This is a genomic window from Rhodococcus sp. IEGM 1372 (genome assembly GCF_030056835.1).
GTDB lineage: Bacteria > Actinomycetota > Actinomycetes > Mycobacteriales > Mycobacteriaceae > Rhodococcoides.
The window spans coordinates 1-48,267 of record NZ_JASHKS010000035.1; the positions used below are offsets into that span (position 1 = coordinate 1).

Here is a 48,267-nt window from a genome sequence, read left to right on the forward strand (position 1 = left end):
GAGCTCGGCGTGTCGAACCAAGGACCGGATCAACCGTTATTCAGACAGTCCCACGCACCACCACCCATCACTTGTTCGGCGGCGAGTCCTTCACCGTCACCGACTCCGGCTCGTCGTAGGTGACTGTGATGTCCTGAAATCCCTTGTTGCGCTGCGCTTCTGCTTGTCCGGTGTAGGAGTTCTTGTCACCCTCGGTGAGCTCGACGTTGTCGGTGAACGGAGTCAACAACGCTCGGGGATGCAGGTGGTCGACTCGTACGGCGTTGATTTCGATGCACAGCACGATCAGCACCGACGAGACGTAGAGGAAGCCGAGCAGGCCGAGGACGATCGCGAAGATCCCGTTGCTGGCGCTGGCGTTGCCGACGACATAGCGAATGTAGATGCCGCCGAACGATTGCAGTGCCTGCCAGATCACCGCGGCGATCGCGGCACCGGGCAGAACTTCGCGCACACTCAGGGCGCGGGCGGTCCCGATTCGGAACGCGGCAGTGAAGACCACGGCGTTGACCACGACCGCTCCGACGAGTGCCAGTGCGCCGCCGGCGAATCCGAACACGCCCGAGGACGCGACGCCGTTGAGAACGGTCAGGCCGATGATGGCGGTGCCGACGGTACTGAGCAGCACCAGCCCGCGCAGCCGACCCTTGATCGGATCCGGTTGTTCGTTTCGCGGGACCGACCACGCGGTGTTCATTGCGTACTGAGCGGCCAGTGACACTCCCAATCCGCCGTACAGCGACCCCACCACGCCGATGACGATGGCGGTCGTTCCGCCGCTGAGCCGATCCGGCTGTCCGAGTTGATCACCGATGACCGGGATCTGGCTCATTGCCGAATCGATGATGCGGGTCTGCAGTTCCGGGTCCCCGGCCAGCACGATTCCCAGCACGGTGGTGAAGAGCAGCAGCAACGGGAACAACGACAGGAACGAGTAGTACGCGATGAGGGCCGCGAGGTAGCCGCCACGGTCGTCGAAAAATTTGTACAGCACTGCCAGCGGGAAACCCGCCGACGGATGCCTGCGCTGATAACTGTCCACCTTGGCGACCATCATCGGACGAATGTAACCACCGCAGGCACCACGGAAACGTCGACGGCACGTGTGACCCAGATCTCAGCACGCAAACGTGCGCTTTGGTCGACGGGCTCCGACTAAGTCTTCAGTACCAACCCGGCACGAGGAAAGGAACTCACATGAGCTTCATCGACAAGGCCAAGAACGCAGCAGAAGACGCCATCGGCAAGGCGAAGGAAGTTGTCGGCGACGCCACGAACAACAAGGACCTCGAGGCCGAGGGCAAGAAGGATCAGGGTTCGGCAGGCGTGAAGAAGGTCGGCGAGAACATCAAGGACACCTTCAAGTAAGTCGTACTTCGGTGAGGGCCGTCGATCAGGTGATCGGCGGCCCTCACGCTGTTCGACGAACAACCGTTTCGGCGGAAGCGTATAAAGTGCACAGCGCTGGCTCTCGAGCCGGCACGGGCGTCCAGCAGAAGGCGCAAGATCGTGGATCTCTCCGGCGAAGCGCGGCAGGGGTCCTATGCGAGAGGACCGTGTGAATGTCGCAATCATCGCCCGATGTGCAGCTTCCCGGATCGTCCCCTGCATCGTCACTCGCCGAATTCGCGCGGTCGTTGCGTGATACCCGCCGTTCGATGCCCGAGACGATGGCAGAGATCTTGCGCACCTCCATCCGGCTCATACCGGGTGCAACCGTCGGCTGCGTCACCACGGTCAGCAAAGGCGTCCGCACCGTGGTGGCATCCACCGACCCTTTGGCCGAAAAGCTGTGTCGACTGCAGTACGAGCTCGACGAGGGCCCGATTCCCACCGAGGTTCGCCACTTCGATGTCGTCGTCTCGGACGACCTCACGTCCGAGCCACGATGGCCGGAGTTCGCGGTTCTGGCCGTGAACGAGGGATTCAAATCCTTGGCGGCGTTTCAGCTCTACAGCAACGCCGACGACCTCGGTGCCTTGATCTTCTACAGTGACGAGCCGCGCGCCTTCGACGTCGACGCGGTCGAGATCGGGGAAGCCCTCGCAGCTCATGCCGCCATTGCCTTGCTCAGCGCCCGCGACAACGAGCAGTTCCGGACGGGCCTGGCCAGTCGCGACATCATCGGCCAAGCCAAGGGAATGATCATGGAACGCTACGATCTCGACGCGGTGCAGGCATTCGAGCTGCTGGCGAAGCTGTCGCAGCAGCAGAATCAGCCTCTGCACAAGGTGGCTCACGACTTGGTCGATACCGACCACCCGACCAATTCGACCTTCTGACGACCCCCAGGTTTCGATCTTTCGGTCACGAGGAAAGCAGTCGTTGGTATCGGCAGGCAACACGCGATACCCGCGGGCGGTTATGTCGTTGAGCCAACAGCGATCGACCGCTCGTCGCTAGTGCTCCGGCTGGCAGGTCGGACACCACCATGTTCGACGCTTGTCCGGATCTCCTGGTGTCTCCGCGACCACCCGAATCGACGTCCCACACCGCAGACACGGCTTTCCTGCCCGCCCTGCAACCCAGTGCGATCGACCCCGGCGAGTGTCCCCGGTGGTCACCTGCATCGCACCCGGAACCGTCGCCGAATGACGCATCGCTCGCTCGAGCAACGCGACCAACCTCTGCGCGTCGACATCACTCGACGGCGTCCACGGCCACAGGCCGCGCAGAAAACACAGCTCGTTGGCCCACAGATTTCCGGGACCGGCGATCACCCGCTGATCCAGCAAGGTCGCAACGATCGGCCGACTTCCCTGGGCCGCGATGTTGGCAACTCCGCGCTCGGCCTCGAACGTCGAGTGCAGCGGGTCCGGCCCGAGATGCGCGATCAGCGCGTTCATGTCCCTCGTGTATCCGTAGTCGACGACCGGCAGCAGAACTCCGTAGGCGGTCGGCCCGTCGACCACGGCAAGCCGGACGCGCACGTCGGGTCGGATGCGCTGCGGAATCGAACGACCGGCCCGCACCACCGTCCACGAACCGCTCATCCGCAGATGCGTGTGCAGCGTCGTGTCGTTCTCGAAATCGGTCAGCAGATGCTTGCCGTGTGTCCGATGCCCGACGACGGTTCGCCCGGCCAGGTTCTCGACTGCGTGCGCCGGCACCTGCAGCCTTCCGGCCCGCAGCGTTGCGCCGTCCAATGCTCGACGCAACCTTGCGGCCAATGCAAATACGGTGTCGCCTTCGGGCATGCTTCTGGGGTATCCCGCTCGGCACAACCGTAATCGCACGCTCGACCCCCTCGTGCGATGAGCGCCTCCGCCGACGCCGACATCACCGCGAAGCGACACCGGCCGGACGCGCCGGAAAGTCGTTGGACCTCGTCGACAGACCGTGAGCCCAGGGCGCGACCGACGACCGGAGAATTCCCGACGGCGTCGGCCGCAACACCGATTCGAGTTCGGCCAATGGAACCGGTGCCTCGACGAGGGATTCCCACGGATACTTCTCGCCGGTATCACGGAGGAAGGCAACGGCCTGGTGGAGGTGCCGCGGCTCGTAGTTGTGGATTCCGGTGATGGTCAGCCAGTTTCGGACCACCGCTTCGGGGTCGACGGTGATCGGTGCACCGGGCGCGACGGATCCGGCGAGCACGAGCCGCCCACCGACGTCGAGTCGCCCCGAGGCCGCCTGCACGGCCGAGGACGATCCGGAGAACTCGATCGCCACATCGGTCAGTGCACCGTCGTCCTCCACGGCCCCGAATGCACGGGATTGTTTCTGCCGCTGCAGGTCTCGGTCCAGGACCGACACCGCTCCGCCTCGCTCCCTGGCCGCCGCAGCGGCGGTCACCCCCAGCATCCCTGCCCCGACGATCAGTACTCGTCGACCGTCGATCGCACCGGCGGCGTCGAGGGCGGCCATCACCGTCGCCGTCGCACACGCTGCGGGCGCGGCGACGGCGTCGGGCATGGTGTCGGGAACTCGGACCACTGCGGTTCCGCGTGGGAGCACGATGTGTCGAGCATAGGAGCCGCTGAGAGCCCATGCGCTCTCGGCAGACTCGTGACCCACCTTGCGCACGGCCGAACATTTGGCCGTGAACCCGCGGACACATCGGGCGCACCGACCACAGCACACCGTGACCGACCAGACGACCCGATCCCCCACCTCGACAGCCGATACCGCATCGCCGACGGCAATCACGTGACCGACGGCCTCGTGCCCGAGCACCGACGGGCACGCACCGTGCCGTCGACCGGACACGGTGTGCAGGTCGCTCCCGCACACCGTGGCGAGATCGACGCGCACCAACACCTCACCCGATTCGAGAGCGGGAATCTCCATGTCCCGCAGTTCGATTCCACTCCCCGTCCAGACGGCGGCCTGTGTCAGACCAACAATGATCTGATCCATCCGGAGATCCTTTCCACGATGTACACGACGACGAAGATGACGAGAACGATCGCACCGGCGACGTCGAAGTTCAGAGTACGAATCGACTCGAAGAGCAGGAAGCCGATACCGCCTGCACCGACGATCCCCAGGATGGTCGAGGTGCGGATGTTCACGTCGAGCAGATACAGGCTCGAACCGACCATCGACGGAATAGCCTGAGGAACAACGGCACTCAGTGTCCGGTTCCACCAACCGCCACCGACCGACGCCGCCGCTTCGAGGGGACCGGGATCGATCTCCTCGATCGCGTCGGCGACGAGTTTGCCGAGGAATCCGACGGACCCGATGGCCAGTGCGCAGGTTCCCGCCACTGGGCCCAGTCCGAGTGCCGCGACGAATACGACAGCGAGGATGAGTTCGGGGACTGCGCGGACCAGCAGGATCCAGGATCTCGCGACCCAGTACACCGCGGGATGCGGAGTTGCGTTGCGCGCGGCCAGAAATCCGACGGGTATCGACAGAACGATACCGATGGCGGTGGCCACGACTCCGATGGCGACGGTCTGTACGGCGGCGTCGAACAGGTCCGCTCCCAGCGCGGAGAAGTCCGGTGGGACCATGCGCCCGAACACGTCGATCGACGGCCCGATCCACGTCAGAAGCGAGCGCGGATCCAATTCGAGCACCACGAACGACGCCACGACCGCGACGACGAGCACGGCCGACGCTCCGATGCGCATCAGTCGATCGCGCTGCGGGCCGGCCGCGGACGGCACCAGCAACATGCGGCGAAGAGCCATCGCCGCCAATTCCATCGCGGCGATGATCACCAGGATCACCAGCACGATGCCGAGAGCACGCGGGTAGATCAGGCCCCGCAGAGCGTCCTGCAGGGCGAACCCGATACCGCCTGCCCCGACGAAGCCGAGAACCACCGACATGCGCAGGTTGATGTCGATTCGATAGACGAAGGCTCCGATCCACGCCGGAACGACCTGCGGAACAACGGCATTGATCATCTCCCGGTAGTAGCCGGCACCGGCGGCACGGATCGCCTCTCGCGGTCCCACGTCGGTCTCTTCGATGGCGTCGGCGAACAGCTTGCCGAGCATGCCGATGGAATGCAGTGCGAGGGCGAGGATGCCGGGCAACACTCCGATCCCCAGCGCCCTGACGAACAGCACCGCGAACAGCAGATCCGGCATCGCCCGGCAGAACGTGATGACGGCGCGAGCAACGCTGTAGAGGACCGGATGCGGCGAGGTGTTGCGCGCCGCGAGAAACGCCAACGGTACCGAGACGATCGCTGCGAGCACGGTGCCCAGTACTGCCATGAGCAATGTGTCGAGTGCGAGGGAGACGATCCTCCCGGTGTCGTCCACGCGGGGCGGCAGCATCCGCTCGAGCAGGTTGCCGACGTCTTCGAGACCGTCGATCAGGGTCGTCGGCGCGAAGTCGATGTACCCCGCCGAGAGCACGGTCAGGACGAGCGCGGCGACGCCCAACGCCGGGAACAGCCATCGACGTCGCCGCGGATCGTTCTGTGCAGCAGTGTTCGTGGGCTTCGGTTCGACCGTGACGGTCATGTCGGTGCCACCGCGGTCATGTTTCCGGGATCGGGCGCGATCCGCTGATAGATCGGCATTATGTCCTCGCGTCGGAGACCGGCGGCCGGGCGATCGAGCACCACCCGACCGTCTCGCAGACCCACGAGCCGATGCGCCCAGCCGAGCGCAAGATCGACCTGATGCAGGGTGCACACCACGGTCAGCTTCTCCTCGCTGCACACCCGCTGCAGCAGATCCATCACCACGCCCGCGTTCTCGGGATCGAGCGAGGCGACGGGCTCGTCCGCGAGCACGATCCGCGGACGCTGCATCAGGGTGCGTGCGATCGCCACCCGTTGCTGTTGCCCGCCCGACAGCGTGTCGGCCCGTCGCTGCGCGAAGTCCGCCAACCCGACTCGGTCGAGGCAAGCCAGGGCTTCCTCCCGCATCGCTTTCGGATAGGTGAAGGCTCCGTAGCGCGGAAAGGACAGGCGACCGATGCCGCCCACGAGTACGTTCTCGAGACAGCTCAACCGACCGACGAGATTGAAGTGCTGGAAGATGAAACCGACATCGCGGCGAAGTTCGCGCACTCGGCGACGGTTCGCCAGATCGACGCGAGTGTCGAGGGCGGTGACGCTACCGGAGGTGACGGGCTGCAACCCGTTGATGCACCGCAGCAGCGTCGACTTCCCGGAGCCGGAAAGCCCGAGCAGTACCAACATCTCACTGTTGTGCACGTCGAGATTCACGTCCCTGAGCGCGGTGGTGGATCCGAATGTCTTGGTGACATTGCGAACGCTGACCACGACATCGCCCCGGTCCATCGGTGCGGACATCATCAGCCCTGGCACTTCTCGGAGCCGGTGACCTCGCATACGTGGCGCACGCCGTCGTAATCGCTGTCCTGCGCCGGCACGACGCCCCAGGCGTCCTCGTCGGTGATGCGGCATTCCTCGGCGCAGATGCCGTCCGCGACGAAGGCATCGGAGTTCATGCCCTCGCGGAAGACGTCCTCGAGCTTCGCGATGGCGTCGGCACCGAGATCGTTGTTGGCAGCGAAGAGCGAACCGGCGATCATCTCTGACTTCCACACTGTCTTCAGCTCGCCGGGTGCCAGCTCGCCGTTGTCGATCATCGTTCGGTCGACCATGGTGTCGAACGCGAAACCGGCATCGCAATCACCGGCTTTGACGGCCAAGGCCGAGGCGTCGTGTCCGCCCGCGTAGATCGGGGTCATTGCACTCGAGATGTCGGCCTCCGCACCGGAAGCGATGACATCGTCCTCGATGAGTCCCGCTGTCGGGTAGAGGAATCCGGAGGTCGAGCTGGGGTCGACGAAACAGACCTTCTTACCGGCGTAATCGGCGAGCCCGTCGACCGAGGCATTGTCCGAACGGGCGATTCCGTAGGACTGGTAGCCGGGCGGAGTTCCCTCGTCCTGAACGACGGCACCCAGAGGCGTCATGTCGGCCCCGTTGATTCCGGCGACCACGTAGGCGAACGGGCCGAAGAAGGCGAGGTCGACATTGCCCGCGATCAGGCCCTCGACCACACCCGCGTAGTCCGAGGCCTGGATGAACTCGACGGTTGCTCCGGTCTCGTTCTCGAGGCGCTCGATGACCGGGTCGTAGCTGGCCTTCAGGTCGGTCGAGTTCTCGGCGGGAATCGCAGCGAGCGTGATGGTTTCGGGGAATCCTTGCTCGGTGGTGGCTCCGTCGGAAGAACTGGAGCAACCGGCTGCAACGAGTGCGGCAGCCGAAAGCACGGCCGCGGCGGTCACAGCGCGACGGTGAGAGGTGGCGATCATGGCGGGGTGTCCGTTCGGTGAGGTTCGGGCGAGGATGGTGTTCACGGCAGAACGATGGGGGGAAGGTCGGCGACGCTGTCGAGTACATGGGTCGCACCGGCCTCGCGTAGTCGGTCGGCGGAGTGAGCTCCGGTGAGCACCCCGACCAGCAGCGCTGCGCCGGCCCGGCGACCGGACAGGATGTCGCTCGAGGTGTCGCCGACGACGGCGACCGCAGCGATGTCACTGACCTCGGCGAACAGCGCAGCCGACAGGACGAGATCCGGGTGGGGACGCCCACGGCCGGCCTCACCGGGTGCGAGGAACGCGTCGGGCAGATCCTGCCAGCCGAGGGTGTCGATGATGCGCTTCTGTGTCGGTGCCGAGAAACCTGTGGTCAGCACGACGCTGATCCCGGACTCGCGGAGCTTCGTGATGGCCTGCGCCGCACCGGGAACGGGCGCGATACCGTCGTCGATGCGGGCGTCGTAGGCCGACTCGAAGGCGCGGTTGGCGGCCTGGGCACGGTCCTCGGTTCCGAACAGCGCACGGAACACCTCGATCTTGGACTGACCCATCGTGTCCAGGACGTAGCGACGGGCGTCGTCGCGTTCGGGTCCCTCGGATGCGAGTCCGACGGCGGTGGCCGCGACGTCGAACGCGTCCAACACGAGTCCGTCGTCGGTGACGGTGGTTCCGGCCATGTCGAGGACGACGAGTTCGATGTCGGTGCTGGTGTTCGGGGTAGTGGAGTTCGGCATGAGAGAGAGACTGCCGTTTGGTATAGACCATTGCATGGAACTCGAGTGAACGACTCGTGAACGTCACGCAACAGTTAGGTCTAGACCAATTGGTGCTATGGTCGGCTCATGGTTGTGGACAGCGAACCCCGCGTGCTCAAGCACCAGATCGTGCGTAGAAGTCTCGACGACATGCTCGACGGCATGTCCGCAGGCGACGCATTTCCGTCCGAGCGCGATCTCGCCGACCGATACGACGTCTCTCGCGAGACCTTGCGTCAAGCCATTCGAGAACTGTTGGTGGCCGGTCGAATCGAACGTCGCGGACGCGCGACCGTCGTTGCCGAACCCAAAGTGGTATTACCGTTGGCGATCGGTTCCTACACCGAGGCAGCGCGGGAGAAGGGCATGAGCGCCACCCGAATTCTGGTCGGCTGGGACACGTTCCGAGCTGACGACGCCCTCGCGGATCTACTCGGAGTCGAGACCGGTTCGGAGGTGGTCCAACTCGAGCGCGTCTTCACCACCGGGGACGTCCGAGTGGGTCTCGAGACGACTCGCATCCCCGCGTACCGTATTCCGGGGCTGCAGGACAGTTTCGATCACAGAACGTCGCTGTATGCCGAATTACGAACGCGCGGAGTCGTCTTCGGACGAGTGGTCGACACCATCGAAACCGTCCTTCCCGACGCCCGAGAAGCTGCGCTTCTCACCGTCGACACCCGCACACCGATGTTTCTGCTCGGCCGCGTCTCCTACGACACGGACGGGGTTCCTATCGAACACCGACGGTCGCTCTACCGCGGAGACCGGATGACCTTCACCGCCGTCATGGATGCCTGACATGACCACAGGATATGACGTCGTGGTCGTCGGTGCCGGGATCGTCGGTCTCGCTCACGCCTATCACGCTCACCGACGCGGCCTGACGGTAGCGGTGGTCGATCATGCCGATCGGGTGGCAGGTGCATCGGTGCAGAACTTCGGACACGCCTGCATCACAGCGCAATCCGGTACTGCACTCGACTACGCTCGGGCCGGCCGCAGCCACTGGCTCGACCTCGCCCGTACGGCAGGTTTCTGGGCTGTCGAGTCCGGGACGCACTGCGTTGCCCGGCACGAGGACGAGTACGCAGTGCTCGAGCAGTTCGCCGAACTGCGGGGCAAGGAGCAGGTACGACTACTGGGCCGCACCGAGGTACTGGACCGACTCCCCATTGCCGACACCGACGTGGTGGGCGGCATGTATCTGCCGCTGGACGTCCAAGTGGACCCACGCGCCGCCGCCCCGGCCATCGCACGTTGGCTCGACAGCTCCGGGGTCGACTTCTTCTGGCGCACCGCCGCAACGTCGTTCGCCCCCGGCGTAGTCCACACCTCGCGCGGGGAACTGCGGGCCGGCACCACCTTCGTCACCGTCAACCACGACATCGATCGACTGTTTCCCGAGTACGCCGAACGCGACGCACTGGTGCGATGTCGGCTGCACATGCTGCGCGCCACGCTCCCCCTCCACGCACCACTACCCACCCCGCTGTTCACCGGTTGGTCGCTCCTCAGGTACTCGGGTTTCGAGAACCTGCCCGCCGTTGCCGACGTCGCTGCCCGCCTGCAGGCCGAGTATCCCGGCTACGTCGAGCTCGATCTGCACCAGATGTACACCCCACAACCGGACGGATCGATCCTGCTCGGCGACACGCACGTTCGTGAGATCACCGCGTCGCCGTTCCAGAGCGAGGAAGGATTCCAGGTGCTGCTCACCGAGGCCCGGTCGCTCTTCGGAGTCGACCGCATCGACGTCACCGAGCGATGGCAGGGAATCTACTGCTCGGCACCGGGTTCGGAGTTCCTGCTGGAGGAACCGGTGGACCGCGTGCACATCGCCACCGTTACCACCGGGATAGGCATGACGACCAGCATGGGCCTGGCGCTGGCCAACGTGGACAGAGCTCTGGCACCGGCCTGAGTGCACCTCGTGAACACCCAGGTGTCACGGTTACCCGAACAGACTCTGCCCCAGGTAGCCTTCGTCGACCACTCCCGGGAGTATCGCGAACACCGCAGAACCGATCGGGGTGGTCCATTGGTTCAACGCATCGAATTCGTCGAGTCGCTGCTGAATCGGCAGGAACTGGGTGAGCACGTCGCGCTGATAGCTCGCGAACAGTAAGCCGGTGTTCGACAACGATCCGGCAGCCGGTGGGTCGTCGTAGTTGTAGGCCCGCCGGAAGATTCGCTCGCCGTCGTGAACATGCCGTGCCCTCGCGATGTGCGAGGACGGTGGGATCACCGGAATTCCGAATCGATCGGTTGCGTCGAAATCGGCCTCGTCGAACTCGGCGGTTCCGGTCAACGGGGCACCGGTGTCCAGGGTTCGCCCCACCGATAATTCCCGGCCGGGTCGATCCAACTCGTCCCAGGTGTCCATCTCGATCCGGATGCGCCGCAACACCATCGACGTTCCGTGTTTCATCCAGGGCTGATCGCTCCCGTCGTCCCAGACCAGACCGTCGAAGTCGGTACTTCCGGCCTCCGGATTGACGGTGCCGTCGACCTGTCCCATCAGATTTCGCATCGTGGTGCCCGATTCCTCGGTACCGCGCGAACGCCGGAATCCGCGCTGTGTCCAGGCGATCGTCACCAACGAGCGCACGTTCTTGGTCAGTACCCGCACAGCGTGCGCAACGGTGACAGGATCGTCCGAGCACACCTGCAGCAACAGATCGCCGCCGGTGAATCCCGGTTCCAGGCGGTCGATTCCGAAGGCAGGAAGCGGTGCCAGCCACGACGGCCGCCGATCCGGCAGACCGATCGCATCGAACGCACTCGGACCGAGCCCGACGGTCACCGTCAGGCGGGCGGGCTCGAGCGCCAGTTCGGCTTCGGTATCGGCCAGTGCGGGTGCACCGGACGTCAACCGTCCGATGTCCTCCGTCCAGACCTTCAGGATCCCGATCAGCTCGTCGCGTCCGACGCGTTCCTGCATGTTCAACCCGACGAACATCGAGTGCGCTTGGGGCGGAACAGTATCGACACCGGCTTGATGGACGCCGCGCCACGGCACGGTCTCACTGCCGGTGGCCGTCTGCTCGGCTCGGTTGCCGACGATCCCGTAACCGGTCGCGGCTCCCACGCCCGCGACGCCGAGCGCGGCGACGCCTCCACCGAGGAGACGCCGCCGGCTCAGCGAGCGTGGTGACCGGTTCTCGTTGTCAGCCACCGTGTGCCGGCGCGGGGGTTGCCGACCCGTCCATGTCCATGGTGCCGGGCTCGTAATTCTCCTGGGCCCCGGAGAAGTCACGGACCTGCGCGGTGAACGTCGTGCTCGACGCATCCTCGAACTCGAGGGTGAATTCCGCGTCGGCTCCGGGGGTCAGCGGCGACGTGACGTCCATCAGCATCAGGTGATCGCCGCCCGCGGCGAGCACGTGCGTACCGCCCGCCGGGATGACGAAGCCTCCCTCCTTCGGCCGCATCACCATCGCCCCGTCCGCCCCGGTTGCCATCTCGTGCAATTCGATTCGGCTCGACGCCGGAGAGGAAGCCCCGACCACGTGCACATCGGAGTCGCCGGTGTTCTGCAGTTCGGCGAAGGCCGCCGTCATACCGGAGTCGGCGGCTTTGACCCATTGCTCGCGTACGACGACCGAATCGGACTCCGTCGCCGCGGCGGCCGGCTCGTTGCTCGAGCATCCGGTGAGGATCAGGCCGGTGACCGACAGTGCGGCCAACAGTGTGGAGGTACGACGGGTGAGATTCATGCGAGTTCGCTTTCATGTTGAGAAGCAGCGGAATTGGTGGTTCTGGTCCGTGCTCTACGAATCGAGCCGAGCACGACGTCGACGGCGAGGAAGGCCACCAGGCTCAGCCCGAGGAGTGGGACGAACCAGCCGACAGCGACAGCGACGACCACCAACGCGGCGACGGACATCGGTGAGATGCGGCGAATGCCGCCGCGCAGAGGTGGCCGCCCTGCTGTGAGGCCGCTTGCCTTGGTGGGGCGGCGTTTCCACCACATCATGTAGCCCCTGACGATGACCGATGCCAGCGCGACGGCGAGCGCAAGAAGCGCAAGCTGATTGGCGACCCCGAACAACGTGCCCATGTGCAGCTGAATACCCCAGGCCGACAGCTTGGCCGCGAGGGGCCAATCGGAGAAGAACACGGTGTCGATCACTGTGCCGGCGGCACCGTCGATCGAGATGGAGTCGTTCGACATCACCCAGGGCTGACGGGTTTCGGCGACGACGAACGCCGTGTCGGCCGATTGTGGAATGGACGCTTCCACGGCACCGTCTATTCCGTTGGCTCGGGCGATCCCCAGCACCGAGTCGATGCGTCCGACGTTGTCCTCCGTCGTCGATGCGTCGGCCGGCATCTCCATCGGATGCCCGCCGTGACCGGAGTGGTCACCCGCCGCGGCCGCGTCGGAGGAGCCGATCGTCTTGGTGACGGCGGGGGTGGTCCAGCTCAGTGCCGACCGCAGCTCGGTGACGTTCTCCCCGGCGTAGGTGGACCATGTCAATCCGGTGGCGGACAGGAAGATCAGACCGACGGCGATCCAGATACCAGCCACGCCATGCCAGTTCAAGGACCTGTTGCGGCCCTTCGACTTTCGATCGAAGGTCAACAGCCTGGCCTTGTCGCGATTGCGTCGATACCGCTCGAACCACAGGTACAGGCCGCCGAGCGCGATCACCCACAACCACGAGGCGGCGAGTTCGCTGTAGAGGCGACCTGGCTCCCCCAGGTGCAGATGGCGATGGAGTTCGGAGATCCAGGTGCGCAACGGTAGGGCGCTGGAGGAGCCGTACACCGCCAGCTCCCCCACGGACGTCGCGGTGGCGGGGTCGACGAAAACAGCCAGCCGCTGCGATTCGCCCAGGGTCGGGTCGGTGAACATCACCCGAGTGGTGTCGCCGGCCTCGGCTGCAGGGCGGACGGCGGCGACGGTGAGGTCTGGTCGTTCGGCCTGCGCTGCCCGAATCTGCTGGGCGACGGGGACGGCCGGACCGGTCGTGTCCACGTGGACGTAGTCGCGATACACGAGTTGTTCGATGGTGGGAGCCACGGCGTAGAGGCCGCCGCTGATGGTGGCGATCAGGATGAACGGTGCTACCAGGATGCCTGCGTAGAAGTGCAGACGCATGATCAGCGGCCGCCAGCTTCGTGGGCGCTGGGGAGGGGTGGGCGGCGATGAATCGGCGAGGCGTTCCAATTCCGGTGTGGACATGAGGACTCGTTTCGTGAAGGCATGTGTGGGTGCGCGCAGTGGTGCGCGAGAAGGCATCGCACAGACGGTCGGGCGTGCTCGAGGCAGCGCGGATCGCGCGATGTGAGGGCTCGTCGAACAGACAGCGACAGCTCGATACCCGACGCCTACGTACAGGGCGGGTGGGAGTGACGAGCTGCGGTCAGGTCCGAAGCGCAGGCGGTCCGCGGTTTCCGCAGCCCGACAGGTCGAGTAGACGAGGCGTTCCCGGGAGTCGGTAGACCGGAAGTTCAGGGGCGATGCGGGACTCGTCGACGACGAGAGCCGCCAACAGAGGCAGGGCCTCACGTAGCGAGGTCACTGCGCGCCGGATGCCGTGCTCCGCTCCGCGGATGGCCAGAGCGCCGACCAGGATGGCAACCACATGGGCCGCGAACATCTGCTGGGTGAGTATCGAACCGTGATGGTGACCGTCGACGGCGGTGAGCAACAGGTGTCCGACCGACTGCGCGGCAGTCAGGATCATCAGCAGCTGTGCGCGCGGTGCCGCCGGTGTCGGTGCCGCGGCGGTCGCGTAGCCGATCGCAGCGGAGACGACGGCCAACAGCACGATGGCCGCGTCGGATGGAGGCATTCCCCCACCGAAGGTGTGCGCTGCGACGGTGACCAGCGCCGACAGTCCGCCCACGGACGCACCGCGCAGGAGCGCGAATCCATCCGTTGACGCAGACATGGACGGGAGCTTACTACCGACTACACCGAGTAGTAGTCCAGGTACCGGAACGACGCCTCCGAACCCCTCGAGCCGGTCCGACGGTCTTTTTCCGGTTGGTTATCCTGATCACCGGTACTCGAACCATCAACGGTCGAGCCGCGAGATCGAGAGTGGACGCACATGGCAGAGAATTCGGACGCGGCCCAGGCTCGGGTGTTCGCCGACATGCTGACCGCCGAGATCGCAGCCGCGTCGAGTCGCGTCGAAGAGTCCGAGCAACTGGCGCGCAAGGCCTTGCGAGTAGGCGATTCCCGCAGCCATGTGTGGCACAGCGACGAAGCGCAGACCCAGAAGCAGGCACTCTACGAGCTGTATCGCCAGCTCGACGCGTTGCGCAACCGGTTTCCCACCGTGCAGCCGCGAATCTCCGGCTGACGGCGCACCCGTCGGTCGACTACCGGTCAGCCCTGCCGACGACGGCGACGATCAGCTCGGTCAATTCTGCCGTCGCCTCCTCTGGTCCCAGCACTTCGGATACCGCCGCGTGCGACAGCGCTTCCGCTGCACCGAAGATCGCGGTGATCGACGGCGCCGAGATCCCGCCGGAGCCGCTGAACGGCTCGAGAATCGACCGGCATCGATCGGAATACGCCCGTTCGGCCGATCGCTTGACCTGTTCGAGTTCGGGCGAGCCCTCCAATGCCGCCAGCACACCCGTCAGCTCACGCCCCTGTGCCAACGCGCAGCCCACGTACGAGTTGGCGATTGCGTGCGCGCGTCCGTTCAACGAGGTGGGCGCAGCGTGGAGGGATTCCTCGAGCATGACCGTTTGCCGGTCGTCGAATTCCGTGAACAGGGCGGCCAGGAGTTCCGCACGAGAGGCGAAGTGGCTGTACACCACGGGTTTTGCGACGCCGGCGTGTTCAGCGAGTCGGCCGAGCGTCAGAGCGTCGGCTCCTTCCGTCCGCACGAGAGCCCAGGAGACCTCCACCAACTGGTCGTATCGGTCGGAGCGAGACAGTCGCGTCCGGGCCATCGGGCACCTCCTTGCGCTATATACGAATAGTAACCTACTCTTGGTACATAGCCGCTTCTCCTCACCGAAGGAATCAGCCATGACCACACTCGTCGTAGTCTCCCATTCCGACCCCGACTCCCTGACCCACCACGTCGCTCGATCCGTGTCGGACGCGATCCGCACCGCAGGCGACACCGTCGAGACGGCCGATCTGGCGGCCGAGAACTTCGATCCTCGATTCGAGGACGCAGACCTGAAAGTTGTTCCGCGGCAACGGAACCACACCGGCGGACGTGCGTGCCGAACAGGAACGAATCGATCGCGCCGATCATCTGGTTCTGGTCTTCCCGATGTACTGGTGGTCGATGCCCGCGTTACTGAAAGGGTGGATCGATCGCGTCTTCGTCAGCGGATGGGCGTACGAATACAGCCCTGGAGTCGGGTTCGACAAGAAGTTGGACCGACTCACCGTCCACCTGGTTGCCCTTGCCGGCGACGATGCCGACAGCTTCGAGCGCCACGGCGTCGATGCCGCTTTCCGGACGCAGATCGAGCGAGGCATCATCGAATACTGCGGTGCAACAGTGGGATCGACGAACTTCCTGTACGAAACCGATACCAGGAGTCGCGAGGAACTCGATGCAGAGGTCGCCGATCTCGCTTCTGCCGTAGCCGGCCGGGTGGCCGACCGACAGAAGGCCCTCGCCTCCGGCTGATCAGATCTCGACGAGCTCGAGAGCGGCGACGGTTTGGGCCCCGAGCCGACCTCGAGTCCCGCGGCGACGGATCCGTTTCCCGTTGAGGCGCAACGCTTGTCGAAGTCGGAAAACCCGCCCCGGGAGATCAGGTGGGAGTGAGGCGGAAGATCGGGAATCGACGGCCCTCGGCGGTCTCGACGTATTTCGCGAATCCGGAGGAGGCGTCGAGAAACTTCTGCCAACTGTCGGCCCATTCGGCATCGGGGACTTCCGAGGCTTCCACTGCGACGGCCCGTACTTCCCCATCGTGGGGAACCTCGATGTCGACGCGAGGATGTGCGCGCAGATTGTGAACCCAGGCAGGGTCTTTGGGTGAACCTGCGGCCGAGCCGACGATCAACCAGCTGCCTTGCTGGGAAATTGCCATCAGCGGATTCAGCCGGATCTCGCCACTCTTGGCACCGATCGAGTGCACGACGACGAGGGAGTCGCCGAACCCAGCCGTGGACACGTGCCCACCGTGACTGCGGAACTCCTCGATGATCATCTCGTTGAAGTCGGCCATCCACCGATTATGTCGCGACAGCGTCGGTGCGGACCGGTTTCTCACCGACGGCTCAGCGGCGACGATTTCCATCACCGCCAACCAAAGGTTAGCCTGTGCTCATGCGCGCCTCGGCCGCGCTGCGCCGTCGGGTGATCCCCGGCGGCTCGTTGCTGTCGGAACCCGAAGGACATCCCACGTGCTCAACGTTCGTCGCCGCGCAGGCACTCTCGCCGCCGCTGCTGCCCTGGTCGGATCGCTCGTCGCGTGCGGAGCCTCCGAGGAGGTTCCCGACGCGGTCTCGGACACCACCGCAGGTGGGACCACCTACCCATTGACGATCGACAACTGCGGAGAGTCGGTGACCTTCGACTCGGCACCTCAGCGGGTGGTGTCGCTGGATCAGAACTCCACCGAAATTCTCCTCTCGCTCGGCGTGCAGGACCGCATGGTCCGCACCGCATCCTGGACCGATCCGGTCCGCGAGAACCTCGCCGACGCGAACGCCTCGGTTCCCCGACTGGCCGACAACGCCCCCACCTACGAGGTCGTGGGCGATACCGAACCCGATCTCGTCACTGCATCGTTCGGACGCCACTTCGAGCAAGGCGGCGTCGCTCAGCGGTCCCGCTTCTCCGAAACCGGTGCGGCCACGTATCTTTCACCCACCGACTGCGACGCCGGTCGCAGCGTCAACGGGGGCAACACCCGAACGACGCCGCTCACGATGGAGTCGCTGTACCAGGAAATCACCGAACTCGCGGCGATCTTCGACGTCAACGAGCGCGGTGCCGAGTTCGTCGACGAGCTGAAGTCCCGCATGGCCGACGCCACCGCGACCACTGCCGAATCGGATGTCTCCGTGGCATTCTGGTTCGCGGACACCAAGAGTCCGTACATCGCAGGCGGACGGGGATCGGCCGATCTACTCGCCAGAACGGTCGGCATGACGAACGTCTTCGCCGACACCGACGACGACTGGCCTGCCGTCGGCTGGGAGACCATGGTGGATCGGGATCCGACCGTCCTGGTACTGGGCGACCTGGCGCGCAACCGTTTTCCCGGTGACCTGCTCGCCGACAAGATCGCATTCCTCGAGTCCGACCCCGTCACCGGCACGATGGCCGCCGTCCGAGACAAGCGCTACATCTCCCTGCACGGTGCGGAGATGAACCCGTCGATCCGGGCCGTCGACGGCGTCGAGAAGGTGTCCGCCGGACTGCGCGACCTGGGACTGTCGTCCTGACCGCGACCATCACACCCCAGCGCACCGCCCAGCGATCGCAGACCTCCCGCCACCTCTGGCGTTGGGTGTTCGCCCTGCTGGGCGGGGTCGCGCTGTGCGTGGCGTCGATCCTCGTCGCCATCACCCTCGGGCCGGCGAACATCTCGCTGGTCAACGTCCGCGATGTGGTGCTCAACCATCTCGGCGTCACCGACGTGCCGGTGAAGGTGTCGAAGAATGCGATCGTCTGGGAGGAACGGCTGCCCCGGGCGCTCGTCGCCGCCGCCAGTGGCGTCGGGCTCGGTATCTGCGGCGTCATCATGCAGTCGCTCCTGCGTAATCCGCTGGCGGACCCGTTCGTGGTCGGTGTTCTCGGTGTCGGTGGTGCCGCACTCGGACTGTCCGGTGGTGCGTTCATCGGCGCGCTCGTCGCGTTCGGCCTTGTGCTCTTACTAGCCCGAATGTCCGGCAGCGGAAACGATCGCGTGATTCTCGCCGGTGTTTCAACCACTCAATTGTTCTCGGCCCTCACGTCTTTCGTGATCTTCGCGTTCGCCGACTCGGACGAGACGCGCGGCGTGATGTTCTGGCTGCTCGGTTCGTTCGAGGGTGTGCGATGGAACGACGTCGTACTGTGTGTGGCCGTGGCCGGCATCGGCGCGGTGGTGTGTTGTTACTACGCCTACGTGCTCGACGCGTTCGCGTTCGGAAACTCGGTGGCGTCCTCGCTCGGCTTCGACGTCAAGAAGGTCCGATTGGCTCTGCTCGTCGGCACCGCCCTGATCACCGCGACATTGGTCAGCGTCGCCGGTGCGATCGGTTTCGTCGGGCTCATCCTGCCGCATGCGGCTCGACTGCTCGTGGGGCCCAACCACAGTCGCCTGGTCCCGGCAACGGCTGTCATCGGCGCGATCTTCATGGTGTGGGTCGACGCCGTCTCCCGCGTCGCGTTTGCTCCGACCCCACTGCCGGTGGGCGTCGGGACAGCACTCGTCGGCGTTCCCGCCTTCATCGCAATCATGGCTCGCAAGAGAGGAATTCGATGACCCTGCACGCATCGAACGTGTCCTGGAAGCGCGGTGGCGTCCTGGTGGTCGACGGCGTGACCCTGCATCCGGGGCCCGGCCGCATGGTGGGACTGTTGGGCCCCAACGGTTCCGGTAAGTCCTCACTGCTGCACCTGATGGCCGGGGCCGCATCACCCACCGCCGGTGTCGTCGAACTCGACGGTGCGGAGCTCGGTTCGCTCAAGCGCAGACACATCGCCCGCGCGGTCGCAGTCGTGGGTCAGCACGCCCACACGGACGTCGATGTGACGGTCGGAGACGTCGTGCGTCTGGGACGCATCCCGCATCGCGGGGCTTTCGGTGGAAGCGACCTGGACGACGACGCCGTGGACGATGCACTCGCGCAGACCGGACTCACCGACAAAGCGGATCGATTGTGGCGCACGCTCTCCGGTGGTGAGCAGCAGCGGGCGCACATCGCTCGCGCACTCGCCCAACAGCCCCGCGAGATGTTGCTGGACGAACCCACCAACCATCTCGATATCCACCACCAACTCGAGCTGTTGGCCCTCGTTGCGCGCCTGCCGATCACCAGCGTCGTTGCGCTCCACGACCTGAACCTGGCGGCGATGTTCTGCGACGAGGTCCTGGTGCTCCAGGACGGCAGGGTCGTCGCAGGCGGCACACCTGCGGACGTGCTGACCGAGGAACTCATCGCCGAGGTGTACCGAGTGCGGGCGCGCGTGTCCGTGGACGGCGACGACGGACGGGTGCACATCCGTTTCGATGCGGCGGCCGGGTACGAGACCTTCGCAAGGAAGCAGGACCCCGGCGTGGCCGCAGCATCTCGCCCCTGAACGGCATCGGACAGCAGAGTCCCAGGGGATTGGGTGCCACGATTCGTGGTACCCCTGAACCATGAGTGAATCCACCAGACCGGGCGTACCGTCCACGGGCCTGCCCGCATTCGGGTTCGAGACGACTTTCGCCGACGAGGTTCCTGGACTGACAGTGCCGTGGCAGGGCACCCACGCGCCGGATCCTCGGGTGTTGATTCTCGACGATGAACTCGCTCGGTCACTCGCGCTCGACCCGGCGTCGCTGCGCACGGCCGAGGCAGCCGGTGTGCTGTCCGGGTCGATTCCTCCGGCCGAATCCGCCACTGTGGCGATGGCGTACGCGGGTCATCAGTTCGGCAATTTCGTTCCACTGTTGGGGGACGGCCGAGCACTGCTGCTCGGCGAGCTGCGCGATGATCGGGGTCGTCGAGTCGATCTGCATCTCAAGGGGTCCGGCGCTACCCCGTTCTCGCGTGGCGGCGACGGGAGAGCGGTAGTGGGAGCCATGCTGCGCGAGTACCTCATCAGCGCAGCGATGCACGCGTTGCACATTCCCACCACACGTTCGCTCGCCGTCGTCACCACCGGTGAACAGGTGGTGCGAGAAGGAGGTCCGCAACCCGGCGCAGTGCTTGCCAGGGTTGCATCGAGCCATCTGCGGGTGGGTACCTTCGAGTTCGCGGCCAGGCGCGAGGGGCTCACGCAGCCCCTCGTCGACTACGCGATAGCCCGCCACTACCCGGCACTGCTCGGGCTGCCGGTCGAGGAACGGTGTCTCGCCTTCTTCGAGGCTGTCGTCGAAGCCCAGGCATCGCTTGTCGCGCAGTGGATGTCGGTCGGATTCGTGCACGGTGTCATGAACACCGACAACACGACGATCTCCGGGGAGACCATCGACTACGGACCGTGTGCATTTCTCGACTCCTACGATCCGGCTACGGTGTTCAGCTCCATCGACCACGGCGGACGCTATGCCTACGGCAATCAACCCGCAGTGCTCGGGTGGAATCTGGCCAGATTCGGCGAAACACTACTGCCCCTGGTCGATTCGACGCCCGATACCGCCATCACGGCTCTCACCGCGGTCCTGGACACGTACGGGGATCGCTACCGACAGCACTACTCTGTCGCGATGGCCGCCAAACTCGGCCTCGGAGACGACGCAGTGGACGCGGCGCTCGTCGACGACCTGCACCGGTTGCTCACCGACCACCGCGCCGACTGGACCTTGACCTTCCGTGCCCTCGCCGAGAACCTGCGCGGAGACTCGTCGCCCTTCGACTCCCTCGTTCCACCGGACGCGTCCGCGGAGTGGCTCGAGCGTTGGCGGACAGCGGTTTCGGCACGGGGACAGGATTTTTCATCGATCGCCGACGGGATGGATCGCGTCAACCCCGCCTACATTCCCCGCAACCATCTGGTCGACGCCGCACTCCGGGCCGCGACCGAGGGTGATCTCGGGCCTTTCGAGCGTCTGCTCGACGTCGTCACGTCACCGTTCGACCACCGCGAGGACCGGTCGGACTTCGCTCTGCCTGCGCCCGAGAACTTCAGTGCCGGATTTCAGACCTTCTGCGGTACCTGACGATGTGACGGGCAGCGCGATCAGGCAGGCGCAGCGAAGAATTCGAGGGCGATGTCGTCGGGGTCACGGAACGAGATTCCAGACCCGTAGTGTGCGTGCTTGATTCCGCTGTGCGCGATGCCGAGTCCGTCGAGCGTCGATACCCATGCCGCCAAATCGTCCTGTGTGCAGCCGAACGCGATGTGGTCCACACCCGTTCTCTTCTCGTCGAAGGCACCGGAGACCTGAGCTTCGCCGTGGGTGTGCAATCCGAAAAGCATGCCGCCGTCGAGCGCGAACACGGTGTGGTGATAGTTGCCGGATTCTTCGTCCTCGTCGAGTACGGGGGGCGCGTCGAACAGTCGTGAGTACCACTCGGTGCTGGCGGCAAGATCGGATACGGTCACGGCCACGTGGGAGAGGCCGGGGAATTGCGACATGCGCTGGTCCTTTCGTCGTCCCCGTCCACGTTAGGCACCGACGTCTGCGTGCCACCCGAGATCAGCGCAATACTGCCCGTTCGGCGGGGTTGTGTTCACGACGTCCGCTTCTGTTCGGCTCTGATCAGGCCGCCGCCGACGATCAGTCGTTGAATCTCGCTGGTCCCCTCGTACAACCGAAGCAGCCGAACATCACGGTAGATGCGCTCCACCGGAACCTCACGCATATACCCTGCACCACCGTGAATCTGAACGGCCAGATCGGCGACCTGGCCGACCATCTCGGTGCAGAACAACTTCACCGCGGACGGCGCGATACGGCGATCGGTCTCCTGCACCCACGCCCGCGCCGCCTCACGCACCATCGCCCGGCCCGCCATGACACCCACCTGTTGATCGGCGATCATCGCCTGCACCAACTGGAAGTTACCGATAGGCTCCCCGCCCTGAGAGGACGACGCGGCATGAGCCACCGACTCGTCCAAGGCACGCTGCGCCTGACCGACGGCCAACGCCGCAATATGCACCCGCCCCCGCGCCAACGACGTCATCGCCGCCTTGTACCCGATATCGATCATCGGTCGTTCCGCAGGCTCCACTCCTGCGTCGCCGTTGCCGCCCACCAACGCATCGGCCTCGACGCGCACGTCGGTGAAGTTCACGTCGGCAGTGCCCGAGCCCTGCTGCCCCATCTTCGCGTCCTTGACGCCCACCTCGATCCCGGCGGTGTCGGAAGGGACCAGGAATACTGCAATACCGTTGCCGCTCTGCGGTTTCGGGTCCAGTTTGGCGAAGACGACGAACATGTTCGCGATCGGCGCATTGGTGATGTAGCGCTTGCTGCCGTTGATCACCCAACCCGAGCCGTCGACTTTCGCGGTGGTCCGTAGCCCCGCCGGATTCGACCCGGCCCCGTCCTCGGTCAGCGCGAAGGACGCGACGATGTCGCCGGTTGCCATGCCCGGCAGCCACGTCGCCTTCTGGTCCTCGGTACCGAACCCCACGAGCACCTGCCCGGCGATCCCGTTGTTGGTGCCGAACATCGATCGCAACGACAATGAGGTGTAACCGAGTTCCATGGCCACCTCGACGTCCTGAATCAGATTCAGGCCCACACCGCCCCACTGCTGCGGAATCGCGTAGCCGAACAGACCCATCTCCGCGGCCTGCTGTCGCAGATCGTCCGGAATCGAATCGTTGTTCATGATCTCCAGTTCACGAGGAACCACACGTGATCGCACGAACTGGGAGATCTGCTTCAACACGTCCGCGAAGACGTCGTCCGGTACATCGGGATTCAGCGTGTCCATGGAACCACTATCCCCCCATGGGTGGATCGATTCATCCGAACCGACGGGATTTTCCTGGCAGGACGGAACCGTCCCACCACATCGGCTCTCCCGTTTCGGATCTCAGCCTCCGATCGGCGTCGAGTATTCGAATCCGGGGAGCTGATCTTCATCTGTGGCTCGAACAGCCGTCACCAGAGGACGCCCCGAACTGTTCGATTGCCTGCGCCAGATCGATGACGTCCGCATATTTGGCCTGCAGGTCGAGCAGATTCGATTCGTGCATGCCCGGCTCCCGATCACCGCACGCATCTGCCACCACCAGAGGCCGGAAGCCGTGCTGCAGTGCGTCGGTCGCGCTTGCACGGATGCAGCCGCTGGTCGTCAACCCACAGATGTACAGCGTGTCGATGCCGCGGGCGGTGAGAGTGGCCGCCAGAGAGGTACCGAAGAACGCACTCGCATACTGCTTGGTCACCACGATCTCCCCGGCGATCGGACGGGGGTCGACGGGAAATTCGCCCAGTTCCGAGCCCTCCTCGAAGACCGTCAGAGCCGGAATCTTCGTCGTGAAGAGCCCGCCGTCGGTTCCGCCGGGCTGATAGCTGACCCGGGTGAACACGACCGGAACACCGGCTGATCGTGCGGACGAAACCAGCTGTGCCGCAGCCTCTACTGCCGCTTCCACCGGGGCACGCAGGGGCGAGCCGTCCACCAGGTAGGCCGCGACGATGTCGACCACCAGAACCGCCGGGCTACGGCCGGGGCCCAGCTCACCGGCAAATCCCGACTCCCGGTACGACCCGAGCGTGTCGCTCACGCCCGCACTGCCTTACGGACGTTCACCGGCGGACGCGGTGCGGGCAATCCGGTTTCGGCCTCGCACCGCTCGAGGATCACGTCGATCGACGGCCCCTTGTCGAACACTGCGATCTCCCCGCGCGCGGCAGACATCTCACTGCGCGCGGCCTCGGAGGCGGACGAATCGACGACACCGTCGGCATCGCAGACGATTCCGTAGCCGATGCGGGCACCCTCGGCACTGACCAGGCCCCGCCGAACTTCGAGACCGACCAGTTCGGGATCCCGGGTCAGCGGGTCGCCCCAACCGCCGCCGCCCCACGTGACGAAGTGCAGCACATCGCCTCGTCCCACCGGCACCTCGTGAATCTTGCTGGCCAACACCTCGACCTCACCCGACGCTCGGACGATCCACTTCTTCCCTCGCGCACCGGGTTTGCCTCCGTTGACACCCCACGGATACGTGAGCCACCTGTCGTCGTGAATGGCGATGGTGCCCGGCTCCTCGAAGTAGTACGCCACGTCGACGCCGTTGCCGCCGCGATGAAGCCCGGCCCCGCCGGTGTCGGTGACGGTCTCCCACCGCTCGATGCGCAGCGGATAGTAGGACTCGAGGTACTCACAGGGGATGTTGACGAACGACGGCCACAGCGAGTGACCGTCCGGCCCGTCCCCCATCGGACGACCGGGGATACCTCCGAATCCGATCGAGTACAGCTGGAACCACTCCCCGTCCCGCGCGCCCCCGTCGTAGTGGCCGGAGTACATGAAGTGCGGCGACGACGAGAAGCCTGCGGCATTGAGAATCTCGGGGTTGTTCTTGCCCAGCAACCCACCGAAAAGGTCGAAGACACGGCCGATTCCGTGGTTGCGGCCGTTGAGTGCGGCCGGATAGCGCGGCTTCCAGAACGAGTCCTCGGGAATGGTCACGTCGATCAACGGATAGAAGCCGTCGTTCCACAGGATCTGCGGGTCGGCCACGGTGATGACGTAGATACCGAAGAACATGCGGACGAGATTCTCGTTGATGAAGTAATTGATCGGCCCGACGGCCTGCGGTGCCGCCTTGCTGAAGTCGAGGTGGATCTTCTCCCCGTGTCGGGTCAGCTCGATGGTCAGTTCGTAAGGGCCGTAACCACATCCGTCATCGCAGATGAAGTCGCTGAACTCGATGGTCTCGCCGTCGACGAACAACATCGCGAGCAGAACTTTCATGGCCTGATAGTTCCTGTCGAGCAACGCGTCGAGCGCCGACAGATACACGTCGACGCCGAACCGGTCGCACAGCTCGACGATGCGCCGCGACGCGGTGGTGCACGCCGCGACCAGTCCGTTCAGGTCTGCTCGGTTCCAGTCCGGCTTGCGCACCTGGTTGAGAATGATGTCCAGCGCGGTCTCGTTCAATTCGCCTGCGCTGTACAGCTTGAAGGGCGGAATGATCACGCCTTCCTCGAAGATCGTGTGCGCGTCCGTCGGCATGGACGACGGCGTCTTACCTCCGACGTCGGCCATGTGCCCGAACATCGACGACCAGCCGACGACGCGTCCGCTGTGGAAGATGGGCAACACGATCAGCCAGTCGTTGGCGTGACTGATGGCAGCACCACACGCGTAAGGATCGGAGGTGAGCAGGATGTCGCCCTCGCCGACGGTGCCGGAGAAGTTGTCGAGGAAGTCGGGAACGGACAGGCCGAACTGCCCGACCACCATCTTGCCGCTCGGATCGGCGATGAGGGGAAATTCGTCGTGCTGTTCGCGGATACCCGGTGACAGTGCCGTCCTGAAGAGGACCTCGTCCATCTCGGCGCGGGCGTTTCGCAAGGCGTTCTCGATGATGTCGAGCGTGATCGGGTCGACGGGAACCGTGGTGAACGGGGTCTTCGAGGTCTCGATGATGGTGGCCATCAGCTCTCCTGCAGTCGAGTGGTGCGATGGGTGTCGTCGGTGCCGACGGGGTTGATGAGAAGGCATGCGCTGCGGTGGACCGTGGCCGTGTGTCCGGACAACACCAGCGTGGTGGAGTCCATCTCCGTGATCACTGCCGGACCCGTCACGACGTTGCCTGCCAACAGTTTCGAGCGGTCGTAGATGCCGGCCTTTGCGTACTGCCCGTCCATCCACACGTCGTTCGTGGTGATCAACGCCGCGGACGGATCGTCGCCACCGTCCTCCAACGGCTGGAACGCCACCTCGGGGCGTGGACCACTGACCGTGACTCGGAGGTTGATGACCTCCCGTTCGTTCTTGAGCAGGAACGAGAACAGTCGCTGGTGTTCGGCGTCGAAGGCAGAGCCGAGAGTGGACAACAGCTCCCCCGAATCGAGGGCGGACGCGTCGAGGTCGACGGGAATCTCGAAACCCTGACCCTGATAGCGCAGGTCCACCTGGTAGGTGGCGGTCTGCTGGTCTGCTGGCACCCCCTCGGCCGAAAGCCTTTCCGACGCCGCTTCGGCCAATTCGGCAAGAGCTGTGCGCAACTCGCCGTCGTCGATGTCGGAGAAGGCACGAACCATGGTGCGCGCAGCCTCGTCCCGAAGACACGTCGTGGCGTCGCCGTACGCGCAGAGAACCCCGGGAGACGGTGGCACGATCACCGGCCACGACCCGGTGAGTCGACCCAGCGCGTTCGCGTGCAGCGGCCCGGCACCACCGAACGAGACGAGTGCGAAATCGCGAGGGTCGTAGCCCTGCTGCACACTGACCAATCGCAGTGCGCCGAACATGTTCTCGTTGACGATGTCGACAATTCCGGATGCGGCTTCCTCCGGACCGGCCAAGCCGATGGCCTCGGCGATCGTCGCCACCGCGGTGCGACTCGCGTCGGCGTCGAGATCTACCTCCCCGCCCGCCAAGGAGGCTGGGAGGTAACCGAGAACGACGTTCGCGTCGGTCACCGTCGGGTCGGTTCCGCCTTTTCCGTAGGCGGCAGGCCCGGGGTCGGCCCCGGCCGATTGCGGCCCGACCCTCAATGCGCGCGTCAACTCGGGCACGTGCGCGATGGAACCGCCACCGGCACCGACCGTTCGCACGTCCACGCTCGTCGCGCGGACGGCGAGGTCGCCGACCTTGGTCTCACGGCCGATACGTGGTTGCCCACCGAGCACGAGGGCGACGTCTGTGGACGTCCCGCCCATGTCGAAGGTGAGAAAGTCGGAGAAACCGGCTTGTTCGGCGAACCACACGGCACCGGTGACGCCGCCGGCCGGGCCGGAGAGCAGCAACGACACCGGCGCCTCCGATGCCTTCGCCGACTGCACCAGTCCGCCGTCACTTCGTAGGATCGACAGCGGAGCCTTGATTCCCCTGTCCTGCAACGAGTTGTCGAGATTGCGTACGTAACGCGACACCTCGGGCTGCACGTAGCTGTTGGCCACGGTGGTCAGGGTCCGCTCGTACTCCCGCATCTCGGGCAGGACCTGACTGGAGATGGAGATCGGAATGTCCGGGAGCTCGTCGGCAGCCCACTCGGCGATCTTCTTCTCGTGTGTGTCGTTCGCATAGGAGTTGATGAGCGAGATCGTCAGCGCTTCGATGCCTGCACCGGCAAGGCGACGCAATTGACCCCTCGCCTGGTTCTCGTCGAGCGCCGTCACCTCGGAACCGTCCGCCGCCAGACGACCCACGACCTCGACGGTGTTCTCCAGCGCTGCAAGCGGTTCGGGTTTCGGCCAGATGATCCAACCCGCCAACCCGCCCGGTACGTACGATCTGGCGATCTGCAGGACCTGCCTGAACCCGTCCGTGGTGACGAGTCCGACGCGCGCTCCCCGGCCCTGCAGGATGGCGTTGGTCGCCACCGTGGTGCCGTGGAGCACCTGATCGATCTCCGACGGTTCGATGCCGGCCTCCGAGCACACTTTGTCGATGCCGTTCAACACCCCGACGGACTGATCGGCGGGCGTCGACGGAGTCTTGGCTCTGTAGGTGGTACCGGTCGTTTCTTCGAGAAGCAGAACGTCGGTGAATGTTCCGCCGACGTCGACTCCGAGTCGATAGCGCATGATGATCTCCGGTGGTGTGCGGTGCGGTGAGTGAGGACGATGCAGTCGAGCTCAGATGATGCCGCGGTCGACGAGCGCAGCCCGTTCGGCCTCGGTGAGACCGAGAAGCGATCCGTAGATGTCCGAGTTGTGTTCTCCCAGTTCAGGTCCTGCATGCCGGACGGCTCCGGGGCTGTCGCTGAGCTTGGGCACGACCCCTGCCATCGGGATTTCGCCGAAATCGGGATGGGCCAGGCGCACGATGGCGTCGCGGGCCGCGAAATGCGGATCGTCGAACATGTCGCGAGCGGTGTAGATGCGGCCGGCGGGAACACCGGCTTCGTGGAGGATGTCGAGAACCTCGTCGGTTCCCAGATCTGCGGTCCATGCCGAGATGAGGTCGTCGAGTTCTTCCATGTTCACCCCGCGTGACGCGTGGTCGACGTACCGGGGATCGGATACGAGATCGGCCCGCCCCATTGCGGTGACCAAACGGGCGTATACCGAATCCTGGTTCGCAGCAACCAGAATCATCTCGCCACCCTTCGTAGGGTAGACGTTGCTCGGCGCGATGTTCGGCAGCACCGACCCGGTACGTTCGCGCTGATAGCCGCCGATCTCGTATTCCGGGAGCAATGATTCCATCATCGCGAGCACGGCCTCGTAGATCGCCGAATCCACCAGTTGACCACGCCCCGTTCGCTCCCGGTGGTGCACGGCAGTGAGGACGCCGATCGTCGCGAACACTGCGGCCAGGGAGTCGCCGAGCGAGATTCCGGCCCGAGAGGGTGGCAGATCCGGATTTCCCGTCACGTATCTGATTCCGCCCATTGCCTCACCGATCGAGCCGAACCCGGCACGGGGAGAGTAGGGCCCGTCCTGGCCGTATCCGGTGACTCTGGCCATGATCAGGCGTGGGTCCAGTGTGCGCAGATCCTCGTACCCGAGCCCCCATCGCTCGAGAGTGCCGGGGCGAAAGTTCTCGACGACGATGTCCGACTTACCGATGATGTTGCGCGCCAACGCTTGTCCCTCTTCGGTGCGAAGGTTGCATGTCACCGACTTCTTGTTCCGCGCCACCACCGGCCACCACAGCGACTTGCCGTGGGGTTTTTCCCGACCCCATTGCCGCATCGGGTCACCCTTGCCCGGCGGCTCCAGCTTGATCACCTCGGCTCCGAAATCTGCGAGGAGCTGTCCGCAGAACGGTCCTGCCAACAACTGACCCATCTCGACTACTCGTAGGTCGGACAACGGCCCTGTGGCGGCCTCGCTCATTCGGACTCCTTGACTTCGTCGGGCGTGAGAGATTGCAGTAGAACGTGTTTCGCAGCGCGGACGTGCGCCCGCATGACCGAGTCGGCCCAGATCTCGTCTCCGCTTCTCAACGCGGCCACCAGATCTCGATGGTGAGCGTGGCTGCGGGAGAGGTCCGCCGGCGAGTAGCGGTGAAAGGTGCGCATCACGAGGGGGAGTTGGATGACCGCGCTCAACATCGTCAGCAAGCGCGTGCTGGCGGCGGCGGTACGCACGATGGCATGGAACTCGTCGTTCAACTGCGCCATCAGGTCGAGTCTCTGGCCGGCGTCTCCGGCCGCCGACGATTCCATGAGATCGCAGAGTTCGCTCAGCCGGTCGAGATCCTTCTCCTCGATACGACGTGCAGCGCGAGCGGCAGCCATGGCCTCCAGCGTCATACGCAGGTCGTAGATCTCCTCGAGATCGTCTGCAGTCCAGGTGTACACACGAGCTCCGCGATGCGGAACCACCTCGACGAGCCCTTCCATCTCCAGCTGCCGCAGGGCCTCACGAACGGGCGTCCGACTGGTCTCGGTCAGCTCGGCGATATCGACCTCACCCAGCCTGGCACCGGGCGCGTACGTGCCCGCAATGATCCCGTCCCGGAGGTGGGAATACACACGATCCACGGCTCTGGCCACTGAAGGCCTCCGATCGAAGATGGGCTGGTTGTTCACAACTTAGGACCATCCCCACCTCCTGTCCACGAGAATCGCAAATGTTCCCCGAAAGAAACACAGGTGTTGCATACAACGAAAGCGGAGAGAAGGATCGAAGGATGACTTCTGTGCAACTTGTCGAGGTGGGCCCGCGTGATGGATTGCAGAACGAGAAGACTGCATTGTCGGTGGATCAGAAGATCGAGTTGATCGCCCGAAGCGTTTCAGCGGGAGCGAGGCGAATCGAAGCGGTCAGCTTCGTGAACCCCCGCCGGGTGCCACAGATGGCCGGGGCCGAGGAGGTGATGGCCGGGATCGAGCGACGCGACGACGTCTCCTACATCGGACTCGTGCTGAATCGCCGCGGACTCGACAGAGCGATCGACGCACGCGTGGACGAGGTCAACGTGGTGGTCGTCGCATCCGAGGAGTTCAGCCGGCGAAATCAGAATTGCTCAGTCGCAGAGGCAGTGTCGACGGCGCGCGATGTCATTCGAGACGCCGGATCCGCGGGCTTGGCCACCACCGTCACCATCGCGGCGGCGTTCGGTTGTCCGTTCAGCGGAGAAGTCGATCCTGGTTACGTGGGCGAGATTCTCGCGCAATTCGCCGACGACCGACCGTCGGAAATCGCCTTGGCGGACACCATCGGCGTCGGCGTACCGGCGCAGGTCCGCGTGTTGGCCGACATTGCGAGTACACGAGCACCGGGAATCCCACAGCGCTGGCACTTCCACAACACGCGGAACACGGGCTACGCCAATGCGTTGACTGCTCTCGAGACGGGTGCGCGAGCGCTGGATGCCAGTATCGGCGGCTTCGGGGGTTGCCCGTTCGCCCCCGCGGCAACGGGCAACATAGCGTCCGAGGACCTGATCTATGCACTCGATCGGTCCGGAGTCGAAACCGGTGTGCACCAACAGGTTCTGGTCGACGCCGCGGCGTGGCTCGGGAATGCACTGGGCAAACAGGTGCCCGCCCTACTCGGACGAGCCGGAGGCTTCCCGAGCGTGTGAGCGCGCCTGCCCGTCCCCCAGGATCGGCTCCTCAGTTCCGGATATGTGCCTCCGATCGGCGTCGGATATCCGGGTCCGAGGAGCTGATCCGCGGCGACCATCTCTCAACGACGGGTCGCGGCGAACACGTCGACCGGGTGGGGCACCCGAGGCCTGCCATCGGCACCGGGCACCGAGACCGCGTCGAGGTAGGCCCGCACGGGCCCGCGCAGCTCCGGGGTCAGCCGGGCCTGCACCGCGAAGTCCAGCACCTCGTCGATCGCGGTGGAGAGGTCGACCATCGCGTCCAGCGTGACCGTGTCGTCGAGGGCAATCCCGTTGTCCACGAACGCTTTGTCGACGTCGGCACTGAACCACTGCCGGTGGCCCTCGAGCGGAGGGGCGAGCACACCGACCAGAGCGTTGAGCGCGGCCGACGGTGCAACGGCCACCCACAGTTCGCCGCCGGGCCGCAGCAGGTCGAGCGCGCCGCGCAGGGTTGCCCCCACGTCGGCGACGTAGTACATCGAGTGCACGAACATCACGACGTCGAAAGTCTCGTCCACCGGGACGTCGTCGAACGACGCGACGTACGCGTCGGCGTCGAGCTCGTCGGCCGTCAGGGCGGCCATCTTGGCGGCGAACAACGTCGCGCTCCCGGGCCAGGGGTCGATGCCGACGTATCGCACCGGTCGGCCGGGCACCTGCTGCATCAGCCCCGCGGCGAGGCGGACGTCCAGCGAACCGTCACCGCAGCCCACCGACAGCACCGAGATCGGTCCATCCCCCACCCTGGCCAGCCGCCCGGACAGGTGCTCGGCGATGAGGCCGCGCTGGTCGGAGAGGAACTCGAAGGCGGCATGCCCGCGAGCGTAGGAGCCGGGGTCGAGACCGGCGAGGGCCGCCGCGCCACGCCGCGCCGCCCGCAACCCGTCGAGGAGCACGGCCGCGGTGTCGGTCGACGAAGTCGGAGCTATGTTGGACATTGGACCGAGTCAACCACGACGCCCCATCCGGTGCATCGAGGTCGGCTTCCTAGGAGGAATCGCGTGAGCAGCGGAGACACAGCCGATCGCAGTCTCGAGCACTGGAGCGAGGCCGGACGCAGGGGCATGGAAGCGTTCTACGCCCTGGCCACCGAGGACTATCACCAGCTCGCATTGGCAGCCGATTGGCCCGCCCTGCTCGCCGAGCACGCGCACGAGGGCTGGTCGCTGCTCGACGTGGCCTGCGGCAGTGGCAAGTTCCCCACTGCACTGCGCCGCTACACCGATCTGTCGGCGGTGCCCGAGCTGGCCTACGACCTGCTCGACCCGTCTGCGTTCTCGGTGGCCGAGGCGCGTGGTGCGCTCGGTGCTCCGTTCGTGCCTCGGGACGACTTGGTGATGACCCTGCAGGACCTACCCGCCGATCGGAGCGGGTACGACATCGTGTGGGCCACCCACGCGCTGTACGCCCTCCCGCCGGCCGAGTTGGACAGCGCGGCCGAACGGTTCGTCGCTGCACTGGCCCCCGGCGGCCTCGGCCTGGTCGCGCAGGCCACGGCGTCCTCCCACTACCTTGCGTTCTACGACGCCTTCCGCGCCGGCGTGCGCGAAGCAACGCCGTACACGACGGCCGAGCAGGTGCGCGACGCACTGATTCGAGCGGGCGCGGACGTGCGCGACCAGCGCGTCACGTACACCACCGGAACATCGGATCGCGCTGTCGCCGAAGGCTTTCTGCAGCGCTGCGCCTTCGACGACTCCGTGTCGCTCGACGAGATGGAGGCCGCACCGGTGCTGGGCGACTACCTCGCCTCCTGCCGCGACAAGTCCGGTTCCTACACCTTCTCCCACGAGGCGGCGCTGCTGTGGCTGTGAACCCGTCGACCAACGAACGGCTCCCCGAGCAGAACCGCGACGGCGGCATCGATCAGGACTGGGCCGGCAACGATCAGGACTGGTGGGACTGGTACGTCACGCTGGCCGCGAACGACGCCGCACCCGCAGAACTGGTCGACGGTCCCGGCTTGCCCGACATCGACGCGGCGACCGACGATCAAGTCGAGCGTGAACTCACCGAGCCCTACGATCTCGACCCGGCGGCCGTCGATGCATTCGCCCGTCACGCCTTCGTGCGGCTGCCCGCCGTGTTCTCGCCTGCCGTCGTACGTCGACTCGCCGAGCGGCTCGACGAACTACTGCGAGCCGAGCACGGCAATGACGTTGCGGGCCGGTTCACCGCGCTCGAGCAGATGTGGCTCCACGACGACCTGATGTGTGCCGTAGCGCTGTCACCCCGGATCGGCGGGTTGGCCGCGGCACTGCTCGACGTGCCTGGCGTTCGGCTGTACCACGACAATGCGCTGTCCAAGGAGCCCGGCTGCGGACGCACACCGTGGCACCACGACGCCGAGCACTTCCCGTTGCAGACCACCGACGCCGTCACCGCCTGGATGCCGATGTCGGCAATTCCGGGCCCGATGGGTCCACTGACGTTCGCGCGCGGACGGGACGTTCTCAGCGAGGTCGCCGACCTGGAATTCGACAAGGTCGGTACCTCCTACGACGAGGCCGTCACCCAGCGTTTCCGCATGCGCAACGTGGCGGTGGAGTCCGAGCCGTTCGCCGTGGGAGACGTGTCGTTCCACTCCGCGCTGTGCTTCCACACCGCCGGCCCGAACCGGACGACACAGCCGCGTCGCGCGCTGGCCACCACCTACTTCGCCGACGGCACCCGCGTCGTCGAGTCGCCGACCCTGATCAGCGGCACCTGGCGCGAATTCCTCCCCGGCATCGAGCCCGGTGGCATCGCGAACTCCGAGCTCAACCCGGTGGTCGGCCGCCGAGACTGACCCGACGGTACTCGCGCCGAGACCCGGTCGTTCCCACCCCTATCGGCGCGTCACAGCGCCGGAGTCCGCGAACCGATCAACGAACGATACGCACGTCGCAGAATCACCGGAAATCAACTGGGACAAACGATCTCACTCAGCGTGGACATGCTGTCGACACACACCCGAGCGGACAACCGAAGCGGGCCAACAATTCAGGACGACAGTCGGGCTCGCAGGTGAGCGAAGTGTGCAGTCCAGGTCAGAGCTTCTCGGCGAGTACATCGAGGTAGCTTATTTCGGGCGGCGAGGCGAAGAGTTCGTCCGCCCGTTCGCCGAGAGCCTGGCCGACCGGTCCGTTGAGATGCGTTTCACGGGCGGCGTCGTCCGGGAAAGCATCGACGATGCCGAACGTCGATGGGCCGAACCGTACCGCCAACCAGGGTCGGGTGCCGGGCTCCTGTTCGACGAGCGGTTGGGCCGACCGGAGAAACTCCTCGACTGCATCTTCCTTGCCGGGCTTGGCTTCGAGTCGGACCAGCAGTGCCTTGGTGACCATGACGATTCTCCTGTTCGAGGTGGTGGACACGGCCAAGCATCACACCTCGAACCGGCAAAGGGAAGGGCCTGTCAGTCCGCGCGCGAACGAATTTGGTTTTGCCCCTAGTAATCTCGCAGCCGAGAGAGGAGACTCGACCGGTAGAGGGAATAGACACGCCAGGTGCAGCGCCGGCCGAATTTCGGTCACGTCGCGAAACATGTTGATGTGCCAACGTTTTGGGTTACCGGTCAGTTCAGTGTGCTGCTGCGAACTGCCCACACCGCGTATCGGCTCGAACATCACGATCTGTTTGCACGGATACAGAAATATCGAACGACCGACACTGGCCGACGACGACAGTCGCGACCAGGGATTCAGGCGGTCGACCTCCGTTGTACGGTGAATAATGCTGTCTACCAGCCGCATTCGTTCTAATCCAATCATTTTTCGCTGCGGGTGCGTCGGCCACCTTCTCGACCTGCATTTCCCAACAGGCGTGCCGATCTCGACTCGTACCAGCCAGTACAACCACCTCACTACGAAGTCTTCGCCGATGTCGGGGTAACGGACGCCGCTGTCCACATGCTCACCGGCCGGACCGATCGAAAGGAACGAGTCATGGCGACTGCTGTGGGTATAGACCTGGGCACCACCAACTCCGTCATCGCCAGCTGGCAAGGCGGCGAGCCGGTGGTGATCTCCAATATCGAGGGAGCGCGGACGACGCCGTCGGTGGTGGCCTTCACCGAGAGCGGAGAACGGCTGGTGGGTCAGCTTGCCCGACGGCAGGCGATCTTGAATCCGAAGGGCACGATCTACTCGGCGAAACGCTTCATCGGACGCCACTACGACGAGATCTCCGATGAGGCAAGAGCGGTCAGCTTCGACATCGTGGCCGGTGACAACGGCGAGGCCCGAATCGATGTGCGGGGCAAGAAGTATGCGCCGGAGGAGATCAGTGCCCTCGTACTGCGCAAGCTCGTCGACGACGCGAGCAAGTTTCTCGGCGAGAAGGTCAAGGAAGCGGTCATCACAGTTCCGGCGTACTTCAACGACGCGCAGCGCAACGCCACCAAGGACGCCGGCCGCATCGCGGGCCTCGAAGTCCTGCGGATCATCAACGAGCCGACCGCTGCGGCGCTGGCGTACGGCATGGACAAGCAGGTCCACGAAACCGTACTGGTCTTCGACCTCGGCGGCGGCACCTTCGATGTGAGCTTGCTCGACGTCGGCGAGGGTGTCGTCGAGGTTCGGTCGACGGCCGGCGACTCTCACCTGGGCGGGGACGACTTCGATCGACGCCTGGTGGACTACCTCGCCGACGACTTCCAGCAGGTGGAGAACATCGATCTGCGCAAGGACGCACAGGCGTTGCAGCGCCTTTTCGAGGCCGCAGAGAAGGCCAAGGTCGAGTTGTCCTCGGTGACCCAGGCCCAGGTCAACCTGCCGTTCGTCACCGCCGATTCGGACGGTCCCAAGCACCTCACGACCACCGTCATGCGATCGAAGTTCGAGGATCTGACGGCGGATCTCGTGGAGCGCTGCCTCGACCCGGTGAAACAGGCAATGAGTGATGCCAGGGTCACCGCCAACGACATAGACGAAGTGATTCTGGTCGGTGGTTCGACGCGCATCCCGGCGGTGCAAGCCCTGGTTCGCCGGCTCACCGGCGGCAAGGACCCCCACATGGGCGTCAATCCGGACGAAGTCGTGGCTCTCGGCGCGGCGGTTCAAGCCGGCGTGCTCAAGGGCGAGGTCTCCGACGTGCTGCTGCTCGACGTCACCCCGCTGTCTCTCGGCGTCGAGACACAGGGCGGGGTGATGACCAAGATCATCGAGCGCAACACGACCATCCCGGCCCGCCGCAGCGAAGTGTTCTCCACCGCGGAGGACGAGCAGTCCGCCGTGGATGTCGTTGTGCTGCAGGGCGAACGCGAGCGGGCCGCCGACAACCGTTCGCTCGGACGTTTCCGTCTGGAAGACATCCGGCCCGCACCGCGCGGCGACGCCCAGGTCGAGGTCACGTTCGATATCGACGCCAACGGCATCCTCAATGTCACGGCCAGGGACAAGGACACCGGCAAGGAACAGAGCATCACGATCAGCGAGCAGAGCAATCTGGACCCGAGCGAGGTCGAACGCATGCTGGCCGAGGCCGAACGGAATCGGGGCGATGACGAGGCGCTGCGCAAAGCTGTCGACGCGCGCAACGAACTCGATTCCGTTGCGTATCAGGTGGAACGGCGACTCGCCGAACTCGGCGACAGCGCGCCACCGCACGACAGGGCACGGGCCGAGATGCTGATCGCCGATGCCAGAAAGGCCGTGAAGGACGGCGCTTCGCCTGCAGATGTACAACCACTCGCCTCCGAGCTCCGACAGCTCCTCTACGGGCTCGTGCCGGTACAGGACGGCGGTGACGGACGTCAGGTCGGTGGCGCGGACGCGGCCTCGACCGATGACGACGACGTGATCGACGCCGAATTCGATCGAAGCTGAGGCACGAGATGGAAAGGGCTGCAGATCATTCGAAACCCGAACCAGCGGCCGACGTCACGGAAGGAGATCGAACCGAGACGGTACCGGATCATGCCGCCACGAGTGCCGAGGAGGCTCGACTCGACGACCGCTGGCGCAGAGCCCTTGCCGATCTGGACAACCTGCGCAAGCGGTATGCCAAGGACCTGGAGCGAGAACGGGCCGCGGAGGTGACGAAGGTGTCCGCGGCGTGGCTGCCGGTACTGGACAATCTGGAACTTGCGCTGGCACATGCGGACAGCGATTCGCAGACCGTTGTCGACGGCGTCAAGGCGATCCGCGATCAGGCGGTGCAGGTGCTGTCACGGTTCGGTTTCGAGCGTCACGACGAGGTCGGAGTTCCGTTCTCCCCGCAATTGCACGAAGTGGTCAGCGTGGTGGTCCGGCCCGACCTTCCGTCCGGGACCGTGATCGACGTCGTCCGTCCGGGTTACGGAGAGGACGGACGGCAACTACGGCCGGCGTCGGTGGTCGTCAGCCGCCCCGAGGGGTGAGCACCGATGGCGCGTGACCACTACGAATCGCTCGGAGTCCCGCGGGGTGCGAGCACCGACGAGATCCAGCAGGCCTACCGCAAGCTGGCTCGCAAGTATCACCCCGACGTGAACAAGGACCCCACTGCGGAAGACACGTTCAAGGAGATGAACGAGGCCTACCAGGTGTTGTCCGACCCGGACACCCGGAAACGCTACGACCGGTTCGGTGCCGACTTTCGGCGTGTCCCCGAGGATTACGACGAACGGACCCGCACCAACTCGAGTGGGTACGGCGGTGGCGGGAACAGCGGCGGAGGATACGGCCGCGGGAGCAGACGCGTGCACTTCGGTTCCGGTGGCGACGGTGGCGTCGATCTCGACGACCTCTTCGGGCAGATGTTCGGCGGCGGTGGCGGGTACGGGCCGATTCCCGGTGCCGATCAGGAAGCGGAACTGGCCTTGACGGTCGAGGAGGCGTACCGGGGCGGCACACGCACGCTCGGACTGGACGGACGGCAGTACGACGTCGACATTCCGGCCGGGGTCGTGGACGGCCAGCGAATTCGGTTGGCCGGGCAAGGCGGACGGAGCAACGGCGGCGCGCCGCCAGGGGATCTGTACCTCGTGGTACGGATCGAGCCACATTCCCGGTTCCGAGTACAGGGCCGAGACATTCACGTCGACCTCCCGGTATCGCCATGGGAGGCGGTCCTCGGGGCGACCGTCGCCGTTCCCACCCCGGGTGGCGAGGCGAAAGTCAAAGTGGCTCCGGGCTCGTCGACTGGAAGGAAGCTGCGACTGCGCGGCGAAGGAATGCCGAATCCACGTGGCCCCAACGGCAACCTGTACGCCGAGATCAAGGTGATGGTGCCGTCGAAACCGACAGCACGCGAACGCGCACTGTTCGAGCAGTTGGCCGCAGAATCGAACTTCGATGCGAGGACAAAGACATGAGCGACCCGAACCCGGTGGTCCGGTACGTACTGGTTCGACGCACCGAATTGTCGACCGACGCCTTCGCCGAACGTACGGGGCTGCATCCGGAACTTGCACGGAAGCTCGTGGTCCTCGGTCTGCTCGACGCCGACCGCGTCGTAGGTGGCGAAATGTTCTTCGCGCCAACCGAAGTGGCCCATGCAGCCCGCATTCGACGACTGCGGACCGGTCTCGGCCTGAACTACTCGGCAATCGGGCTCGTGCTCGACCTGCTGGAACGAATCGAGACACTCGAAGCATCTTCCCGCAGAAGGAGGACAACCACATGGACATCAGCAACCTGACCGAGAAGTCGCGCGAAGCGCTGCAGGAGGCCCAGAGCCTTGCGACCAGAATGGGTCACACCGAGGTCGACGGAGAGCACCTACTGCTCGCCTTGGTCGGTCAGCAGGATGGGTTGGTGCCCCGATTGCTCGAGCAGGCCGGTGCCGAGGTCGATGCCCTGCAATCCGATCTGGAACGTGAACTCTCGCGAAGGCCCAAGGTCAGCGGCCCCGGTGCCGGGACCGGTCAGGTGACGATCACCCGACGCTTGTCCGCGCTCCTCGACGCCGCCGAGCGAGAGGCGAAGCGGCTCAAGGATTCCTACGTGTCGGTGGAGCATCTCCTGATGGGCCTCGCCGAAGAGGGTTCGGCCACTGCGGCAGGGCGAGTACTCGCCCGTCATGGAATCACCAGGGACTCCTTCCTCACAGCGCTGACGAAGGTGCGCGGCAATCAACGCGTCACCTCGGCCAGCCCGGAAGGTGCGTACGACGCGCTGGAGAAGTACGGACGCGACCTGGTCGCCGAGGGGCGGGCGGGCAAACTCGATCCGGTGATCGGACGAGACGCCGAAATCCGCAGGGTCACGCAGATCCTGAGCCGCAAGACCAAGAACAATCCGGTTCTGATCGGCGACCCCGGCGTCGGGAAGACCGCGATCGTCGAGGGCCTTGCCCAGCGGATCGTCCGCGGCGACGTTCCGGAAGGCCTGCGCGACAGAACGATCTTCTCACTCGACATGGGTTCCCTGGTGGCCGGCGCGAAGTACCGCGGGGAATTCGAGGAGCGTCTGCAGGCGGTGCTGGCCGAGGTGAAGGCAGCCGACGGGCGGATTCTGTTGTTCGTCGACGAGTTGCATACCGTGGTCGGTGCGGGATCAGTGGGCGGTGAGGGGTCTCTCGACGCCGGCAACATGCTCAAGCCGATGCTCGCCCGAGGCGAGCTGCACATGATCGGTGCCACCACGCTCGACGAGTATCGCAAACACATCGAATCCGATGCGGCACTGGAGCGACGGTTCCAGACCGTCCTCGTCGACGAGCCGAGCGCCGAGGATGCCATCTCGATCCTGCGCGGACTCCGCGAACGCCTCGAGGTGTTTCACGGCGTCAAGATTCAGGACGGCGCTCTCGTCGCTGCCGTCACCCTCTCGCACCGCTACATCACCGACCGCTTTCTCCCGGACAAGGCCATCGATCTGGTCGACGAGGCGTGCGCTCGGTTGCGCACCGAAATCGATTCGATGCCGGCCGAACTCGACGAACTCACCCGGAAGGTGACCCGGCTCGAGATCGAAGATGCCGCGCTGTCCAAAGAGACCGACGGCGCGAGCAAGGCACGTCTCGACGAGCTGCGCAAGGAGCTGGCCGACCTGCGGGCCGAGGCCGATGCCCGGCACGCTCAGTGGGAGGCGGAGCGACAGGCGATCCGCCGGGTGCAAGAGCTACGGAGCGAGCTCGAGCGCTTGCGCCACGAGGCCGAGGAGGCGGAGCGCGCCTACGACCTCAATCGGGCCGCCGAGTTGCGCTACGGCGAGATTGTCGAGCTCGAACGCAGGCTTGAGTCGGCAGAGGAGCAGCTGGTCACCAGACAAGGCCGGAGCCCGCTGTTGCGCGAAGTGGTCACCGAGGACGAGATCGCCGAAATCGTGGCTGCGTGGACTTCGATCCCGGTCGCTCGGCTGCAGGAAGGCGAGCGACAGAAGTTGTTGCAGCTCGACGAGATTCTGCACGAGAGGGTCGTCGGTCAGGACGAGGCGGTGCAGCTGGTCGCGGACGCGGTGATCCGGGCGAGGTCCGGCATCCGTGATCCACGCCGGCCGATCGGGTCGTTCATCTTTCTGGGCCCGACGGGCGTGGGAAAGACCGAGCTCGCAAGAACATTGGCCGGTGCTCTCTTCGACAGCGAAGACAACATGGTGCGCCTGGACATGAGCGAGTACCAGGAGCGGCACACGGTGAGCCGGCTCATCGGGGCACCTCCCGGATACGTGGGGTACGACGAGGGCGGACAGCTCACCGAGGCGGTGCGCCGAAAGCCGTACTCGGTAGTGCTTTTCGACGAGATCGAGAAGGCGCACGCAGATGTGTTCAATACCCTGCTACAGGTGCTCGACGACGGCCGGATCACCGATTCACAAGGCAGGCAGGTCGATTTCAGGAACACGGTGATCATCATGACCTCCAACATCGGTTCCCAGCACCTCCTCGAAGGAGTCACACCCGACGGCGAGATCGAGCCGAACGCCCGCGAGCGGGTTCTCGCGGAACTGCGTGGGCATTTCCGTCCCGAGTTCCTCAACCGGGTCGACGACATCGTGCTGTTCACCCCACTCACCCTGCCCCAGATCGAGCACATCGTCGGGTTGCAGCTCGCCGATCTTCGAAACCGCTTGTCGGAGCGCAGGATCGATCTGGACATCACCCCGGACGCGCGCAGGCTCGTCGCCGAACGCGGATTCGACCCGGTCTACGGTGCACGGCCATTGCGTCGATACATCGCCCACGAGGTCGAGACCAAGATCGGTCGCGCGCTACTGCGAGGGGACATCGAACCAGGCGGCACCATCACCGTCACGGTGGTCGACGGAGAACTCGTCGTCGCGTATGCGGAACCCGCCGTCGCGGCGGCCTGAGAGGAGATGTCGCCATGGAATCGGACAAGGTGAAGTGCGCGCACTGCGGCAAGGTCAACAGGGTGCCTGCCGCAGCGGACGGGACACCCCGGTGCGGGAACTGCCACGAGCCGCTGCCGTGGATCGCCGCAGCACGGGACGAGGACTTCGCGGAGATCGCCGAACACCCCTCGGTGCCCGTACTCGTCGATCTCTGGGCGACCTGGTGCGGACCGTGCCGCATGGTCAGCCCGGCGCTCGAACAGCTCGCCGGAGAACGCGCGGGCCGGATCAAGCTGGTCAAGGTCGACGTGGATGCCGCGCCCCTGACGTCCGAACGATTCACCGTCAGGGCCGTGCCGACCCTGCTGGTGATGGATCGGGGTGAGGTCCTCGCTCGGCAGGCCGGTGCAGCCCCGGTACCCCAGCTACGCGCATGGCTCGATCGAGCGCTTTCTGAGAATGCAGGCAAGGAGGCGACATCATGACGTTCGTGCCAGTGGACCCGCACGTCGATGCAATCCGGTCCGTGGTGCCCAGAACCCCGCAGGGCTGCGAAGAATGCCTCCGTCTCGGCACCCCGTGGGTGCACCTGAGGCTGTGCCTGACGTGCGGGCACGTCGGGTGTTGCGACTCCTCGCCGGGCAGACACGCGAGCGCGCACGCACATGTCGTCGGCCATCCGATCGTTCGGTCGATGGAGCCCGGAGAAACTTGGAGGTGGTGTTATGTCGACCGAAATCTCGTCTGAGGACGCCGGTCCAGCCGTCGTCGACGAGACCACGGACGAGCACGGCGCGTTCCCGCGGCTGACGGACGATCAGGTCGCAGTGCTCGAGGTCGGTGGCACACGTCGATCGGTTCGTACCGGAGAAGTGCTGATACGCGAGGGTGCGCCCAGCAACGACTTCTTCGTCGTTCTGTCCGGCAAGGTCGCCGTTCTCGACGAGGGTGACCGGGACGGTGAACGTCGGATACTTCGCGTGCACGGACCCGGCCGCTTCTTGGGTGAGCTCGGACTGCTCGAAGGTCAGGTGGCGTTCTACACCGCCGAAGCGATCGAAGACGGCGAGCTGCTCGTCACTCCCGCCGAGCGGGTGCGCGAACTGGTTGCCCACGATCCAGTGCTGAGCGATCTGATCCTGCGGGCCTACCTGCTGCGTCGGCACCTGCTGATCGGGCTCGGCTCGGGGTTCCGGATCATCGGGTCCTGCTATTCACCGGACACGTTGCGGCTTCGAGAATTCGCAATGCGAAATCGATTGCCTCACAAATGGATCGATCTGGAGCGGGACGAGCGGGCGGAGCAGCTGTTGCGCAGCCTGGACATCGCCCCCGAGGACGTTCCCGTCGTCATCTGGCACGGCGAGAAGGTACTGCGCAATCCGACGAACACAGAGCTCGCACGCATCGTCGGACTCTCCGTGCCGAACGCGGCCCAGGACGTGTTCGATCTCGTCGTCGTGGGTGCAGGACCGGCCGGACTGGCCGCATCCGTTTACGGAGCGTCGGACGGGTTGAACACGGTGACACTGGAGACGATCGCCGCAGGGGGACAGGCCAGCACCTCCTCCCGAATCGAGAACTATCTGGGATTCCCGGCCGGAATCTCCGGATCCGAATTGGCCGAGCGGGCTGTGATCCAGGCCGACAAGTTCGGTGCCCGCATCCTGGTCTCGGCAGAGGTGACCGGATTGACGTCCGAAGCCGGGTACCACGTGCTCCGGCTCTCGACGGCGGCACGGTTCGCGGCCGGTCCATCGTGCTCGCCACCGGCGCGCGCTACCGCAAGTTGACCGTTCCAGGTATCGCGGAACTGGAAGGCACGAGTGTGTACTACGCCGCCACTCATCAGGAAGCCCGCATGTGCGGGACCGACCCGGTGGCCATCGTCGGCGGCGGTAACTCCGCAGGCCAGGCGACAGTGTTTCTCGCCGAACATGTTTCGGACGTCCACTTGCTCATCCGCAATGACGATCTCGGAAAGAGCATGTCCCGTTACCTGGTCGACCAGATCGAGCACCACCCGCACGTGACCGTGCATCGCCACACCGAGGTTCGCGCGGTCCGCGGCAAGAAATACCTCGACGAAGTCGTGGTCGAGAACAACCGCACGGGCGAACTAGACACGATCAGGGCGCACGCCCTGTTCGTGTTCATCGGAGCGACGCCTTACACGGGGTGGCTTGCCGACGCCATCGCACTCGACGAACACGGGTTCGTCGTCACCGGTACGGACGCAGCTCTCGCTCGTGGAGACGGTGCCCTGCAGATCGGAGCAGCGCTGTGCGGGACGCTCGAAACGAGCCGACCCGGCTTGTTCGCCGCGGGCGACGTCCGCAGCGGCTCGGTGAAGCGAGTCGCATCCGCGGTCGGTGAAGGAGCGATGTCGGTACGCCAGGTCCACGAGTATTTCGAGCGACGGTGACGTGGGAAAACCGCAGCCATCCCAGCCCTGACGGATCCAGTGGACACACGTACACTGAATCGAGTGGGGAAGAGAACTCAGCGCACACAGGAGTTGGGTGAACTCGCAGAAATCGCGCTTCGCGAGCTGGCGTCGGCCGCGGGTGGTGTCCGCGCAGTTCACTCGGCCATTGCACGACGCACATTTGCCGCCGTGAAACTCGGCGTCGGGCCGGCTGCCTTGCCGACACAGCTGATGCACGACGCGATCGCCGCCGGAACCTACGCGACCATCACAGCCGCCTGCACCGGCGCAGCCACAACAGTCGGTGCACTGACCGGCAGTTCCGACGTGACCGGCGACGAGGTCACCGAGGACGATGCGCGGCCGTCACCGTCGCACACCACCCGCGGCGCTCAGACCATCGCCGTCCTGCACGGTCTCATCGGCGACGACATGGAGCGCAGTTCCCGGGTGCTCGCCCACCCGATGTCGATACGTGTCGACGGACGCCCGGTAGTTCCCAAGTACCGCGTTCTGGCCACGGCGTTTCCCGACGCCGGAGCGCACCTCGTGGTGTTCCTGCACGCGCTCGTGGAGACCGAATCGGCATGGCGGCTCGGTGGGCGACCCACGTACGGGGAGCGCCTGGACTCAGAAGCCGGAACGACCTCGATCTTTCTGCGCTACAACACCGGTCGTCGAATTGCCACCAACGGTGCCGACCTGTCGGACCTGTTGGAACAGCTCGTGCCTGCCTGGCCCGTCAGGGTTCACCGCATCACCCTGGTCGGTCATTCCATGGGCGGGCTGGTCTCGCGGAGCGCCGCACACCACGCTGCGGAGAACGGCCGCCGATGGGTGGAGCTGTTGACGGACGTATTCACCCTGGGGACACCGCATCTGGGTGCGCCACTCGCACACGGCGTACATCTCGCCGTCGCGGCTCTGGCCCTCGCGCCCGAGACCCGGCCGTTCGCGAACCTCCTGGCGCGTCGCAGCGCCGGAATCCGCGACCTGGTCCACGGATCGATCACCGAGGCAGAAGGACATCCCAGCTACGCCGACGGATTCGACGTCGGAGCAGCCGCGGACATCTCGGTTCCGGAGGGGGTTCGGCATCATCACGCCTCCGCGGTCGTCACCGGAAACCCTCGACACCCGGTAGGGATCTTCGTCGGCGACGGCCTCGTCCGTACCGACAGCGCCGGCGGCCGGAACAAACTGCGCGACATAGGACTTCGTCCGGACGACGGACTGGCGATCAACAGCGCGCATCACTTCACGTTGCTCAACGACGAGCGGGTGTACGGCTGGATGCGACGCGCATTGGCCGGCCCGTCTTCCGAATCGGCCACCTGGCTATAGATTTTCGGCCTATTCGGTCCATCGATAGTCGAGGAACTTCCCGTCGAACGTCACCACGACGCGATCTCCGTCCTCGTGTGGGCGTCGCTCGATGTTCATCGTGAAGTTGATGGCACTCATGATGCCGTCGCCGAATTCCTCGGCGATCAGTTCCTTGAGCGCGGGTCCGTACACCTCCAACGCCTCGTGGAATCGGTAGACCGTGGGGTCCGAAGAGATGTCGAGTGATCCGCGATAAGGAGCGAGGGTCAGCTCGAACAACGAGCCCTCGGCCATCCCGAGCTTCTCGGCGAGCACATCGGCATGAGCGACGCTGAGAGGATGCTGGCCGTAGAGTGCCGACACCGTCCAGGCCACCGGCATGTCGATGGCTTCTGCCAAAGCGGCCCAACTCAATCCGGTACGCACACGTGCCAGTCGAATCTCGCCGATCAACGGTTTACCTGCAAAGTCGGTCAACAGCTCTCTCCTTCGTGGTCGTTCTACAAGCGCACACCCGATTGGGCCTGGACTTCCAGTCTCAGCGGCATACAGCCGTCTCGCAACATCTGGCATCGACCACGTGCACGTTGTCCGATCACGGATATGGTGGCTGTTTCCGGCACGGACACAACGAAAGTACTGACGACATGACGCAACTCGGCCTCGGCCTTGCCGCACTCGGACGTCCCGAGTACCTGACGATCGGGCACTCGACAGCTGTGGACGGGCGGTTCGATCCGGTTGCCCTGGAGCAGCTGTGCCACTCGGTACTCGACTCCGCGTGGGAGAGCGGAGTTCGACACTTCGACGCCGCTCGGTCCTACGGCCTGGCCGAGCGGTTCCTCGGCAGCTGGCTGTCTCGGCATCCGAATCGGCGTCAGGACCTGGTGATCGGCTCGAAATGGGGCTACGCCTACGTCGCCGATTTCCAGCGGGGTGCCGCAGAACACGAGGTCAAAGAGCACTCGGTTGCACGGTTGGCCGAACAGTGGCCCCAGACCCTGCGCGATCTCGGCGGCGCGCCGGACCACTACCTGATTCACAGCGTCACCCCGGACAGTCCAGCTCTGAGCGACACTGCACTGCTCGACGATCTGCGCGCCATTGCCGACAGCGGCACCCGAATCGGCATCAGCACCAGCGGGCCGCATCAAGCCGACGTGGTGCAGGCAGCGCTGGACATCGGAGTGTTCAGCTCGGTGCAGTCGACGTGGAACCCGCTCGAGCCGTCCGTCGGCCCCGCCCTGGAACGTGCACACGAGGCCGGCTGGTTCGTCGTCGTCAAAGAGGCGATGGCCAACGGCCGGCTGGTGGCAGAAGATTCCCTACTAGCCAGGGTCGCGGATTCCGCCGGGGTCGGTCGTGACGCAGTCGCACTGGCGATTGCACTCGCGCAACCGTGGGCCGATGTCGTGCTCTCCGGCGCGGCGACTGTGACGCAACTCGAGCAAAATATTGCCGCGCTGTCGATCGACCGCGAACTGATCACGGCGAGCGATCTGAAACTTACGGAAGACCCGGAAAGGTACTGGGACAACCGATCACAAATGGCATGGACATGACAGCTCTGTAGAGCCTCCTCGCGGGACCGAATCAGCCGCTGCGGGCTCGGCCGCCTCGAATCAGCTCCTCCGTTTCGGATACCCGACTCCGATCGGCGTCGGGTCTACGAAAGTGAGGAGCTGATCTGCTGCAAGGTGCCGCGAGCACAACAACAGGATCGGAGAGGGGATCCTCCTCACGGGATCGATCCGTTGACCGCTCGCTCGCAGTGGGTCGTACCCGCGCTTGTCGAGCCGGTGTCACGTGGCATCGAAGCGTTTGGGACGATTCGGACATGACGACGAACCGGCAGACGCCCTCCGGCCATGGTGACAAGGAGCAGGATCGACCCGGACTCGATGAAGTTGTCAGAGGGCGGCCGCCGGCGACGGAATGGGCGGCCAACGTCGTTCGCGGCGGTCTGATCGGTCTGGCGGAAACGGTTCCCGGGGTCTCGGGCGGCACGGTCGCCCTGGTCACCGGCATCTACACCAGGGCCATCGCGTCGGCGAAGCATCTGACGGACATACCCAAGGCCGTGGTGACGCGGTCCGACGTGCGCGCCGAGGTCCGTCAGGTCGATTGGTGGCTGCTCGTCACGGTCGGCGTCGGCATGCTGTTGATGGTGTTCTCGGTGGCGGGGATCATGGCGGCTTTCGTCACGGATCAGCCCGTCTACTCCAAGGCGCTGTTCATGGGCATGATCGCGATGTCGGTGGCGATCCCGTTCATGGAGGTCAGTCGTGGCGCTTTCCCCACCACCCGGTCCCGACTGTCTGCCGTGGTTCTGTTCGTCGTTCTTGCTGTCGGGGTTGTCGTTCTCACGTCGTTACCCGGGGTCGAGTCGTCGAATCCGTCGTTAATTCTGGTGTTCTTCGCCGCGACCATCGCAATATGTGCGCTCGTGCTGCCAGGCGTTTCGGGGTCGTTCTTTCTGCTTGTCATCGGCCTGTATGCGCCGACGCTCACGGCCGTCGACGAGCGGAACCTGACATACCTGGCTGTGTTCGCCCTGGGCGCTCTGGTGGGGTTGGTCAGCTTCGTTCGGGTGCTCGAGTGGTTGCTGGCGAACTACCACGATCTGGCGATGGTCGCCGCTGCCGGCCTGCTGTTGGGGTCGTTGCGTGCACTGTGGCCGTGGCAGGGCGAGAACAGAGAGCTGCTGGCCGTCGGCAACGAATGGCCCGCTGCATTGGGATTGTTTGCCATCGGAGTTGCGGTCGTCGCTGTGGTCGCCATCGCTCAGCGGCGACTGGCAGCCACGCGTACGTCCTGACGTAACGGCAGGCGTAGCCGACCATCCACGCACCTCGTCGGAATCCGCACCGCCTATAGGTGCCGTGAATTCCCACGAGGGGCGTATATGCGCGCGAACCCTCCGCACAGACACAAAAACTCCGACCCCAGCAGCGGGATCGGAGCAGTGGAGCCTCCTAACGGGATTGAACCGTTGACCGCTCGCTTACAAGTATGTTGCGAGACAACCAGATACGTCCGCATGGAACCACCACAGACCCTCTTACCTGTGTCAATCGTCCAGGCAGCACCACCCGAATCCACGTCCGTTCATACCGACATGTGACACGCTCGTGACACCGAGACCTGCTCCGAAAGTCCGTCGAGAGCGTGGTCAATCCGACTAAACACGCGCTGATGCGAAGCAGCCTGCACCCGCCCGCCCGCCGTCCGCGATCCACGAAATTCCACGCTCTCTGTGTAGGTCCCAACCGTCGCCCCTAGGGTTCTGACCGTTGTCCAACAGCTGCCGACCGGATAGTCGGCTCAACACATGCAGCTATCGGCCGTCACAGAACGGGTCGAGTACGAACAGAAACCACATTCTGCACGACACGGACAACCAAGGTGTCCACGACGGTGGGTCCATCGCGGATTCGACATTGGGCATACCGATATCCACGTCGTGGACAACGAACCGGGCCGCCCATGCAGAAACTCACAGTCCACGTGGGACTGTCTGAATAACGGTTGATCCGGTCCTTGGTTCGACACGCCGAGCTC

Annotated in this window: 46 protein-coding genes and 2 pseudogenes; 25 read left to right on the forward strand and 23 right to left on the reverse strand. The window is 65.0% G+C overall.

Annotated features, from left to right (window positions below; all coding sequences use genetic code 11):
* Nucleotides 1–67: 67 nt before the first annotated feature.
* A complete protein-coding gene (locus QM590_RS20930) occupies nucleotides 68–1,057 on the reverse strand; it encodes a YihY/virulence factor BrkB family protein (protein WP_411741372.1) in 990 nt (329 codons plus the stop codon).
* Between the two features lie 140 nt (nucleotides 1,058–1,197).
* Between QM590_RS20930 and QM590_RS20935 the strand changes: the two genes are divergently transcribed.
* Together QM590_RS20935 and QM590_RS20940 are read left to right on the forward strand one after the other, a co-directional pair.
* On the forward strand, nucleotides 1,198–1,368 hold the full coding sequence (locus tag QM590_RS20935) for a CsbD family protein (RefSeq protein ID WP_027495724.1): 171 nt from the start codon (nucleotides 1,198–1,200) through the stop codon (nucleotides 1,366–1,368).
* Nucleotides 1,369–1,562: 194 nt separating this feature from the next.
* Nucleotides 1,563–2,282, forward strand: a complete 720-nt coding sequence (locus QM590_RS20940; RefSeq protein ID WP_149404926.1) for a GAF and ANTAR domain-containing protein — start codon at nucleotides 1,563–1,565, stop codon at nucleotides 2,280–2,282.
* Between the two features lie 117 nt (nucleotides 2,283–2,399).
* On the opposite strand, the gene QM590_RS20945 is transcribed toward QM590_RS20940, so the two are convergent.
* The 6 genes from QM590_RS20945 to QM590_RS20970 all read right to left on the reverse strand — a co-directional run bounded on the left by QM590_RS20945 (nucleotide 2,400) and on the right by QM590_RS20970 (nucleotide 8,441).
* Nucleotides 2,400–3,197, reverse strand: a complete 798-nt coding sequence (locus tag QM590_RS20945) for a DNA-formamidopyrimidine glycosylase family protein (RefSeq protein WP_269596257.1) — start codon at nucleotides 3,195–3,197, stop codon at nucleotides 2,400–2,402.
* Between the two features lie 82 nt (nucleotides 3,198–3,279).
* Nucleotides 3,280–4,362: a zinc-binding dehydrogenase gene (locus tag QM590_RS20950; protein ID WP_269596258.1), complete on the reverse strand. Its 1,083-nt coding sequence runs from the start codon at nucleotides 4,360–4,362 to the stop codon at nucleotides 3,280–3,282.
* Nucleotides 4,338–5,930, reverse strand: a complete 1,593-nt coding sequence (gene phnE / locus QM590_RS20955) for a phosphonate ABC transporter, permease protein PhnE (RefSeq protein ID WP_269596259.1) — start codon at nucleotides 5,928–5,930, stop codon at nucleotides 4,338–4,340. The genes QM590_RS20950 and phnE overlap by 25 nt, the downstream gene beginning before the upstream one ends.
* Nucleotides 5,927–6,733, reverse strand: a complete 807-nt coding sequence (gene phnC / locus QM590_RS20960; RefSeq protein WP_269596260.1) for a phosphonate ABC transporter ATP-binding protein — start codon at nucleotides 6,731–6,733, stop codon at nucleotides 5,927–5,929. The genes phnE and phnC overlap by 4 nt, the downstream gene beginning before the upstream one ends.
* Nucleotides 6,733–7,701, reverse strand: a complete 969-nt coding sequence (locus tag QM590_RS20965) for a phosphate/phosphite/phosphonate ABC transporter substrate-binding protein (RefSeq protein WP_269596297.1) — start codon at nucleotides 7,699–7,701, stop codon at nucleotides 6,733–6,735. Before QM590_RS20965 ends, phnC begins: the two co-directional genes overlap by 1 nt.
* A gap of 41 nt (nucleotides 7,702–7,742) precedes the next feature.
* Nucleotides 7,743–8,441, reverse strand: coding sequence for a phosphonatase-like hydrolase (locus QM590_RS20970; RefSeq protein ID WP_269596261.1), 699 nt, complete (start codon nucleotides 8,439–8,441; stop codon nucleotides 7,743–7,745).
* A 108-nt stretch (nucleotides 8,442–8,549) separates the two neighbouring features.
* Between QM590_RS20970 and QM590_RS20975 the strand changes: the two genes are divergently transcribed.
* Nucleotides 8,550–9,263 carry a GntR family transcriptional regulator gene (locus tag QM590_RS20975; RefSeq protein ID WP_269596262.1) on the forward strand — a complete coding sequence of 238 codons (714 nt, stop codon included), beginning with the start codon at nucleotides 8,550–8,552 and terminating at the stop codon, nucleotides 9,261–9,263.
* Complete coding sequence (locus tag QM590_RS20980) at nucleotides 9,256–10,386, forward strand: TIGR03364 family FAD-dependent oxidoreductase (RefSeq protein WP_411741371.1); 1,131 nt, start codon at nucleotides 9,256–9,258, stop codon at nucleotides 10,384–10,386. The genes QM590_RS20975 and QM590_RS20980 overlap by 8 nt, the downstream gene beginning before the upstream one ends.
* A 30-nt stretch (nucleotides 10,387–10,416) precedes the next feature.
* Here the strand turns inward: QM590_RS20980 and QM590_RS20985 are convergent, their stop codons facing one another.
* From QM590_RS20985 to QM590_RS21000, 4 genes are all read right to left on the reverse strand, one after another.
* Nucleotides 10,417–11,640 carry a Dyp-type peroxidase gene (locus QM590_RS20985; protein ID WP_269596264.1) on the reverse strand — a complete coding sequence of 408 codons (1,224 nt, stop codon included), beginning with the start codon at nucleotides 11,638–11,640 and terminating at the stop codon, nucleotides 10,417–10,419.
* Entirely contained in the window at nucleotides 11,633–12,181 is a 549-nt protein-coding gene (locus tag QM590_RS20990; RefSeq protein ID WP_269596265.1) for a copper chaperone PCu(A)C, read from the reverse strand. Before QM590_RS20990 ends, QM590_RS20985 begins: the two co-directional genes overlap by 8 nt.
* Complete coding sequence (locus QM590_RS20995) at nucleotides 12,178–13,653, reverse strand: PepSY-associated TM helix domain-containing protein (protein WP_269596266.1); 1,476 nt, start codon at nucleotides 13,651–13,653, stop codon at nucleotides 12,178–12,180. Before QM590_RS20995 ends, QM590_RS20990 begins: the two co-directional genes overlap by 4 nt.
* Before the next feature lie 181 nt (nucleotides 13,654–13,834).
* Complete coding sequence (locus QM590_RS21000) at nucleotides 13,835–14,365, reverse strand: hypothetical protein (protein WP_269596267.1); 531 nt, start codon at nucleotides 14,363–14,365, stop codon at nucleotides 13,835–13,837.
* A gap of 162 nt (nucleotides 14,366–14,527) precedes the next feature.
* Here QM590_RS21000 and QM590_RS21005 point away from each other — a divergent pair, with 162 nt between their 5' ends.
* Nucleotides 14,528–14,782: a hypothetical protein gene (locus QM590_RS21005; RefSeq protein WP_269596268.1), complete on the forward strand. Its 255-nt coding sequence runs from the start codon at nucleotides 14,528–14,530 to the stop codon at nucleotides 14,780–14,782.
* Between the two features lie 19 nt (nucleotides 14,783–14,801).
* On the opposite strand, the gene QM590_RS21010 is transcribed toward QM590_RS21005, so the two are convergent.
* Nucleotides 14,802–15,383 carry a TetR/AcrR family transcriptional regulator gene (locus QM590_RS21010; RefSeq protein ID WP_269596269.1) on the reverse strand — a complete coding sequence of 194 codons (582 nt, stop codon included), beginning with the start codon at nucleotides 15,381–15,383 and terminating at the stop codon, nucleotides 14,802–14,804.
* 79 nt (nucleotides 15,384–15,462) lie between these two features.
* Between QM590_RS21010 and QM590_RS21015 the strand changes: the two are divergent.
* Nucleotides 15,463–15,579, forward strand: a pseudogene (locus tag QM590_RS21015) (flavodoxin family protein); the annotation flags it as partial.
* A gap of 79 nt (nucleotides 15,580–15,658) precedes the next feature.
* The gene (locus QM590_RS21020) at nucleotides 15,659–16,081 is read left to right on the forward strand and encodes an NAD(P)H-dependent oxidoreductase (protein WP_269596270.1); all 423 of its coding nucleotides are present in this window, start codon (nucleotides 15,659–15,661) and stop codon (nucleotides 16,079–16,081) included.
* A 127-nt stretch (nucleotides 16,082–16,208) separates the two neighbouring features.
* On the opposite strand, the gene QM590_RS21025 is transcribed toward QM590_RS21020, so the two are convergent.
* Complete coding sequence (locus tag QM590_RS21025; protein WP_269596271.1) at nucleotides 16,209–16,628, reverse strand: nitroreductase/quinone reductase family protein; 420 nt, start codon at nucleotides 16,626–16,628, stop codon at nucleotides 16,209–16,211.
* A 178-nt stretch (nucleotides 16,629–16,806) separates the two neighbouring features.
* On the opposite strand from QM590_RS21025, the gene QM590_RS21030 reads away from it, so the two are divergent.
* The 4 genes from QM590_RS21030 (at nucleotide 16,807) to QM590_RS21045 (ending at nucleotide 21,263) form a co-directional block, all read left to right on the forward strand.
* A complete protein-coding gene (locus QM590_RS21030) occupies nucleotides 16,807–17,853 on the forward strand; it encodes an ABC transporter substrate-binding protein (protein ID WP_269596272.1) in 1,047 nt (348 codons plus the stop codon).
* Between the two features lie 65 nt (nucleotides 17,854–17,918).
* The gene (locus tag QM590_RS21035) at nucleotides 17,919–18,878 is read left to right on the forward strand and encodes a FecCD family ABC transporter permease (protein WP_411741370.1); all 960 of its coding nucleotides are present in this window, start codon (nucleotides 17,919–17,921) and stop codon (nucleotides 18,876–18,878) included.
* Nucleotides 18,875–19,696, forward strand: a complete 822-nt coding sequence (locus tag QM590_RS21040) for an ABC transporter ATP-binding protein (protein ID WP_269596273.1) — start codon at nucleotides 18,875–18,877, stop codon at nucleotides 19,694–19,696. The genes QM590_RS21035 and QM590_RS21040 overlap by 4 nt, the downstream gene beginning before the upstream one ends.
* A gap of 61 nt (nucleotides 19,697–19,757) precedes the next feature.
* Complete coding sequence (locus tag QM590_RS21045) at nucleotides 19,758–21,263, forward strand: protein adenylyltransferase SelO (protein WP_269596274.1); 1,506 nt, start codon at nucleotides 19,758–19,760, stop codon at nucleotides 21,261–21,263.
* A gap of 20 nt (nucleotides 21,264–21,283) precedes the next feature.
* Here QM590_RS21045 and QM590_RS21050 read toward each other — a convergent pair whose 3' ends face one another.
* The 7 genes from QM590_RS21050 to QM590_RS21080 form a co-directional block, all read right to left on the reverse strand.
* The gene (locus QM590_RS21050) at nucleotides 21,284–21,682 is read right to left on the reverse strand and encodes a VOC family protein (protein ID WP_269596275.1); all 399 of its coding nucleotides are present in this window, start codon (nucleotides 21,680–21,682) and stop codon (nucleotides 21,284–21,286) included.
* 95 nt (nucleotides 21,683–21,777) lie between these two features.
* Nucleotides 21,778–22,992 (reverse strand): acyl-CoA dehydrogenase family protein, encoded by a 1,215-nt coding sequence (locus tag QM590_RS21055; RefSeq protein ID WP_269596276.1) that lies wholly within the window; start codon nucleotides 22,990–22,992, stop codon nucleotides 21,778–21,780.
* Nucleotides 22,993–23,140: 148 nt separating this feature from the next.
* The gene (locus QM590_RS21060) at nucleotides 23,141–23,791 is read right to left on the reverse strand and encodes an isochorismatase family protein (RefSeq protein ID WP_269596277.1); all 651 of its coding nucleotides are present in this window, start codon (nucleotides 23,789–23,791) and stop codon (nucleotides 23,141–23,143) included.
* A complete protein-coding gene (locus tag QM590_RS21065) occupies nucleotides 23,788–25,677 on the reverse strand; it encodes a hydantoinase B/oxoprolinase family protein (protein WP_269596278.1) in 1,890 nt (629 codons plus the stop codon). Before QM590_RS21065 ends, QM590_RS21060 begins: the two co-directional genes overlap by 4 nt.
* On the reverse strand, nucleotides 25,677–27,773 hold the full coding sequence (locus tag QM590_RS21070) for a hydantoinase/oxoprolinase family protein (protein ID WP_269596279.1): 2,097 nt from the start codon (nucleotides 27,771–27,773) through the stop codon (nucleotides 25,677–25,679). Before QM590_RS21070 ends, QM590_RS21065 begins: the two co-directional genes overlap by 1 nt.
* Nucleotides 27,774–27,824: 51 nt before the next feature.
* A complete protein-coding gene (locus QM590_RS21075) occupies nucleotides 27,825–29,030 on the reverse strand; it encodes a CaiB/BaiF CoA transferase family protein (protein WP_269596280.1) in 1,206 nt (401 codons plus the stop codon).
* Nucleotides 29,027–29,692, reverse strand: a complete 666-nt coding sequence (locus tag QM590_RS21080; RefSeq protein ID WP_269596281.1) for a GntR family transcriptional regulator — start codon at nucleotides 29,690–29,692, stop codon at nucleotides 29,027–29,029. The genes QM590_RS21075 and QM590_RS21080 overlap by 4 nt, the downstream gene beginning before the upstream one ends.
* Nucleotides 29,693–29,829: 137 nt before the next feature.
* On the opposite strand from QM590_RS21080, the gene QM590_RS21085 reads away from it, so the two are divergent.
* Nucleotides 29,830–30,726, forward strand: coding sequence for a hydroxymethylglutaryl-CoA lyase (locus tag QM590_RS21085; protein ID WP_269596282.1), 897 nt, complete (start codon nucleotides 29,830–29,832; stop codon nucleotides 30,724–30,726).
* Between the two features lie 104 nt (nucleotides 30,727–30,830).
* Here the strand turns inward: QM590_RS21085 and QM590_RS21090 are convergent, their stop codons facing one another.
* On the reverse strand, nucleotides 30,831–31,691 hold the full coding sequence (locus tag QM590_RS21090; protein ID WP_269596283.1) for a class I SAM-dependent methyltransferase: 861 nt from the start codon (nucleotides 31,689–31,691) through the stop codon (nucleotides 30,831–30,833).
* Nucleotides 31,692–31,754: 63 nt separating this feature from the next.
* Between QM590_RS21090 and QM590_RS21095 the strand changes: the two genes are divergently transcribed.
* Complete coding sequence (locus QM590_RS21095) at nucleotides 31,755–32,567, forward strand: class I SAM-dependent methyltransferase (RefSeq protein ID WP_176460313.1); 813 nt, start codon at nucleotides 31,755–31,757, stop codon at nucleotides 32,565–32,567.
* Nucleotides 32,558–33,541 (forward strand): phytanoyl-CoA dioxygenase family protein, encoded by a 984-nt coding sequence (locus tag QM590_RS21100; protein WP_269596284.1) that lies wholly within the window; start codon nucleotides 32,558–32,560, stop codon nucleotides 33,539–33,541. Before QM590_RS21095 ends, QM590_RS21100 begins: the two co-directional genes overlap by 10 nt.
* Before the next feature lie 241 nt (nucleotides 33,542–33,782).
* On the opposite strand, the gene QM590_RS21105 is transcribed toward QM590_RS21100, so the two are convergent.
* On the reverse strand, nucleotides 33,783–34,079 hold the full coding sequence (locus tag QM590_RS21105; RefSeq protein ID WP_032376247.1) for a putative quinol monooxygenase: 297 nt from the start codon (nucleotides 34,077–34,079) through the stop codon (nucleotides 33,783–33,785).
* A 600-nt stretch (nucleotides 34,080–34,679) separates the two neighbouring features.
* Here QM590_RS21105 and dnaK point away from each other — a divergent pair.
* The 9 genes and pseudogenes from dnaK to QM590_RS21155 all read left to right on the forward strand — a co-directional run bounded on the left by dnaK (nucleotide 34,680) and on the right by QM590_RS21155 (nucleotide 44,724).
* Nucleotides 34,680–36,560, forward strand: a complete 1,881-nt coding sequence (gene dnaK / locus QM590_RS21110; RefSeq protein ID WP_269596285.1) for a molecular chaperone DnaK — start codon at nucleotides 34,680–34,682, stop codon at nucleotides 36,558–36,560.
* An 8-nt stretch (nucleotides 36,561–36,568) separates the two neighbouring features.
* A complete protein-coding gene (locus tag QM590_RS21115) occupies nucleotides 36,569–37,093 on the forward strand; it encodes a nucleotide exchange factor GrpE (RefSeq protein WP_269596286.1) in 525 nt (174 codons plus the stop codon).
* 6 nt (nucleotides 37,094–37,099) lie between these two features.
* The gene (locus QM590_RS21120; RefSeq protein ID WP_269596287.1) at nucleotides 37,100–38,029 is read left to right on the forward strand and encodes a DnaJ C-terminal domain-containing protein; all 930 of its coding nucleotides are present in this window, start codon (nucleotides 37,100–37,102) and stop codon (nucleotides 38,027–38,029) included.
* Nucleotides 38,026–38,355 carry a chaperone modulator CbpM gene (locus tag QM590_RS21125; RefSeq protein ID WP_032376243.1) on the forward strand — a complete coding sequence of 110 codons (330 nt, stop codon included), beginning with the start codon at nucleotides 38,026–38,028 and terminating at the stop codon, nucleotides 38,353–38,355. The genes QM590_RS21120 and QM590_RS21125 overlap by 4 nt, the downstream gene beginning before the upstream one ends.
* The gene (gene clpB, locus QM590_RS21130; RefSeq protein WP_269596288.1) at nucleotides 38,337–40,970 is read left to right on the forward strand and encodes an ATP-dependent chaperone ClpB; all 2,634 of its coding nucleotides are present in this window, start codon (nucleotides 38,337–38,339) and stop codon (nucleotides 40,968–40,970) included. Before QM590_RS21125 ends, clpB begins: the two co-directional genes overlap by 19 nt.
* A 14-nt stretch (nucleotides 40,971–40,984) precedes the next feature.
* Complete coding sequence (trxA, locus tag QM590_RS21135; RefSeq protein ID WP_045196849.1) at nucleotides 40,985–41,437, forward strand: thioredoxin; 453 nt, start codon at nucleotides 40,985–40,987, stop codon at nucleotides 41,435–41,437.
* The gene (locus tag QM590_RS21140; protein ID WP_082322520.1) at nucleotides 41,434–41,700 is read left to right on the forward strand and encodes a ubiquitin carboxyl-terminal hydrolase 14; all 267 of its coding nucleotides are present in this window, start codon (nucleotides 41,434–41,436) and stop codon (nucleotides 41,698–41,700) included. The genes trxA and QM590_RS21140 overlap by 4 nt, the downstream gene beginning before the upstream one ends.
* Nucleotides 41,678–43,377: pseudogene (locus tag QM590_RS25990) on the forward strand (FAD-dependent oxidoreductase). The gene QM590_RS21140 and the pseudogene QM590_RS25990 overlap by 23 nt, the downstream one beginning before the upstream one ends.
* 63 nt (nucleotides 43,378–43,440) lie before the next feature.
* Nucleotides 43,441–44,724: an esterase/lipase family protein gene (locus QM590_RS21155; protein ID WP_269596291.1), complete on the forward strand. Its 1,284-nt coding sequence runs from the start codon at nucleotides 43,441–43,443 to the stop codon at nucleotides 44,722–44,724.
* A 9-nt stretch (nucleotides 44,725–44,733) separates the two neighbouring features.
* Here QM590_RS21155 and cynS read toward each other — a convergent pair whose 3' ends face one another.
* Nucleotides 44,734–45,183 carry a cyanase gene (gene cynS / locus QM590_RS21160; protein ID WP_269596292.1) on the reverse strand — a complete coding sequence of 150 codons (450 nt, stop codon included), beginning with the start codon at nucleotides 45,181–45,183 and terminating at the stop codon, nucleotides 44,734–44,736.
* 170 nt (nucleotides 45,184–45,353) lie between these two features.
* Here cynS and QM590_RS21165 point away from each other — a divergent pair, with 170 nt between their 5' ends.
* Complete coding sequence (locus tag QM590_RS21165; protein WP_269596293.1) at nucleotides 45,354–46,268, forward strand: aldo/keto reductase; 915 nt, start codon at nucleotides 45,354–45,356, stop codon at nucleotides 46,266–46,268.
* A 275-nt stretch (nucleotides 46,269–46,543) separates the two neighbouring features.
* Nucleotides 46,544–47,524 (forward strand): DUF368 domain-containing protein, encoded by a 981-nt coding sequence (locus QM590_RS21170; RefSeq protein ID WP_269596294.1) that lies wholly within the window; start codon nucleotides 46,544–46,546, stop codon nucleotides 47,522–47,524.
* The last annotated feature ends 743 nt before the right edge of the window (nucleotides 47,525–48,267 follow it).

Coding starts and splice junctions, on each gene's coding strand:
- QM590_RS20930 (WP_411741372.1), bottom strand. CDS start 1,057: ATGATGGTCGCCAAGGTGGACAGTTATCAGCGCAGGCATCCGTCGGCG.
- QM590_RS20935 (WP_027495724.1), top strand. CDS start 1,198: ATGAGCTTCATCGACAAGGCCAAGAACGCAGCAGAAGACGCCATCGGC.
- QM590_RS20940 (WP_149404926.1), top strand. CDS start 1,563: ATGTCGCAATCATCGCCCGATGTGCAGCTTCCCGGATCGTCCCCTGCA.
- QM590_RS20945 (WP_269596257.1), bottom strand. CDS start 3,197: ATGCCCGAAGGCGACACCGTATTTGCATTGGCCGCAAGGTTGCGTCGA.
- QM590_RS20950 (WP_269596258.1), bottom strand. CDS start 4,362: ATGGATCAGATCATTGTTGGTCTGACACAGGCCGCCGTCTGGACGGGG.
- phnE (WP_269596259.1), bottom strand. CDS start 5,930: ATGACCGTCACGGTCGAACCGAAGCCCACGAACACTGCTGCACAGAAC.
- phnC (WP_269596260.1), bottom strand. CDS start 6,733: ATGATGTCCGCACCGATGGACCGGGGCGATGTCGTGGTCAGCGTTCGC.
- QM590_RS20965 (WP_269596297.1), bottom strand. CDS start 7,701: ATGATCGCCACCTCTCACCGTCGCGCTGTGACCGCCGCGGCCGTGCTT.
- QM590_RS20970 (WP_269596261.1), bottom strand. CDS start 8,441: ATGCCGAACTCCACTACCCCGAACACCAGCACCGACATCGAACTCGTC.
- QM590_RS20975 (WP_269596262.1), top strand. CDS start 8,550: ATGGTTGTGGACAGCGAACCCCGCGTGCTCAAGCACCAGATCGTGCGT.
- QM590_RS20980 (WP_411741371.1), top strand. CDS start 9,256: ATGCCTGACATGACCACAGGATATGACGTCGTGGTCGTCGGTGCCGGG.
- QM590_RS20990 (WP_269596265.1), bottom strand. CDS start 12,181: ATGAATCTCACCCGTCGTACCTCCACACTGTTGGCCGCACTGTCGGTC.
- QM590_RS20995 (WP_269596266.1), bottom strand. CDS start 13,653: ATGTCCACACCGGAATTGGAACGCCTCGCCGATTCATCGCCGCCCACC.
- QM590_RS21000 (WP_269596267.1), bottom strand. CDS start 14,365: ATGTCTGCGTCAACGGATGGATTCGCGCTCCTGCGCGGTGCGTCCGTG.
- QM590_RS21005 (WP_269596268.1), top strand. CDS start 14,528: ATGGCAGAGAATTCGGACGCGGCCCAGGCTCGGGTGTTCGCCGACATG.
- QM590_RS21010 (WP_269596269.1), bottom strand. CDS start 15,383: ATGGCCCGGACGCGACTGTCTCGCTCCGACCGATACGACCAGTTGGTG.
- QM590_RS21025 (WP_269596271.1), bottom strand. CDS start 16,628: ATGGCCGACTTCAACGAGATGATCATCGAGGAGTTCCGCAGTCACGGT.
- QM590_RS21040 (WP_269596273.1), top strand. CDS start 18,875: ATGACCCTGCACGCATCGAACGTGTCCTGGAAGCGCGGTGGCGTCCTG.
- QM590_RS21045 (WP_269596274.1), top strand. CDS start 19,758: ATGAGTGAATCCACCAGACCGGGCGTACCGTCCACGGGCCTGCCCGCA.
- QM590_RS21050 (WP_269596275.1), bottom strand. CDS start 21,682: ATGTCGCAATTCCCCGGCCTCTCCCACGTGGCCGTGACCGTATCCGAT.
- QM590_RS21055 (WP_269596276.1), bottom strand. CDS start 22,992: ATGGACACGCTGAATCCCGATGTACCGGACGACGTCTTCGCGGACGTG.
- QM590_RS21065 (WP_269596278.1), bottom strand. CDS start 25,677: ATGGCCACCATCATCGAGACCTCGAAGACCCCGTTCACCACGGTTCCC.
- QM590_RS21070 (WP_269596279.1), bottom strand. CDS start 27,773: ATGCGCTATCGACTCGGAGTCGACGTCGGCGGAACATTCACCGACGTT.
- QM590_RS21075 (WP_269596280.1), bottom strand. CDS start 29,030: ATGAGCGAGGCCGCCACAGGGCCGTTGTCCGACCTACGAGTAGTCGAG.
- QM590_RS21085 (WP_269596282.1), top strand. CDS start 29,830: ATGACTTCTGTGCAACTTGTCGAGGTGGGCCCGCGTGATGGATTGCAG.
- QM590_RS21090 (WP_269596283.1), bottom strand. CDS start 31,691: ATGTCCAACATAGCTCCGACTTCGTCGACCGACACCGCGGCCGTGCTC.
- QM590_RS21105 (WP_032376247.1), bottom strand. CDS start 34,079: ATGGTCACCAAGGCACTGCTGGTCCGACTCGAAGCCAAGCCCGGCAAG.
- dnaK (WP_269596285.1), top strand. CDS start 34,680: ATGGCGACTGCTGTGGGTATAGACCTGGGCACCACCAACTCCGTCATC.
- QM590_RS21115 (WP_269596286.1), top strand. CDS start 36,569: ATGGAAAGGGCTGCAGATCATTCGAAACCCGAACCAGCGGCCGACGTC.
- QM590_RS21120 (WP_269596287.1), top strand. CDS start 37,100: ATGGCGCGTGACCACTACGAATCGCTCGGAGTCCCGCGGGGTGCGAGC.
- QM590_RS21125 (WP_032376243.1), top strand. CDS start 38,026: ATGAGCGACCCGAACCCGGTGGTCCGGTACGTACTGGTTCGACGCACC.
- clpB (WP_269596288.1), top strand. CDS start 38,337: ATGGACATCAGCAACCTGACCGAGAAGTCGCGCGAAGCGCTGCAGGAG.
- trxA (WP_045196849.1), top strand. CDS start 40,985: ATGGAATCGGACAAGGTGAAGTGCGCGCACTGCGGCAAGGTCAACAGG.
- QM590_RS21140 (WP_082322520.1), top strand. CDS start 41,434: ATGACGTTCGTGCCAGTGGACCCGCACGTCGATGCAATCCGGTCCGTG.
- QM590_RS21165 (WP_269596293.1), top strand. CDS start 45,354: ATGACGCAACTCGGCCTCGGCCTTGCCGCACTCGGACGTCCCGAGTAC.
- QM590_RS21170 (WP_269596294.1), top strand. CDS start 46,544: ATGACGACGAACCGGCAGACGCCCTCCGGCCATGGTGACAAGGAGCAG.